At 70.7% G+C, this 53650-nt stretch carries 62 protein-coding genes and 2 tRNA genes (2 of these 64 running past the window's edge); 43 read left to right on the forward strand and 21 right to left on the reverse strand.

Annotated features, from left to right (window positions below):
- The 6 genes from RGE_RS20585 to RGE_RS20610 all read left to right on the forward strand — a co-directional run.
- Positions 1–20, forward strand: partial view of a TlpA family protein disulfide reductase gene (locus RGE_RS20585; RefSeq protein ID WP_014430409.1) — the 3' end only. The gene continues 475 nt to the left of window position 1, outside the view; 20 of the gene's 495 nt are visible here — the last part of the coding sequence; its start codon lies beyond the left edge, outside the window; it ends in the stop codon at positions 18–20.
- 277 nt (positions 21–297) lie between these two features.
- The gene (gene accB, locus RGE_RS20590) at positions 298–750 is read left to right on the forward strand and encodes an acetyl-CoA carboxylase biotin carboxyl carrier protein (RefSeq protein WP_014430410.1); all 453 of its coding nucleotides are present in this window, start codon (positions 298–300) and stop codon (positions 748–750) included.
- Positions 751–761: 11 nt separating this feature from the next.
- Positions 762–2111 (forward strand): acetyl-CoA carboxylase biotin carboxylase subunit, encoded by a 1350-nt coding sequence (accC, locus tag RGE_RS20595; protein WP_014430411.1) that lies wholly within the window; start codon positions 762–764, stop codon positions 2109–2111.
- Between the two features lie 109 nt (positions 2112–2220).
- Positions 2221–3111: a 50S ribosomal protein L11 methyltransferase gene (gene prmA / locus RGE_RS20600; RefSeq protein ID WP_043785888.1), complete on the forward strand. Its 891-nt coding sequence runs from the start codon at positions 2221–2223 to the stop codon at positions 3109–3111.
- A 7-nt stretch (positions 3112–3118) separates the two neighbouring features.
- The gene (locus RGE_RS24350) at positions 3119–4162 is read left to right on the forward strand and encodes a zinc-ribbon and DUF3426 domain-containing protein (RefSeq protein ID WP_014430413.1); all 1044 of its coding nucleotides are present in this window, start codon (positions 3119–3121) and stop codon (positions 4160–4162) included.
- A gap of 40 nt (positions 4163–4202) precedes the next feature.
- Positions 4203–5108 (forward strand): carbohydrate kinase family protein, encoded by a 906-nt coding sequence (locus RGE_RS20610; protein WP_014430414.1) that lies wholly within the window; start codon positions 4203–4205, stop codon positions 5106–5108.
- 85 nt (positions 5109–5193) lie between these two features.
- Here RGE_RS20610 and RGE_RS20615 read toward each other — a convergent pair whose 3' ends face one another.
- The 8 genes from RGE_RS20615 to RGE_RS20650 all read right to left on the reverse strand — a co-directional run bounded on the left by RGE_RS20615 (position 5194) and on the right by RGE_RS20650 (position 15410).
- Entirely contained in the window at positions 5194–5772 is a 579-nt protein-coding gene (locus RGE_RS20615) for a hypothetical protein (RefSeq protein ID WP_043785891.1), read from the reverse strand.
- 256 nt (positions 5773–6028) lie between these two features.
- Positions 6029–7186 (reverse strand): ribonucleotide-diphosphate reductase subunit beta, encoded by a 1158-nt coding sequence (locus tag RGE_RS20620; protein WP_014430416.1) that lies wholly within the window; start codon positions 7184–7186, stop codon positions 6029–6031.
- Between the two features lie 133 nt (positions 7187–7319).
- Positions 7320–10175, reverse strand: a complete 2856-nt coding sequence (locus RGE_RS20625) for a ribonucleoside-diphosphate reductase subunit alpha (protein ID WP_014430417.1) — start codon at positions 10173–10175, stop codon at positions 7320–7322.
- Positions 10176–10458: 283 nt separating this feature from the next.
- Positions 10459–11046, reverse strand: a complete 588-nt coding sequence (ampD, locus tag RGE_RS20630) for a 1,6-anhydro-N-acetylmuramyl-L-alanine amidase AmpD (protein ID WP_014430418.1) — start codon at positions 11044–11046, stop codon at positions 10459–10461.
- Positions 11047–12489 carry a sigma-54-dependent transcriptional regulator gene (locus RGE_RS20635; RefSeq protein ID WP_014430419.1) on the reverse strand — a complete coding sequence of 481 codons (1443 nt, stop codon included), beginning with the start codon at positions 12487–12489 and terminating at the stop codon, positions 11047–11049.
- The gene (locus RGE_RS20640) at positions 12486–14354 is read right to left on the reverse strand and encodes a sensor histidine kinase (RefSeq protein ID WP_014430420.1); all 1869 of its coding nucleotides are present in this window, start codon (positions 14352–14354) and stop codon (positions 12486–12488) included. Before RGE_RS20640 ends, RGE_RS20635 begins: the two co-directional genes overlap by 4 nt.
- 7 nt (positions 14355–14361) lie before the next feature.
- Complete coding sequence (locus tag RGE_RS20645; RefSeq protein ID WP_014430421.1) at positions 14362–14595, reverse strand: PP0621 family protein; 234 nt, start codon at positions 14593–14595, stop codon at positions 14362–14364.
- A complete protein-coding gene (locus RGE_RS20650; protein WP_014430422.1) occupies positions 14592–15410 on the reverse strand; it encodes a cytochrome C assembly family protein in 819 nt (272 codons plus the stop codon). Before RGE_RS20650 ends, RGE_RS20645 begins: the two co-directional genes overlap by 4 nt.
- A gap of 45 nt (positions 15411–15455) precedes the next feature.
- Here RGE_RS20650 and ffh point away from each other — a divergent pair, with 45 nt between their 5' ends.
- Complete coding sequence (gene ffh / locus RGE_RS20655; RefSeq protein WP_014430423.1) at positions 15456–16823, forward strand: signal recognition particle protein; 1368 nt, start codon at positions 15456–15458, stop codon at positions 16821–16823.
- 59 nt (positions 16824–16882) lie between these two features.
- Here the strand turns inward: ffh and ftsY are convergent, their stop codons facing one another.
- The gene (ftsY, locus tag RGE_RS20660; RefSeq protein ID WP_014430424.1) at positions 16883–18004 is read right to left on the reverse strand and encodes a signal recognition particle-docking protein FtsY; all 1122 of its coding nucleotides are present in this window, start codon (positions 18002–18004) and stop codon (positions 16883–16885) included.
- Positions 18005–18049: 45 nt separating this feature from the next.
- Between ftsY and RGE_RS20665 the strand changes: the two genes are divergently transcribed.
- The 3 genes from RGE_RS20665 (at position 18050) to miaB (ending at position 19906) form a co-directional block, all read left to right on the forward strand.
- Positions 18050–18126 (forward strand) — tRNA-Met (locus RGE_RS20665).
- Between the two features lie 63 nt (positions 18127–18189).
- Positions 18190–18570: a hypothetical protein gene (locus tag RGE_RS20670; protein WP_014430425.1), complete on the forward strand. Its 381-nt coding sequence runs from the start codon at positions 18190–18192 to the stop codon at positions 18568–18570.
- Position 18571: 1 nt separating this feature from the next.
- A complete protein-coding gene (gene miaB, locus RGE_RS20675) occupies positions 18572–19906 on the forward strand; it encodes a tRNA (N6-isopentenyl adenosine(37)-C2)-methylthiotransferase MiaB (protein ID WP_014430426.1) in 1335 nt (444 codons plus the stop codon).
- A 9-nt stretch (positions 19907–19915) separates the two neighbouring features.
- Here the strand turns inward: miaB and RGE_RS20680 are convergent, their stop codons facing one another.
- Complete coding sequence (locus RGE_RS20680; protein WP_014430427.1) at positions 19916–20197, reverse strand: hypothetical protein; 282 nt, start codon at positions 20195–20197, stop codon at positions 19916–19918.
- Between the two features lie 89 nt (positions 20198–20286).
- Here RGE_RS20680 and hemA point away from each other — a divergent pair, with 89 nt between their 5' ends.
- The 6 genes from hemA (at position 20287) to RGE_RS20710 (ending at position 25194) form a co-directional block, all read left to right on the forward strand.
- A complete protein-coding gene (gene hemA, locus RGE_RS20685; protein WP_014430428.1) occupies positions 20287–21582 on the forward strand; it encodes a glutamyl-tRNA reductase in 1296 nt (431 codons plus the stop codon).
- 64 nt (positions 21583–21646) lie between these two features.
- Positions 21647–22741 carry a peptide chain release factor 1 gene (gene prfA, locus RGE_RS20690; RefSeq protein WP_014430429.1) on the forward strand — a complete coding sequence of 365 codons (1095 nt, stop codon included), beginning with the start codon at positions 21647–21649 and terminating at the stop codon, positions 22739–22741.
- Positions 22741–23550: a peptide chain release factor N(5)-glutamine methyltransferase gene (gene prmC / locus RGE_RS20695; RefSeq protein WP_014430430.1), complete on the forward strand. Its 810-nt coding sequence runs from the start codon at positions 22741–22743 to the stop codon at positions 23548–23550. Before prfA ends, prmC begins: the two co-directional genes overlap by 1 nt.
- Before the next feature lie 113 nt (positions 23551–23663).
- Complete coding sequence (locus RGE_RS20700; RefSeq protein WP_014430431.1) at positions 23664–24224, forward strand: hypothetical protein; 561 nt, start codon at positions 23664–23666, stop codon at positions 24222–24224.
- 89 nt (positions 24225–24313) lie between these two features.
- Positions 24314–24628 carry a Grx4 family monothiol glutaredoxin gene (grxD, locus tag RGE_RS20705; RefSeq protein WP_014430432.1) on the forward strand — a complete coding sequence of 105 codons (315 nt, stop codon included), beginning with the start codon at positions 24314–24316 and terminating at the stop codon, positions 24626–24628.
- Positions 24628–25194, forward strand: a complete 567-nt coding sequence (locus RGE_RS20710; protein ID WP_014430433.1) for a UbiX family flavin prenyltransferase — start codon at positions 24628–24630, stop codon at positions 25192–25194. The genes grxD and RGE_RS20710 overlap by 1 nt, the downstream gene beginning before the upstream one ends.
- Before the next feature lie 10 nt (positions 25195–25204).
- Here the strand turns inward: RGE_RS20710 and RGE_RS20715 are convergent, their stop codons facing one another.
- Entirely contained in the window at positions 25205–25807 is a 603-nt protein-coding gene (locus RGE_RS20715; RefSeq protein WP_014430434.1) for a lytic transglycosylase domain-containing protein, read from the reverse strand.
- Complete coding sequence (locus tag RGE_RS20720; protein WP_014430435.1) at positions 25804–27552, reverse strand: proline--tRNA ligase; 1749 nt, start codon at positions 27550–27552, stop codon at positions 25804–25806. Before RGE_RS20720 ends, RGE_RS20715 begins: the two co-directional genes overlap by 4 nt.
- 115 nt (positions 27553–27667) lie before the next feature.
- Here RGE_RS20720 and RGE_RS20725 point away from each other — a divergent pair, with 115 nt between their 5' ends.
- Complete coding sequence (locus RGE_RS20725; RefSeq protein ID WP_014430436.1) at positions 27668–28243, forward strand: RNA pyrophosphohydrolase; 576 nt, start codon at positions 27668–27670, stop codon at positions 28241–28243.
- A gap of 7 nt (positions 28244–28250) precedes the next feature.
- Here RGE_RS20725 and proB read toward each other — a convergent pair whose 3' ends face one another.
- From proB to rplU, 4 genes are all read right to left on the reverse strand, one after another.
- Positions 28251–29369, reverse strand: a complete 1119-nt coding sequence (gene proB / locus RGE_RS20730) for a glutamate 5-kinase (RefSeq protein ID WP_014430437.1) — start codon at positions 29367–29369, stop codon at positions 28251–28253.
- Complete coding sequence (gene cgtA, locus RGE_RS20735; protein WP_014430438.1) at positions 29366–30427, reverse strand: Obg family GTPase CgtA; 1062 nt, start codon at positions 30425–30427, stop codon at positions 29366–29368. Before cgtA ends, proB begins: the two co-directional genes overlap by 4 nt.
- 66 nt (positions 30428–30493) lie before the next feature.
- Entirely contained in the window at positions 30494–30751 is a 258-nt protein-coding gene (gene rpmA / locus RGE_RS20740) for a 50S ribosomal protein L27 (RefSeq protein WP_014430439.1), read from the reverse strand.
- A gap of 14 nt (positions 30752–30765) precedes the next feature.
- Complete coding sequence (rplU, locus tag RGE_RS20745) at positions 30766–31077, reverse strand: 50S ribosomal protein L21 (protein WP_014430440.1); 312 nt, start codon at positions 31075–31077, stop codon at positions 30766–30768.
- Between the two features lie 256 nt (positions 31078–31333).
- Here rplU and RGE_RS20750 point away from each other — a divergent pair, with 256 nt between their 5' ends.
- The 25 genes from RGE_RS20750 to RGE_RS20870 all read left to right on the forward strand — a co-directional run bounded on the left by RGE_RS20750 (position 31334) and on the right by RGE_RS20870 (position 50821).
- Entirely contained in the window at positions 31334–32275 is a 942-nt protein-coding gene (locus RGE_RS20750) for a polyprenyl synthetase family protein (RefSeq protein ID WP_043784346.1), read from the forward strand.
- Positions 32276–32334: 59 nt separating this feature from the next.
- Positions 32335–32411, forward strand: a tRNA-Pro gene (locus RGE_RS20755).
- A 723-nt stretch (positions 32412–33134) separates the two neighbouring features.
- A complete protein-coding gene (locus RGE_RS20760) occupies positions 33135–33686 on the forward strand; it encodes a hypothetical protein (protein ID WP_014430442.1) in 552 nt (183 codons plus the stop codon).
- A gap of 64 nt (positions 33687–33750) precedes the next feature.
- Entirely contained in the window at positions 33751–35298 is a 1548-nt protein-coding gene (locus RGE_RS24960; RefSeq protein ID WP_014430443.1) for a methyl-accepting chemotaxis protein, read from the forward strand.
- An 85-nt stretch (positions 35299–35383) separates the two neighbouring features.
- Positions 35384–36394, forward strand: coding sequence for a sulfotransferase family protein (locus RGE_RS20770; RefSeq protein WP_014430444.1), 1011 nt, complete (start codon positions 35384–35386; stop codon positions 36392–36394).
- The gene (chrA, locus tag RGE_RS20775; protein WP_014430445.1) at positions 36394–37611 is read left to right on the forward strand and encodes a chromate efflux transporter; all 1218 of its coding nucleotides are present in this window, start codon (positions 36394–36396) and stop codon (positions 37609–37611) included. The genes RGE_RS20770 and chrA overlap by 1 nt, the downstream gene beginning before the upstream one ends.
- A 104-nt stretch (positions 37612–37715) precedes the next feature.
- Positions 37716–39440, forward strand: coding sequence for a type IV-A pilus assembly ATPase PilB (gene pilB / locus RGE_RS20780; protein ID WP_014430446.1), 1725 nt, complete (start codon positions 37716–37718; stop codon positions 39438–39440).
- A gap of 19 nt (positions 39441–39459) precedes the next feature.
- A complete protein-coding gene (locus RGE_RS20785) occupies positions 39460–40692 on the forward strand; it encodes a type II secretion system F family protein (protein ID WP_014430447.1) in 1233 nt (410 codons plus the stop codon).
- Positions 40689–41639: a prepilin peptidase gene (locus RGE_RS20790; RefSeq protein ID WP_014430448.1), complete on the forward strand. Its 951-nt coding sequence runs from the start codon at positions 40689–40691 to the stop codon at positions 41637–41639. Before RGE_RS20785 ends, RGE_RS20790 begins: the two co-directional genes overlap by 4 nt.
- Positions 41621–42247 carry a dephospho-CoA kinase gene (gene coaE / locus RGE_RS20795; RefSeq protein WP_014430449.1) on the forward strand — a complete coding sequence of 209 codons (627 nt, stop codon included), beginning with the start codon at positions 41621–41623 and terminating at the stop codon, positions 42245–42247. Before RGE_RS20790 ends, coaE begins: the two co-directional genes overlap by 19 nt.
- 27 nt (positions 42248–42274) lie before the next feature.
- Entirely contained in the window at positions 42275–43030 is a 756-nt protein-coding gene (gene zapD / locus RGE_RS20800; RefSeq protein ID WP_014430450.1) for a cell division protein ZapD, read from the forward strand.
- Between the two features lie 23 nt (positions 43031–43053).
- A complete protein-coding gene (locus tag RGE_RS20805; protein WP_014430451.1) occupies positions 43054–43254 on the forward strand; it encodes a DNA gyrase inhibitor YacG in 201 nt (66 codons plus the stop codon).
- Positions 43255–43445: 191 nt separating this feature from the next.
- On the forward strand, positions 43446–45020 hold the full coding sequence (gene nifB, locus RGE_RS20810; RefSeq protein ID WP_014430452.1) for a nitrogenase cofactor biosynthesis protein NifB: 1575 nt from the start codon (positions 43446–43448) through the stop codon (positions 45018–45020).
- 33 nt (positions 45021–45053) lie between these two features.
- Positions 45054–45248: a 4Fe-4S binding protein gene (locus RGE_RS20815; protein WP_014430453.1), complete on the forward strand. Its 195-nt coding sequence runs from the start codon at positions 45054–45056 to the stop codon at positions 45246–45248.
- A gap of 2 nt (positions 45249–45250) precedes the next feature.
- Positions 45251–45637 carry a HesB/IscA family protein gene (locus RGE_RS20820; protein ID WP_014430454.1) on the forward strand — a complete coding sequence of 129 codons (387 nt, stop codon included), beginning with the start codon at positions 45251–45253 and terminating at the stop codon, positions 45635–45637.
- 6 nt (positions 45638–45643) lie between these two features.
- On the forward strand, positions 45644–46228 hold the full coding sequence (locus tag RGE_RS20825) for a hypothetical protein (RefSeq protein WP_043784349.1): 585 nt from the start codon (positions 45644–45646) through the stop codon (positions 46226–46228).
- Positions 46225–47004: a 4Fe4S-binding leucine-rich repeat protein gene (locus RGE_RS20830; RefSeq protein WP_014430456.1), complete on the forward strand. Its 780-nt coding sequence runs from the start codon at positions 46225–46227 to the stop codon at positions 47002–47004. The genes RGE_RS20825 and RGE_RS20830 overlap by 4 nt, the downstream gene beginning before the upstream one ends.
- Positions 46997–47332 (forward strand): nitrogen fixation protein NifZ, encoded by a 336-nt coding sequence (locus tag RGE_RS20835; RefSeq protein WP_014430457.1) that lies wholly within the window; start codon positions 46997–46999, stop codon positions 47330–47332. The genes RGE_RS20830 and RGE_RS20835 overlap by 8 nt, the downstream gene beginning before the upstream one ends.
- 9 nt (positions 47333–47341) lie before the next feature.
- On the forward strand, positions 47342–47599 hold the full coding sequence (locus RGE_RS20840; protein ID WP_014430458.1) for a nitrogen fixation protein NifZ: 258 nt from the start codon (positions 47342–47344) through the stop codon (positions 47597–47599).
- Positions 47596–47955, forward strand: a complete 360-nt coding sequence (locus tag RGE_RS20845; RefSeq protein ID WP_014430459.1) for a DUF3024 domain-containing protein — start codon at positions 47596–47598, stop codon at positions 47953–47955. The genes RGE_RS20840 and RGE_RS20845 overlap by 4 nt, the downstream gene beginning before the upstream one ends.
- A complete protein-coding gene (locus RGE_RS20850; RefSeq protein WP_014430460.1) occupies positions 47952–49109 on the forward strand; it encodes a cysteine desulfurase family protein in 1158 nt (385 codons plus the stop codon). Before RGE_RS20845 ends, RGE_RS20850 begins: the two co-directional genes overlap by 4 nt.
- Positions 49110–49137: 28 nt before the next feature.
- The gene (nifT, locus tag RGE_RS20855) at positions 49138–49350 is read left to right on the forward strand and encodes a putative nitrogen fixation protein NifT (protein WP_014430461.1); all 213 of its coding nucleotides are present in this window, start codon (positions 49138–49140) and stop codon (positions 49348–49350) included.
- On the forward strand, positions 49350–49607 hold the full coding sequence (locus RGE_RS20860) for a hypothetical protein (protein ID WP_014430462.1): 258 nt from the start codon (positions 49350–49352) through the stop codon (positions 49605–49607). The genes nifT and RGE_RS20860 overlap by 1 nt, the downstream gene beginning before the upstream one ends.
- Positions 49608–49621: 14 nt before the next feature.
- Positions 49622–50461, forward strand: coding sequence for an SIR2 family NAD-dependent protein deacylase (locus tag RGE_RS20865; protein ID WP_014430463.1), 840 nt, complete (start codon positions 49622–49624; stop codon positions 50459–50461).
- A gap of 3 nt (positions 50462–50464) precedes the next feature.
- Positions 50465–50821: a hypothetical protein gene (locus RGE_RS20870; protein WP_014430464.1), complete on the forward strand. Its 357-nt coding sequence runs from the start codon at positions 50465–50467 to the stop codon at positions 50819–50821.
- Between the two features lie 262 nt (positions 50822–51083).
- Here RGE_RS20870 and RGE_RS24190 read toward each other — a convergent pair whose 3' ends face one another.
- Positions 51084–51428 carry a hypothetical protein gene (locus RGE_RS24190; protein WP_014430465.1) on the reverse strand — a complete coding sequence of 115 codons (345 nt, stop codon included), beginning with the start codon at positions 51426–51428 and terminating at the stop codon, positions 51084–51086.
- 248 nt (positions 51429–51676) lie between these two features.
- Here RGE_RS24190 and RGE_RS23850 point away from each other — a divergent pair, with 248 nt between their 5' ends.
- Positions 51677–51955, forward strand: a complete 279-nt coding sequence (locus tag RGE_RS23850; RefSeq protein ID WP_014430467.1) for a transposase — start codon at positions 51677–51679, stop codon at positions 51953–51955.
- On the opposite strand, the gene RGE_RS20875 is transcribed toward RGE_RS23850, so the two are convergent.
- The 4 genes in view from RGE_RS20875 to RGE_RS20890 are tightly spaced (at most 14 nt apart) and all read right to left on the reverse strand, a layout consistent with a single transcriptional unit that may run on beyond the window.
- Positions 51912–52148 (reverse strand): FmdB family zinc ribbon protein, encoded by a 237-nt coding sequence (locus RGE_RS20875; protein WP_014430468.1) that lies wholly within the window; start codon positions 52146–52148, stop codon positions 51912–51914. The genes RGE_RS23850 and RGE_RS20875 overlap by 44 nt on opposite strands.
- Before the next feature lie 14 nt (positions 52149–52162).
- A complete protein-coding gene (locus tag RGE_RS20880; RefSeq protein WP_014430469.1) occupies positions 52163–52585 on the reverse strand; it encodes an ArsC/Spx/MgsR family protein in 423 nt (140 codons plus the stop codon).
- Positions 52586–52599: 14 nt separating this feature from the next.
- Positions 52600–53538, reverse strand: coding sequence for an ADP-ribosyl-[dinitrogen reductase] hydrolase (gene draG / locus RGE_RS20885; RefSeq protein WP_014430470.1), 939 nt, complete (start codon positions 53536–53538; stop codon positions 52600–52602).
- On the reverse strand, positions 53531–53650 hold the final stretch of the coding sequence (locus tag RGE_RS20890) for an NAD(+)--dinitrogen-reductase ADP-D-ribosyltransferase (RefSeq protein WP_014430471.1). Its footprint extends 711 nt past the window's final position; 120 of the gene's 831 nt are visible here — the last part of the coding sequence; the start codon falls outside the window, past its right edge; it ends in the stop codon at positions 53531–53533. The genes draG and RGE_RS20890 overlap by 8 nt, the downstream gene beginning before the upstream one ends.

Genomic DNA, 53650 nt, shown 5'->3' on the forward strand with positions numbered 1-53650 from the left:
TCGAGTCCTGGCTCGCCTGATCGCCACCCCGCCCGCGCGGGCTGTTTTGAGCGATCTTCGATAATTTGCTGCCATCTGCAACCAAATTGGCGTAGAGTCCCGCCGTCTCCGCAAGGCCGCGGGCTCCGCCCCGACGCCCCAAGCGCCTTGCAGATCTGGAAAATAGGCATCAGAAGCGCGCCGATCGACCAGAGATATTGACCGGCCGCAGCCAGCCGGGCCCGACACGGGTTCAGGCTACGCCGCTCACCCAAGTTTCAGTGCGGGACACCCCCGCCCCGTCAGAAGAGGACCGACATGGACCTGAGAAAGCTCAAGACGCTCATCGACCTCGTTTCCGAGTCGAACATTTCCGAACTCGAGATCACCGAAGCCGAGGGCAAGGTCCGCATCGTCAAGGGTGGTGTCGCGACGGTCGCGATGGCGCCGATGGTCGCCGCCGCGCCGGTCGCCGCGCCGGCCCCGGCCGCCGCCGCGCCGGCCGCCGCCGAACCGGCAGCGCCGGCCGAGCCCGAAGGCAAGGTCATCAAGTCGCCGATGGTCGGCACCTTCTACCGTGCCTCCAGCCCGGGCGCCAAGCCCTTCGCCGACGTCGGCCAGCAGATCAAGGAAGGCGAGCCGGTCTGCATCATCGAGGCGATGAAGATCATGAACGAGATCGAAGCCGACTGCTCGGGCCGCATCCTGCGCATCCTGTGCGAGAACGGCCAGCCGGTCGAGTTCGGCCAGCCGCTGTTCATCGTCGAGTAAGCGCGACCGCCGTGTTCAAGAAGATCCTCATTGCGAACCGGGGCGAGATCGCCCTGCGCATCCAGCGGGCCTGTCGCGAGATGGGCATCAAGTCGGTCGTCGTCTATTCCGAAGCCGACCGCGAGGCCAAGTACGTCAAGCTCGCCGACGAGGCGGTCTGCATCGGCCCGGCGCCGTCGGCGCAGAGCTACCTCAACATGCCGGCGATCATCTCGACGGCCGAGGTCACCGACGCCGAGGCGATCCACCCCGGCTACGGCTTCCTGAGCGAGAACGCCGACTTCGCCGAACGTGTCGAGAAGAGCGGCTTCGTCTTCATCGGGCCGACGCCCGAGGCGATCCGCATGATGGGCGACAAGGTGTCGGCCAAGCAGGCGATGATCAGGAACGGCGTGCCCTGCGTGCCCGGCACCGAGGGCGCGCTGCCCGAGGACCCGAAGGAGATCATCCGCCAGGCGCGTGCCATCGGCTACCCGGTGATCATCAAGGCCGCCGGCGGCGGCGGCGGCCGCGGCATGCGTGTCGTGCACACCGAGGCGGCGCTGCTGAACGCCGTGCAGACGACGCGCACCGAAGCCGGTGCCGCCTTCGGCAACCCGGCCGTCTACATGGAGAAGTTCCTGGAGAACCCACGCCACGTGGAGATCCAGATCCTCGCCGACAACTACCGCAACGCGGTGTGGCTCGGCGAGCGCGACTGCTCGATGCAGCGCCGCCACCAGAAGGTCATCGAGGAAGCGCCGGCGCCGAACATCCCGCGGCGCATCGTCGAACGCGTCGGCGAACGCTGCGCGGCCGCCTGCAAGAAGATCGGCTACCGCGGCGCCGGCACCTTCGAGTTCCTCTACGAGAACGGCGAGTTCTATTTCATCGAGATGAACACGCGGGTGCAGGTCGAGCACCCGGTGACCGAACTCGTGACCGGCATCGACATCGTGCAGATGCAGATCCGCATCGCCGCCGGCGAGAAGCTGCCTTTCGCGCAGCGCAACATCCAGCTGCGCGGCCACGCGATCGAGTGCCGGATCAACGCCGAGGACGCCTACAAGTTCACGCCGTCGCCGGGCCGGATCACGACCTGGCACCCGCCGGGCGGCCCCGGCGTGCGCGTCGACTCGCATGCCTACGCCAACTACTACGTGCCGCCGAACTACGACTCGATGATCGGCAAGGTCATCGTGCACGGCGACACGCGCGAGCAGGCGCTGGCCCGCATGCGCAGCGCGCTCAGCGAGACGGTGATCGAAGGCATCCAGACCAACGTCCCGCTGCACCGCGAGCTGATGCTGGACGCCAAGTTCATCGAAGGCGGCACCAGCATCCATTACCTCGAGGGTTGGCTAGCCCAACATAAGAGATGACGGGTCCGACGCCGCCATCAAGCGGCCGCCGCGGAGCCGGCTCTGCCGGGCCGCTGGCGGCGCCCCCCTCGGGGGGGAGCGCCGAAGGCGCTACGGGGAGGGACTCATGATGTACGAGTTGGTCCTGCGCGCCCCCGAGGCGCTGGTGGAAGCCGTCTCCGACGCGCTGTCCGACGACCTGGACGCGCTGTCGGTCTCGGTCGAGGACGCCGACGCCGGCACCGAGGCCGAGCAGGCGCTGTTCGGCGAACCCGGCATGCCGGCGCCGCGGCCGGGCTGGGACCGCTCGACGCTGCGCGCGCTGTTCGAGGACGAAGCCGCGGCCGAACGTGCCGCGACGCTGCTGCTGGCCCAGGACTGGACCGAAGGCCTGTCGCTGCAGGCGCTGGAGCCGGTGGCCGAGCAGGACTGGGTGCGCATCACCCAGTCGCAGTTCGGCCCGGTCGAGATCACGCCCAGCTTCTGGATCGTGCCGAGCTGGCACGAACCGCCGGCGGCGGCCGAACGCGTGATCCGGCTCGACCCGGGGCTGGCCTTCGGCACCGGCACGCACCCGACGACGCGCATGTGCCTGCGCTGGATCGCCGCGCACGCCCGGTCCTGGAGCCGCGTGCTCGACTACGGCTGCGGCTCGGGCATCCTGGCGATCGCCGCGGCGCTGCACGGCGCGGCGGCGGTCGACGCGGTCGACATCGACCCGGCGGCCGTCGACTCGACGCGCGCCAACGCCACGGCCAACGGCGTGATGCTGAACGCCGGGCTGCCCGACGCTGCCGGCGGCGCCTACCCGCTGGTGCTGGCCAACATCCTGGCCACGCCGCTGAAGCTGCTGGCGCCGCTGCTGGCCGGCTTCGTCGCGCCGGGCGGCTCGCTGGTGCTGGCCGGCATCCTGGAGCGCCAGGCCGACGAGCTGAAGGCCGCGTACGCGCCGTTCCTGACCCTCGAAGTGAGCGACCGCGAGGACGGCTGGATCCTGATGACGGCATCGCGCATGGCATGATCGCCGCATGACGCTCGCCGCCCGGTGCCCGTCCTGCGGTACCGTCTTCCGTGTGGTGCAGGACCAGCTTCGGGTCTCCGACGGCTGGGTTCGCTGCGGCCGTTGCGGCGAGGTCTTCAACGCGATACAGAACCTGGTCGACCTCGACGTCGAGACGCCGGTCCCGCCGCCGCAGCGCGATCCGGAGCCGGCGGCGCCGAGCCTGGCGTCCGACCCTCGTGCGCCCTGGGACGTCGAGTTGGAGCTTCCTCCGCCGCCATCCCCGACGCCGGCGTCTGCGGCGCCTGCACCTCCGGCCACAGCGCCGCACGACGAGGCGGCCGACGAGACCCACGCCGAGACGGTGCTGCTGGAACGCACGCCGGAGGACACCGAGCCGGCCTGGGATCTGCCGCCCCCGTCGCCGGCCGGCGAGACCCTGACCGACGCGCCGGATTTCGACGAGCCGCCGGCGCGCAACGCCGAGCTGCCGTTCGACGAACCGGCGCCGCCGCTCGAGGCTCCGGCTCCGGCGCCGGCCGCCCCGGCACCCGAGCCCAAGCCGGCCTTCCTGCGTCACGCCGAGCGCCGCGAGCGCTGGCGCCGGCCGCAGGTGCGCGCCGCACTCGCCGCGGTCTGCGTGCTGGGCACCGTCGGCCTGGTCGCCCAGGCGGCCTACGAATACCGCGACTTCGTCGCCGCCCGCTGGCCGGCCGCCCGTCCCGCGCTCGAGGCGCTGTGCCGGGCGCCGGACTGCACGATCGGCGCCCCGCGTGCGATCGAGGGCCTGAGCGTCGAGAGCAGCGGCCTGGTGCGTGTCGAAGGCACGGCGATGTACCAGCTGCAACTGCTGCTGCGCAACCGCTCGGCGCTGCCGCTGGCGATGCCGTCGCTGGACCTGACGCTGTCCGACAGCCGCGGCGGCATCGTCGCGCGCCGCGTACTAACGCCCGAGCAGGCCGGACTTCGCGTGTCGGCCGTCGCACCGGCGGCCGAAATGCCGATCCAGGTCACGCTGACCACGGCCGGCAAGCCGGTGGCCGGCTATACGATCGAGATCTTCTACCCCTGACCCCGCGCGCCGGTCGCGCGCCATCCCCCCGGAGTTGCCCATGCCCGCGCTGATCTGCGGTTCGCTCGCATTCGACACCATCACGACCTACCCCGGCCGCTTCGCCGAGCAGATCCTGCCGGAGCAGATGCACATCCTGAACCTGTCGTTCCTGGTGCCGACGCTGCGGCGCGAGTTCGGCGGCTGCGCCGGCAACATCGCCTACACGCTGCAGGCACTCGGCGGCGAGTCCGTCGTGATGGCCGCGCTGGGCAGCGACGGCGGCGAGTACCTGACGCGCATGAAGGGCTGGGGCGCCGACACCTCGCTGGTGATGGTCGACGAGGCCTCGTACACGGCGCAGGCGATGATCATCACCGACGTCCAGAACAACCAGATCACCGCCTTCCACCCGGGCGCGATGCAGAACGCGCACCAGGCCAAGGTGCCGGCGCGCGCCGACCTGAAGATCGGCATCATCTCGCCCGACGGCCGCGAGGCGATGGGCGAACACGCCGAGCAGATGCACGCCGCCGGCATCCCGTTCATCTTCGATCCGGGCCAGCAGCTGCCGATGTTCGACGGCCCGGCGCTGCGCCGCATGGTCGAGATCGCGAGCTGGGTGGCGGTCAACGACTACGAAGGCCGCATCCTCTGCGAACGCATCGGCACCGACCTCGCCGGCCTGTCGCGCTCGAACCTCAAGGGCGTCGTCGTGACGCTGGGCGAGCGCGGCTGCGAGATCTGGACCGACGGCGAGCGCCGCGAGGTGCCGGGCGTGGCGGCCCGCGAGGTCGTCGACCCGACCGGCTGCGGCGACTCCTTCCGCGCCGCCCTGCTCTACGGCCTGGAGCGCGGCTGGGACCTGGAACGCTGCGCCGCGCTGGGCAACCGCATCGGCGCGCTGAAGATCGCCAGCAAGGGCGGCCAGAACCACGCCGTCGACCGCGCAGCGCTGGGCCTCTGAGGCCTGCCGCGCAGGCATGAAAAAGCCCGGCCGAGGCCGGGCTCGCGATAAACGCCGGCCGCCCAGAGCGGCCGGTTCGTTTTCGTCAGGGCTTGTTGCCGGTCGGGAACGGCCAGGCGGCCGCCGGGCTCAGCGTCGTCTTCGCGGCGGCCGCGGGAGCTGCGGCAGCAGGCGCAGGCTCGGCCTTCTTCGGCGCCGCCTTCTTCGCCGGCGCGGCCTTCTTGGCGGGCGCCGCGGCCTTCTTCGCCGGGGCAGCCGCCTTCTTGGCCGGCGCCGCGGCCTTCTTCGCCGGAGCGGCCGCCTTCTTGGCCGGCGCCGCGGCCTTCTTCGCCGGGGCAGCCGCCTTCTTGGCCGGCGCCGCAGCCTTCTTCGCCGGGGCCGCCTTCTTGGCCGGCGCCGCGGCCTTCTTCGCCGGAGCCGCCTTCTTGGCCGGAGCCGCAGCCTTCTTCGCCGGGGCCGCCTTCTTGGCCGGCGCCGCGGCCTTCTTCGCTGGGGCCGCCTTCTTGGCCGGCGCCGCAGCCTTCTTGACCGCGGCGGCCTTCTTCGCCGGAGCCGCCTTCTTGGCCGGCGCAGCGGCCTTCTTCTCAGCCACGACCTTCTTGGCCGGAGCCGCCTTCTTTGCCGGCGCAGCCTTCTTCGCCGGCGCCTTCTTCGCAGTTGCCATCACGATCTCCTTGATCAAGTTGCAAAGAGCACCGCGCCGTCATGAGCGGCACGGCAATCCGTCGTCCGGCGTTCTGACGCCCGGCAGGGGCCGGGCACTCGCCCCGGTACGACGAATGGGGCAGCGGCCACGGGGCGGCGCGTCTGGCGGCGCTGCTCCCGGACCGCGGATGTGAAACGTCGCACGGGCCCCGCGAAGGCACCGTGCGACGGCAGCGGGCCGTGGCCCGCCGGGTATCGGAAGCGGCGTTTTCCGCTCAATCCCATGACAGAGCGCCACCGCTCTGGTAGTCGATGACGCGGGTCTCGAAGAAGTTGCGCTCCTTCTTCAGGTCGATCATCTCGCTCATCCACGGGAACGGGTTCTCCTCGTTCGGGAAGAGCGGCTCCAGGCCGATCTGCGTCGCGCGCCGGTTGGCGATGTAGCGCAGGTAGCCCTTGAACATCGAGGCGTTCATGCCGAGCACGCCGCGCGGCATGGTGTCCTCGGCGTAGCGGTACTCGAGCTCGACGGCGCGCTCGAACAGCGCGCGGATCTCGGCCTTGAACGCCGGCGTCCACAGCTGCGGGTTCTCGAGCTTGATCTGGTTGATCAGGTCGATGCCGAAATTGCAGTGCATCGACTCGTCGCGCAGGATGTACTGGTACTGCTCGGCGGCACCGGTCATCTTGTTCTGCCGGCCCAGCGCCAGGATCTGCGTGAAGCCGACGTAGAAGAACAGGCCTTCCATCAGGCAGGCGAAGACGATCAGGCTCTTCAGCAGCGTCTGGTCGTTCTCGGGCGTGCCGGTGGCGAAGGCCGGGTCCATGATCGCGTCGATGAACGGGATCAGGAACTCGTCCTTGTCGCGGATCGCCGCGACCTCGTGATAGGCGTTGAAGATCTCGCCTTCGTCCAGGCCCAGCGACTCGACGATGTACTGGTAGGCGTGGGTGTGGATCGCTTCTTCGAAGGCCTGGCGCAGCAGGAACTGGCGGCACTCGGGCGCGGTGATGTGCCGGTAGGTGCCGAGCACGATGTTGTTGGCGGCCAGCGAGTCGGCGGTGACGAAGAAGCCGAGGTTGCGCTTGACGATGCGGCGCTCGTCTTCGGTCAGGCCGTTCGGGTCCTTCCAGAGCGCGATGTCGCGGCTCATGTTCACTTCCTGCGGCATCCAGTGGTTGGCGCAGGTGGCGAGGTACTTCTCCCAGGCCCACTTGTACTTGAACGGAACCAGCTGGTTCACGTCCGTCTGGCCGTTGATGATGCGCTTGTCGGCGACGTTGACGCGCCGCGTGTTGGCCGTCGTGGCCGGGCGCGAGACCGGCGTGGCATTCGTTGCCGCGACGCTTCGTGCGGCGGTGTCCGACTGGGGCGTCATCGCCACGGGGGCGATCGCCGGGGTGCTGCGAACTTCGTCTTCCCAGACCAGCATGTGTGGACGTCCTGTTCTTGAATTATCGAGGGCTTGCTCGGGATCACCAAGCACTAGTTGACATGGGTACGCATTCGGCGGCTGCATTAGGTGCCGACGAATGCGCACTCCGAGCGTTAGATGCTCCGAAGCCTTACTGGCAGGCTTCGCAATCGGGGTTGTCGATCGAGCAGAAGCGCACGTCGCTCGCCGGCTCGGCCGCCGCCGCCGAGGCGTCGAGACCGCCGTGCTGCGGCACGGCATTCATCGCGCCCGGTGCCACCGTGCTCTTCTCGGCGTGCGTGGCGCTCATCGTGCGCAGGTAGTAGGTGGTCTTCAGGCCGCGCGTCCAGGCGAGCTTGTAGATCTCGTCGAGCTTCTTGCCCGAGGCGCCGGCCATGTAGATGTTCAGCGACTGCGCCTGGTCGATCCACTTCTGGCGCCGCGCCGCGGCCTCGACCAGCCAGCGCGCATCGACCTCGAAGGCGGTGGCGTAGAGCTGCTTGAGCTCGTCGGGCACGCGGTCGATGGCGCGCAGCGAGCCGTCGAAGTGCTTCAGGTCCATCACCATCACGTCGTCCCACAGGCCCAGGCGCTTCAGGTCGCGCACCAGGTACTCGTTGACGACGGTGAACTCGCCCGACAGGTTGCTCTTCACCGAGAGGTTGCCGAAGCAGGGCTCGATCGAGGCGTCGACGCCGATGATGTTGGAGATCGTCGCCGTCGGCGCGATGGCCACGCAGTTGGAGTTGCGCATGCCGTGCGCGGCGATGCGCGCGCGCAGCGCCGCCCAGTCCAGCGTCTCGCTGCGGTCGACCTCGACGTGGCCGCCACGCGCCGCGGCCAGCAGGTCCAGCGTGTCCTGCGGCAGCACGCCGCGGTCCCAGAGCGAGCCGCGGTAGCTGGAGTAGCGGCCACGCTCCTCGGCCAGCTCGCTCGAGGCCCAGTAGGCGTGGTAGCAGAGCGCTTCCATCGAGCGGTCGGCGAACTCGACCGCGGCCTCGCTGGCGTAGGGCAGGCGCAGCTGGTACAGGCAGTCCTGGAAACCCATCAGCCCCAGGCCGACCGGGCGGTGGCGCAGGTTGGCGTCGCGCGCCTTCTTCACCGCGTAGTAGTTGATGTCGATGACGTTGTCGAGCATGCGCATCGCCGTCGACACCGTGCGCTTGAGCTTGGCCTGGTCGATGCCGCCGCCGGCGACGTGCTGGGCGAGGTTGATCGAGCCGAGGTTGCAGACCGCGATCTCGCTGGCGCTGGTGTTCAGCGTGATCTCGGTGCACAGGTTGCTGGAGTGCACGACGCCGACGTGCTGCTGCGGGCTGCGCAGGTTGCAGGCGTCCTTGAAGGTGATCCACGGATGCCCGGTCTCGAAGAGCATCGTCAGCATCTTGCGCCACAGGTCCTTGGCCGGCAGGCGCTTGAACGGGCGCATCTCGCCCTGGTCGGCCTTGCGTTCGTAGGCGACGTAGGCGTCCTCGAAGGCGGCACCGAACTTGTCGTGCAGGTCGGGGCAGCTCGACGGCGAGAACAGCGTCCAGTCGCCGCCTTCCATCACGCGCTTCATGAACAGGTCCGGGATCCAGTTCGCGGTGTTCATGTCGTGCGTGCGCCGGCGGTCGTCACCGGTGTTCTTGCGCAGCTCGAGGAACTCCTCGATGTCCAGGTGCCAGGTCTCCAGATACGCGCAGACCGCGCCCTTCCTCTTGCCGCCCTGGTTGACGGCCACCGCGGTGTCGTTGACGACCTTCAGGAAGGGCACGACGCCCTGGCTCTTGCCGTTGGTGCCCTTGATGTGGCTGCCCAGCGCACGCACCGGGGTCCAGTCGTTGCCCAGGCCGCCGGCGAACTTGGACAGCAGCGCGTTCTCCTTCAGCGCCTCGTAGATGCCTTCCAGGTCGTCGGCCACCGTCGTCAGGTAGCAAGACGACAGCTGCGAACGCCGCGTGCCGCTGTTGAACAGCGTCGGCGTCGAGGACATGAAGTCGAAGCTGGAGAGCACGTCGTAGAACTCGATCGCACGCGCCTCGCGGTCGATCTCATTGAGCGCCAGGCCCATCGCGACGCGCATGAAGAAGGCTTGCGGCAGCTCGATGCGCCGGCCGTCGACGTGCAGGAAGTAGCGGTCGTACAGCGTCTGCAGGCCGAGGTAGTCGAACTGCAGGTCGCGCTCGGGCTTGAGCGCCGCGCCCAGACGCACGAGGTCGAAGCGCTGCAGCTCTTCGTCGAGCAGCTCGGCCTGCACGCCCTGGCGCACGTACTCGGGGAAATACTCGGCGTAGCGTGCGGCCATCGCCTCGGGGCGCACGTCGGCGCCCAGGATCTCGCGGCGGATCGTGTGCAGCAGCAGCCGCGCGGTGGCGCGCGTGTAGGCCGGGTCCTTCTCGATCAGCGTGCGCGCGGCGAGGATCGACGCCTTGTAGACCTCGTCCAGCGGCACCCCGTCGTAGAGGTTGCGGCGGGTCTCGGCGAGGATGGGCTCGGCGCGCACGTCGTCGCCCAGCCCGGCGCAGGCCTGTTCGACCAGCGAACGCAGGCCCTCCAGGTCCAGCGGCACACGCTGGCCGCGATCGACGACGTGCAGCTCGGGCGCTGCCGGCTTGGGCGCGGCGGCCTGGCGCGAACGCTCCTGCGCACGGCGCTCGCGGTAGAGCACGTAGGCGCGTGCGACCTCGTGGTGGCCACCGCGCATCAGGCCGAGTTCGACCTGGTCCTGCACGTCCTCGATGTGGAAGGTGCCGCCGCCCGGGCGCGAACGCACCAGCGCGCGCACCACGCCTTCGGTCAGCTGGTCCACCGTCTCGCGCACGCTGGCCGAGGCCGCGCCCTGCGCGCCGTGCACGGCCAGGAAGGCCTTCATCAGCGCGACCGCGATCTTGTTGGGCTCGAAGGCGACGACCGAGCCGTTGCGGCGGATGATCTGGTAGCCGGTGACGGACGCGGCGGCCGGCGCGGCGGCCTGGCTGCGCACGGGCACGACGGCCTCGGTCGCGGACGACTGGACTGCTTGCATGGGGTTCCCCTGTCGGTGTGTTGGGCGGTGGGCGATGCGCGCCTTCTGCGGGTCGCGGCCGGTGGCGACCACGGCACGAGCCGCGCGTCGCAGCCACCGGGGAAGCGGCCACGACGCCGGAGCACGACGCGAGCAGACACTATATCTAGCGCCGACAAAGCCTGCAACGCACTAGGAATAGCGTTTCGATGCGTGAAATCCCGCACCGCGCGCAGGCCACGCGGCACCCGCCCGGTGCAGCCCGTGCGCCTTCGCGAGGCAGGGAAAGAGGATGCGGCGCGGCTCAGCCGGCGGCCGGCACGACCTGCAGCGCCGGCGCGCGCAGCGCGATCAGGCGCGCCAGCCGCGGCCAGTCGAAGCCGGCCCCGGGGTCGTGTTTGCGCCCCGGCGCGACGTGCTCGTGGCCGGTGACCTCGGCCAGCGGATAGGCCCGCGCCAAGGCCGGCAGCAGCCGCGCCAGGCGGGCGTATTGCGCGGTCTCGAAGACCTCGCCTTCCAGACCTTCGAGCTCGATGCCGATCGACCAGTCGTTGCAGTTCTCGCGACCGCGCCAGACCGAACGCCCGGCGTGCCAGGCGCGGGCGTCGCAGGACACGAACTGCAGCAGTTCACCGTCGCGACGGATGACGAAGTGCGCCGACACCTGCAGCCCGCGCAGGCGGGCGTAATAGGGATGGGCGTCGCAGTCCAGCGTGTTCGTGAACAGGCGTTCGATCGCGTCGCCGCCGTACTCGCCCGGCGGCAGGCTGATCGAATGCAACACGGCGAGCGTGAGCGCGGCGCCCGCCGGCCGCGGGCCGAAGTTGGGCGACGGGATGGCGCGCGCGCCGGCGTACCAGCCGTCGCGCCAGTGGCGCGGCGAGGCGGCCACTCAGTCGTCGCCGCTGCCGATGCCCAGCCGCGCCATGCGGTAGCGCATCTGGCGCAGCGACAGCCCGAGGCTGGCGCCGGCGGCGGTGCGGTTGTAGCGGTGGCGCTCGAGCGCACGCTCGAGGATCTCGCGCTCGACCTGGTCGAGGTAGGCCGCGAGGTCGCTGGGCAGCGGCACTTCGGTGGCGGCGGCGCGCCCCGGGTCGGGCACCGCCATCTCCAGGTCGAGGTGCGCGGAGTCGGCGAACGCGACCTCGGGCAGGCCCAGGTCGCGGCACTCGACGACGCTGCCGCCGGCCAGCGTGACGGCACGGTGCAGCAGGTTCTCCAGCTCGCGCACGTTGCCCGGGAAGGCGTAGCGCGACAGATGCGCCAGCGCCTCGGCCGACAGCACCGGCGGCGGCGACACGCCGGCGTCGCCGGCGATGCGTTCGAGCACCGCGGCGGCGATCGCGGGCAGGTCTCCCAGCCGCTCGCGCAGCGGCGGCACGACGATCTCGATGACGTTCAGGCGGTAGAACAGGTCCTGGCGGAAGCGCCCGGCGTGCACCTCGGCGGCCAGATCCTTGTGCGTGGCACTGACGATGCGCACGTTGACCGCCAGCTCGGCCGGCGCACCCAGCGGCCGCACCGCACGTTCCTGCACCGCGCGCAGCAGCTTGCTCTGCATCGCCAGCGGCAGGTCGCCGATCTCGTCGAGGAACAGCGTGCCGCCCTGGGCGGCCTGGAAGAAGCCTTCGCGGTCCTCGACGGCGCCGGTGAAGGCGCCGCGCCGGTAGCCGAAGAACTCGGCTTCGAGCAGCGTCTCGGGGATCGCGCCGCAGTTGACGGCGACGAAAGGCATCGCGTGGCGCGGCGAGAGCTCGTGGATCGCGCGCGCCACCAGCTCCTTGCCGGTGCCCGACTCGCCGTGCACCAGCACCGGCGCCATGCTGCGCGCGACCTTGCCGACCAGGCTGCGCACCTGCTGCAGCGCGACCGAATCGCCGACCATGCGGTCGAGCGCACGGCGCGGCGGCAGCGCGTGGCGCGCCTCGGCCGGCCGCGCCGCGCGGGCGCCGTCGGACGGCGTGCGCCCCAGCGCCGAGGCGACGACGGCGCGGAACTGGCGCAGGTCCACCGGCTTGGTCAGGTAGTCGTAGGCGCCGGCCTTCAGCGCCTCGACGGCGTTCTCGGCCGAGCCGTAGGCGGTGATGACGATGCCCTTCTCGCCGCGGCCGGCGTCCTCCAGCCGGCGCAGCAGGTCCAGCCCGGTGCCGTCGGGCAGGCGCATGTCGGTGATCAGCAGCTGGAAGCGGCGCGACTGCAGCGCCGCCCAGGCCTCCTCGACGGTCTCCGCGCTCTCGACGTCGTAGCCCTCGCGCAGCAGCGTCAGCTCGTAGAGCGTGCGCAGATCGGGCTCGTCGTCGACGACGAGCAATCGGGGCGGCGTGGGAGCGCTCACGGATTCAGTTGCAGCGAGGGATCGGCGGCCGGCAGCGCACAGCGCTTCATCGTGACGACGAACTCGTTGCGGGCGCCGACGTCGGCCTCGCGCCGACGGTAGCCGATGCTGGCGCCGTAGCGCACGCAGAGTTCGCGGCAAATATACAGGCCGAGTCCGGCGCCGCGGCTGCGGGTCGAGAAGAACGGCTCGAAGATGTAAGGCTCGACCTCGGGCGCGATCGCCGGGCCGTCGCTGGCGACGACGAGCTGGGCCTCGGCCTCCGACAAGGCGAAGAGCTGCAGCCGGATCGCCGCCGGCGCCTGGCTGGCGTAGCGGCCGGCGTTGTCCAGCAGGTTGACCAGCACGCGGCGCAGGTGCTCGGGGTCGAAGACCACGCCCAGCGGCGCGTCCGGCAACTCGACGCGCAGCCGGCTGCTCGGCCCCAGCGGCAGCGCCACCGTCGCGGCCCAGTCGGCGACCGCCTGGCCGACCTCGGCGTTGGCGTCCAGCGGCACCGGCGCGCCGGCCTGGCCTCCGGGCGCCAGTTCCATCACGTCGTCGACGATGCGCTTCAGGCGGTCGACGTTGTCGGCGACGATGCGCGCCAGCCGGCGCTGCGCCGGGGGCAGCTCGTCCTCCAGCAGCAGCGCGTTGGCCTGCAAGATCGCCGCCAGCGGATTGCGGATCTCGTGCGCGATGCCGGCCGACACGCGGCCCATCGCCGCCAGCTTCTCCTGCTGCAGCCGGGCCTGGGCGATGCGCACGTCCTCCAGCAGCAGCACGCACAGCGGCTCGCCGTTGCGCTCGTCGCCGGAGACGAGGCCGCGCACGAAGCGCACACGCAGGCGCAGCGTGCGTGGCGCACTGCCTTCGAAGGCCAGCGTCAGCTCGCGGCCGGCCTCGGGCCAGTCGCGCTCGGCCAGCGCCCGCGTCACGGCGCGCGCCAGCGGCACCCAGGCGGCCCGCGACTCCAGGCCGAACGGCGCCGGCGGGCTGAGGCCGGCGTCGACCAGCAGCGCCCGCGCCGCCGGATTGGCGGCACGCACGCGCAGCCGGCCGTCGACGACGAGCACGCCGTCGACCATCTCCTCGATGACAAGGCGGTTGAGCTGCGCCTGCTGGCGCGCGAGCTCCAGGCTGCCGCGCGCGGCCATCTCCTCGCGCGACAGCCGCGCCGAGAGCTCGCCCGACAGCAGCGCGATGACGAACAGCCCCAGGCCGGCCAGGCCGGACTGCAGCAGCGAGCCAGCGAGTTCGGCTTCCAGCCAGGCGCCGTGCGAGGCCGCCGCCAGCAGCAACAGCGCGACGCCGGCGGCGGTGGCCAGCGCCACCAGACGCGGCCCCATCACGCCGGCCATCAGCACCGGCAGCACGAGCAGCGCCGAGTAGTTGATCGGCCCGCCGCTGCCCACGAGGTGCAGGGCGCCGAAGGCCACGAGGTCGACGCCGACGGTCGCCAGCCACTGCCGGCGGCGCAGCATCGGCGTGGCCACCGGCGTCGTCAGCGGCTGGAAACGCGGCAGCAGCCACAGCGCGATCGCCTGCACCGCGTAGGCGATGCAGATCAGCGCCAGCGGCAGCGAGGCGCGCGCGCCGAGCAGGCTGCCGGCGCCCTGCGCCGCCACCAGCGCCAGCCCGAAGGCCGCACGCACCGCGGCGTAGGTGCGGTGGATGCGCGCCAGCGCGCTGTCGTCGCCGCCGACGACACGCTGAGACCACAGCGCCCGCAGGCGCTGGTCAAGTTCGATGTTGCCGCTGACGCCCCAGCTCGGGTCGAAGGTCGACTCGTGGCCGAACCACGAGGACTCGGCATGCGGCGGCGTCGCGCGCCGGTCGCTGCGCCGCCGCTCGCCCGACCGACGGTCCTGCGGCGCAGCCTCCATCGCCGGCCTAGCGCGGCCCGGCGAGGCGGTGCGCCTCGCCGCAGTAGCGACGGCCGGCGGCGTCGGCCACGGCCTCGTCGGCCGGCAGGTGCACGCCGCAATGGGCGCAGGCCACCATCTCGACCGGCGCCGCGGGCGCGGCCGGACGGCGGCGTTTCGGCGGCGGCGCGGCACGGCGCTCGCGGCCGAACATCAGCCAGAGCACGATGCCGACGACGGCAAAGACGAGCAGGTATTTCACGCCGGCGGCCGCCCCAGCAGCACCTCGAAGACGAAGCGCGAGCCGGCGTAGGCCAGCAGCAGCAGCACCGCGCCGACGTAGACCCAGCGCGTGGCCTGGCGGCCGCGCCAGCCCTGGCGGTGGCGGCCCACGAGCAGCGCGGCGAACACTGCCCAGCCCATCAGCGAGAACACGACCTTGTGGTCCCAGCGCCAGCCGACCGAGGTCAGCGCGCCCAGCGCGATCGTCGCCGTCAGCACCGAGAAACCGGCTTCGACGAAGCGGAAGGTGAGGCGTTCGAGCAGCAGCAGCGGCATGCCGGCGCGCGCCTGGTGCATGCCGGCGCGCTCGCGCAGACGGCGCTCGCTGGCGTCGAGCATCATCGCGTGCACCACCGCGGCGCCGAACAGGCTGTACGAGCCGACGCCGAGCGCGAAGTGCAGCGGCGCCAGCGGCGAGTGGTACTGGTGCGGCTCGCCCGGGAACAGCGCCGCCATCACGACGACGACCGCACCGCAGACGGCCAGCCAGCGCCGCACCGCCGGCAGGGGCATGAAGCGGTTTTCGACGGTGTGCACCGCCATCACCAGCCAGACCGTCAGCGACAGCACCGGACCGAAACCGACACGCGCGCCGGGCACTTCCTGGCCGATGCCGCCGATGTCGAGCACCAGCGCCGCGAGGTGGGCGAGCCAGCCGACGTGCAGCGCAGCGATCCAGATGCGGCCCGACTTGGCCAGCGGCAGCGCCGCGACGACATAGCCGGCAATCGCCAGCAGCGCGACGAACAGCGGCAGGCCGCCGCTCACCACGGGAGAGGCACTCGATAGAATCATGCTGACAGTGTACTTTTTGCAGGCCCTTCCCGGCCTGGAGCGGCGATGGCCTCGACCCTATCCGACCGGCTTTCGAGGCTGGTCAAGACGATGCGCGGCCAGGCCCGCATCACCGAAGGCAACGTGCAGGACATGTTGCGCGAAGTGCGCATGGCCCTGCTCGAGGCCGACGTCGCGCTGCCGGTGGTGCGCGACTTCATCGCCCGCGTCAAGGACAAGGCGCTCGGCCAGGAGGTCGTCGGCTCGCTGAACCCGGGCCAGGCCCTGGTCGGCATCGTCCACAGGGAACTCGCCGCGACGATGGGCGACGGCGTCGCCGACCTGAACCTCGCGGTGCAGCCGCCGGCGATCATCCTGATGGCCGGCCTGCAGGGCGCAGGCAAGACGACGACCACCGCCAAGCTGGCCAAGCACCTGATCGAGCGGCGCAAGAAGAAGGTGCTGACGGTCTCGGCCGACGTCTACCGCCCGGCGGCCATCGAGCAGCTGAAGACGGTGACCAAGCAGGCCGGCGCCGAGTGGTTCCCGAGCACGCCGAGCGACAAGCCGCGCGACATCGCGCTGGCCGCGCTGGACCACGCCCGGCGCCACTACTTCGACGTGCTGCTCGTCGACACCGCCGGCCGCCTGGCGATCGACGAAGCGCTGATGGCCGAGATCCGCGAGCTGCACGCCACGCTCAAGCCGGTCGAGACGCTGTTCGTCGTCGACGCGATGCAGGGCCAGGACGCGATCAACACCGCCAAGGCCTTCAAGGACGCGCTGCCGCTCACCGGCATCGTGCTGACCAAGCTCGACGGCGATTCGCGCGGCGGCGCGGCGCTGTCGGTGCGCCAGGTCGCCGGCGCGCCGATCAAGTTCGCGGGCGTCTCCGAGAAGATCGACGGCCTGGAGGTCTTCGACGCCGAGCGCCACGCCGGCCGCGTGCTCGGCATGGGCGACATCGTCGCCCTGGTCGAGGAGGTGCAGAAGGGCGTCGACCTGAAGGAGGCGCAGAAGCTCGCCGAGAAGGTCAAGTCCGGCGGCTTCGACCTGAACGACTTCCTCTCGCAGATCAGCCAGATGAAGAAGATGGGCGGCCTGGCCGGGCTGATGGACAAGCTGCCCAGCCAGATCACCGCCAAGACCAAGGGCGCCGACATGGACAAGGCGGAGCGCGACGTCCGCCGCATGGAAGGCATCATCAACTCGATGACGGCGCTGGAACGGCGCAAGCCCGAGCTCATCAAGGCCAGCCGCAAGCGCCGCATCGCCGCCGGCGCCGGCGTTCAGGTCCAGGAAGTCAACCGCCTGCTCAACCAGTTCGAGCAGATGCAGGGCGTGATGAAGAAGATGAAGGGCGGCGGCCTGATGAAGATGATGAAGCGCATGGGCGGCATGAAGGGCATGCTGCCGCCGGGGATGGGCGGCTGACAGGCCTGCCATAGCGCGCCCGCCGGCCGGCGGGCGGCCGTAGCGTCACCTCGAAAGCGTCACTCCAGCAGCGCGTTCGCGAACTCCCGCGCGTCGAAGGTCTGCAGGTCTTCCAGCCGCTCGCCGACGCCGATGAAGTAGACCGGCACGACGCGGCCCTGTTCGGCGCACCAGCGCGCGATCGCGGCCAGCACGCCGCCCTTGGCGGTGCCGTCGAGCTTGGTGACGATGAGGCCGGTGAGGCCCAGCGCGGCGTCGAAGGCCTTCACCTGGGCCAGCGCGTTCTGCCCGGTGTTGCCGTCGATGACCAGCAGCACCTCGTGCGGCGCGCCGTCCTGCGCCTTGGCGATCGTGCGCTTGATCTTCTTGAGCTCGTCCATCAGGTGCAGCTGCGTCGGCAGGCGCCCGGCGGTGTCGGCGATGACGACGTCGCAGCCGCGTGCGCGGCCGGCGGTGACGGCGTCGTAGCTCACCGCGGCGGGGTCGCCGCCTTGCTGGCTGACGATCTCCACGCGGTTGCGGTCGGCCCAGACGGCGAGCTGCTCGCGCGCCGCGGCGCGGAAGGTGTCGGCCGCGGCCAGCAGCACGCGCCGGTCGGACTCGGCGAGATGGCGCGTCAGCTTGCCGATCGTCGTCGTCTTGCCGGCGCCGTTGACGCCGGCGACCATCACGACGGTCGGCGTCGCCTGGCCGATGGCGAGCGGCTTCTGCAGCGGCGCCAGCAGCTCGGCCACGGCGTCGGCGAGCAGCGCCTTGACGACCGCCGGCTCCGTGGCCTTGGCCTCCTTCACGCGGCGCTTCAGGTCCTGCAGCAGGAACTGCGTCGCGCCGACACCGGTGTCGGCCACCAGCAGCGCCGACTCCAGGTCTTCGTACAGCGCGTCGTCGATCTTCGTGCCGGTGAAGACCTGCGTCAGGCTGCTGCCGGTCTTGCGCAAGCCGAGCTTGAGCCGATCGAGCCAGCGCGAGCGCGGCTCGGCGGCGACGGCGGGGGCTTCGGCCAGCGCCACAGGCTCGGGCGCCGGTTCGGGCTCGAGCTCGGGCTCCGGCGCAGCGGCGAGCGCGGCACGCTCCAGCTCGTCGTCCGACAGTGCCGGGGCCTGGTCAGAGGCCTCGGTCGGCGTCGGCTCCACGGGGGCGGCCAGGGCCGGTGTGACCTTCTTCTTGAAAAAGCTGAACATCGGAGGTGACGAGCTGGCGAGAGCCTTGTTATACTGTGCGGCTCAGGCGCTTTAGCTCAGTTGGTTAGAGCGACGGAATCATAATCCGCAGGTCCGGGGTTCAAGTCCCTGAAGCGCCACCAGATACCGGCCCGAGGTTCACCGCCTCGGGCCGTTTTACGTTTCACGGCCACTGGATCCACACCATGCTCCGCTGTGTCACGCTGGCGGCCCTTGCCGCCGTCCTCGCGCTGCCGGCCGCGGCGCAGATCGTCGTGCAGCGCAAGCTGGCACCGAACTCGCTGCGCGGGGAACTGGTGGTCACGCAACCGCCCGAGGTGCAGCTCAACGGCAAGCCGGCACGTCTCGCTCCCGGTGCCCGCATCCACGGCGAGAACAACCTGCTCGTGCTGTCGGGCACGATCGTCGGCCAGAAGCTCGCCGTCAACTACACGCGGGAACTGCACGGCGAACTGCTCGAAGTCTGGATCCTCAACGCCAGTGAACGCGCCCGGCTGTGGCCCAAGACCGCCGAGGAAGCCGCCAGCTGGCGCTTCGAACCCCTGTCCCAGACCTGGACCAAGTGACATGAAAAAGGTCTACATCCGCACCTTCGGCTGCCAGATGAACGAGTACGACTCGGCCAAGATGGCCGACGTGCTCAACGCCGCCGGCGGCTACGAGCCCACCGACGACCCCGAGCAGGCCGACCTCGTGCTGTTCAACACCTGCTCGGTGCGCGAGAAGGCGCAGGAGAAGGTCTTCAGCGACCTCGGCCGCGTCAAGCACCTGAAGAAGAAGGGCGTGCTGATCGGCGTCGGCGGCTGCGTCGCCAGCCAGGAAGGCGCGGCGATCATCGAACGCGCGCCCTACGTCGACATGGTCTTCGGCCCGCAGACGCTGCACCGCCTGCCGCAGATGATCGCCGCGCGCAGCGCCGAACGCCGGCCGCAGGTCGACATCAGCTTCCCCGAGATCGAGAAGTTCGACCACCTGCCGCCGCCGCGCGTCGAGGGCGCCAGCGCCTTCGTCTCGATCATGGAAGGCTGCTCCAAGTACTGCACCTACTGCGTCGTGCCCTACACGCGTGGCGAGGAAGTGAGCCGGCCGTTCGAGGACGTGCTGACCGAAGTCGCCGACCTCGCCGACCGCGGTGTCAAGGAAGTGACGCTGCTGGGCCAGAACGTCAACGCCTACCGCGGCGCGATGGGCGAGTCCGGCGAGATCGCCGACCTGGCGCTGCTGCTGGAGTACGTGGCCGAGGTGCCGGGCATCGAGCGCATCCGCTTCACGACCAGCCACCCGAACGAGTTCACGCAGCGCCTGATCGAGGCCTACGGCCGCATCCCGAAGCTCGTCTCGCACCTGCACCTGCCGGTGCAGCACGGCAGCGACCGCATCCTCTCGGCGATGAAGCGCGGCTACACCGCGCTCGAATACAAGAGCACGATCCGCAAGCTTCGCGAGCAGCGCCCCGGCATCAGCCTGTCCTCGGACTTCATCGTCGGCTTCCCCGGCGAGACCGAAGACGACTTCTCGAAGACGATGAAGCTGATCGAGGACGTCGGCTACGACGCCAGCTTCAGCTTCGTCTACAGCCAGCGCCCGGGCACGCCGGCCGCGGCGCTGGACGACGACACGCCGCAGGAACTCAAGCTCGTGCGGCTGCAGACGCTGCAGGCGGCGATCGAGGCCAACGTGCGCCGCATCAGCGCCTCGCGCGTCGGCACGCGCCAGACCATCCTCGTCGAAGGCCCGTCGAAGAAGAATCCGCAGGAGCTGATGGGCCGCACCGAGTGCAACCGCATCGTCAACTTCGACGGCGGCCCGAACCCCTCACGTCTGATCGGCCAGATGCTCGACGTGACGATCACCGAAGCGCTGCCGCACTCGCTGCGCGGCACGCCGGTGCTGGCGGGCTGAAGACATGGATCAGCGGCGGCCGGGCCCGAACCCGCGCCACCACAGCGCGATGGCGCAGGCCAGCACCATCGCGGCATACGTCAGGATTCGGCCGTCGTGGCGCGTGAGCATCAGGCCGGCGACGAGTACCAGAAGGTTGGCGATCGCGGCGTCGCGCGCCAGCCGGGTCCACGGGACGGGTTTGAGTTCGCGACGCCAGAGCAGTTTCGCAGCGCCGGCCGCCAATGAGGCGACGGCCAGCGCCGGGAGCACGAAATTGAGCAAATGCCAGAAAGCGTCCAGAGGTCCCATCGGCCTCGATTCTGCCTCGGACGCTCGCTTTGACCCTGCTCAAGCCTGACCCCTCGCTTCCTGTCGGCCGCCTCCTACAATCCTCCCCCGTGAGCGTCTTCACCCTCGGCCTCAATCACAACACCGCCCCGCTCGATCTACGGGGGCGGCTCGCATTCGCGCCGGAACAAATGCCGTCGGCGTTGCGTGCACTGCGTGAGCGCCTTCACCTGGCGACGCCCGAAGCGGCGCTGGTGTCGACGTGCAACCGCACCGAGCTCTACGTCGCGGCCGATCCGAAGACCGTACACGAGCTCGTGGTCCCGACGATGGACTGGCTGGCCGAACAAGGCGGCGTCAGCGGCGGACACCTCCAGTCGCACACCTACGTGCGCGAGGACCGCGACGCGGCGCGCCACGCCTTCCGCGTCGCCTCCGGCCTGGATTCGATGGTGCTCGGCGAGCCCCAGATCCTCGGCCAGATGAAGCAGGCCGTGCGTCAGGCCGACGAAGCCGGCACGCTGGGCACGACGCTGCACCAGCTGTTCCAGCGTTCGTTCTCGGTCGCCAAGGAAGTGCGCACCGCCACCGAGATCGGCTCGCACTCGATCAGCATGGCCGCGGCCGCCGTGCGCCTGGCCTCGCAGATCTTCGAAGACCTGGCCGACATCCACGTGCTGTTCGTCGGCGCCGGCGAGATGATCGAGCTGGTCGCGACGCACTTCTCGGCGCGCACGCCCCGCAGCATGGCGATCGCCAACCGCACGCTGGAACGCGGCGAGCACCTCGCCAGCCGCTTCGGCGCCCAGGCGCTGCGCCTGGCCGACCTGCCGCAGCGCCTGCACGAGTTCGACGCCGTCATCTCCTGCACCGCCAGCTCGCTGCCGATCATCGGCCTGGGCGCGGTCGAGAGCGCGCTGAAGCTGCGCCGCCATCGCCCGATGTTCATGGTCGACCTGGCCGTGCCGCGCGACATCGAGCCCGAAGTCGCCAAGCTGCGCGACGTCTACATGTACACGGTCGACGACCTGTCGGCCGTCGTCCAGTCGGCCGGCGAGAAGCGCCAGGCCGCCGTGCAGCAGGCCGAAGCCATCATCGACGCTGGCGTGCAGAGCTTCGCGCACTGGCTGGACCAGCGCGCCGCGGTGCCGCTGATCCAGGCGCTGAACCGCCAGGCCGAGGACTGGACTGCGATCGAGATGCAGCGTGCGCGCCGCCTGCTGGCGCGCGGCGAGCCGATCGACAGCGTGCTCGAAGCGCTGTCGCGCGGGCTGACGCACAAGATGCTGCACGGCACGCTGGCCGAGTTGCACGCCGCCGACGGCAGCGAGCGCGAACAGCTCGCCGAGACCGTCTCGCGCCTGTTCCTGCGCCAGAGCTCGCGCGCCACCAGCGCCGAGCGCTAGATCCCCTTCCCCCTCGCCCGGGCCCGCTGTCGGCGGGCCCGGGCGTTTTCACGTTGGAACGACGATGAACGATTCGCTTCGGCAACGGTTCGAGCGCCTGGGGATGCGGCTCGCCGAACTCGACGCCCTGCTGGCCGATCCGCAGGTCGCCGCCGACGTGAAGCGGCTGCGCACGCTGTCGCGCGAGCAGTCCGAGGTGGCCGACGTCGTCGGCCGCTGGCGGCGCTACCTGCAGCGCGAGCAGGACCTGGCCGCGGCGCGCGAGATGCTCGTCGCCGAGAGCGACGCCGAGATGGCGGCGATGGCCCAGCAGGAGGTCGTCGACGCCGAGGCCGACCTGGCGCGGCTGGAGCACGAGCTGCAGCTGGCGCTGATCCCGCGCGACCCCGAGGACGCGCGCAATGCCTTCGTCGAGATCCGCGCCGGCACCGGCGGCGACGAGTCGGCGCTGTTCGCCGGCGACCTGGCTCGCATGTACCTGCGCTACTTCGAGCGCCAGGGCTGGCGCGTCGAGGTGATGAGCGCCAGCGAGTCCGAACTCGGCGGCTACAAGGAGCTGGTGCTGAAGGTCGACGGCAGCGACGTCTTCGGCACGCTGCGTTTCGAGTCCGGCGGCCACCGCGTGCAGCGTGTGCCGGCCACCGAGGCCCAGGGCCGCATCCACACCAGCGCCTGCACGGTGGCCGTGATGCCCGAGCCCGACGAGGCCGAGGAAGTCCAGCTCAACCCGGCCGAGCTGCGCATCGACACCTTCCGCGCCAGCGGCGCCGGCGGCCAGCACGTCAACAAGACCGACAGCGCGATCCGCATCACCCATCTGCCCACCGGCATCGTCGCCGAGTGCCAGGACGACCGCTCGCAGCACCGCAACAAGGCCAAGGCGATGGCAGTGCTGGCCGCGCGCCTGCGCGAGAAGGACCGCGCCGAACGCGCCGCCAAGGAAGCCGCGACGCGCAAGAGCCTGGTCGGCAGCGGCGACCGCAGCGACCGCATCCGCACCTACAACTTCCCGCAAGGCCGGCTGACCGACCACCGCATCAACCTGACGCTGTACAAGCTCGGCCAGATCATGGACGGCGAGCTCGACGACGTCGTCGCGGCGCTGAAGGCCGCGCGCGCGGCCGAGCAGCTCGCGCAGCTCGAGACCGGAGAACGCTGATGCGCATCGCCGACGCACTGGCCGCCGGTCGCGAACTCGGCGTCGACCGACTCGACACGCAGCTGCTGCTGGCGCACCGCCTCGGGCGCTCGCGCGCCTGGCTGCTGGCGCACGACGAAGACCTGCTGAGCAGGGCCACCGCCACCGCTTTCAGCGCCGACCTCGCGCGCCGCGCCGCCGGCGTGCCCTTCGCCTACCTCGTCGGCGAACGCGAGTTCCACGGACTGACGCTGCGCGTCACGCCCGATGTGCTGGTGCCGCGGCCCGACACCGAGGTGCTGGTCGACTGGGCGCTGGAGCTGCTGCCGCCCGGCGCGCCGGCGCGGGTCGCCGATCTGGGCACCGGCAGCGGCGCGATCGCGCTGGCCGTGAAGAACGCGCGGCCGCAGGCCAGCCTGACGGCCAGCGACCGCAGCGCCGAGGCGCTGGCCGTCGCCGCCGACAACGCCGCCCGCCTCGGACTGGACATCGAGTTCGTGCACGGCGAATGGTGGTCGCCGCTGGCCGGCCGGCGCTTCGACCTCGTGCTGTCGAACCCGCCCTACATCGCCGGCGCCGACCCGCACCTGGCGGCGCTGCAGCACGAGCCGCGTGGCGCGCTGACCCCCGAAGGCGACGGCCTGGACGCGCTGCGCAGGATCGTCGCCGGCGCGGCGCCCCATCTGGAGGCCGGCGCCTGGCTGCTGCTGGAACACGGCTACGACCAGGCCGAGGCGGTGCAGGCGCTGCTCGTCGGCGCGGGTTTCTCCCAGGTGAGCACACGCCGTGACCTCGGCGGCCAGCCCCGCTGCACCGGCGGCCGGCGCTGATACGGCACGGCATGCCCGCGCGCGCAGCGCGGATGTCACGATTCGTCGCGTGGATTCCTGCAACGACGGCCTCATCGGAGCATGATGAAGTCTTCTGCACGAGGAGTCCTGCCATGCGCACGCGTTCCGCTCCCGTGACCTTCGCGGGCTTCGCCCTGGCCGGCGCGGCGGCAGCCGCCGACGGCCTGCTCCCCCCCGACACCGACCAGGTGTGGCCGCGCTGGCAGGCCCGGGCCCAGCTCGGCGCGACGACGCTGGCACCGGTGACGCTGGCCGGCGGCAGCCGCGAGGCGGGCTCGCTGCTCGGCGACTACTACTTCGACGCCCCCGGGCTGCGCATCCGCTCCTGGACCGGCGGCCTGCGTGCCACCGGCGGCGTCGCCTTCAGCGGCCGCGGCCTGCCGCTCGGGCCGCAGACGACGCTGCGCATGGGCGCCACGGCACTGCCGGCCGGGATGGCCGACGACACCGAAACCGTGCCGTACGTCGGCCTCGGCTACAGCGGCAGCACGCACGACGGCTGGACCTTCAGCGCCGACATCGGCCTCGTCGCCGACCGCCCCGGCAGCCTGCGCGCCGGGCGCGTGCTCTTCGGCGACCAGCCGCTGGACAACGCGCTGCGCGAGATGCAGTTCGCGCCGGTGCTGCAGCTCGGCGTGCGCTACTCGTTCTGACGCGTGCGGGCTTCCGGCGAGGCGCCCGGGCACTCCGGGACTATGGCTTATCCTTGCCGCCTTACCAAGGAAACGGCGGCAGGACAGCCATGAGCGACGTTCAACAACGCATCGACGAGTTGGTCAAGGGCCACCGGGTGATGCTCTTCATGAAGGGCACGGCCCAGTTCCCGATGTGCGGCTTCTCGGGCCGCGCGGTGCAGGTGCTCAAGGCCTGCGGCGTGGACGACTTCAAGACCTTCAACGTCCTCGAGGACGAGGAAGTGCGCCAGGGGATCAAGGACTACGCGCAGTGGCCGACGATCCCGCAGCTCTACGTCGACGGCGAGTTCGTCGGCGGCTCGGACATCATGATGGAGATGTACCAGTCGGGCGAGCTGCAGCAGCTGCTGGCCAAGGTCTGATGCCGCGCCAGCGGCTCGTCGTCGGCATCACCGGCGCCAGCGGCGCCGTGTACGGCGTGCGCCTGCTGGAGCGCGCGCGTGCGCTCGGCGTCGAGACGCACCTGGTCGCGACGCCGGCCGGCGTGCTGAACGCCCATCACGAGCTGGGCTTGTCGCGTGCAGATCTGGAGGCGCTGGCAGACCACTCCTACGCCCCGGGCGACGTCGGCGCCTGCGTCGCCAGCGGCAGCTTCGGCACCGCGGCGATGGTCGTCGCGCCGTGTTCGATGAAGACGCTGGCCGCGGTCGCGCACGGCCTGGCCGACAACCTGCTGACGCGCGCCGCCGACGTCGCGCTGAAAGAGCGCCGGCGCCTGGTGCTGATGGTGCGCGAGACGCCGCTGAACCTGGCCCATCTGCGCAACATGACGGCCGCCACCGAGATGGGCGCGATCGTCTTCCCGCCCCTGCCGGCCTTCTACCACCGGCCGCAGACCGTGGCCGAGATCGTCGACGACGGCGTCGAGCGCGTGCTCGCGCTGCTGCAGCTCGAAGGCGCCGCGCCGCGCGAATGGCGCGGCCTCTAGCCGCTGCGCCTCAGGCCTTCAGGTCCCAGCTTCGGCGCGCGCCGAACACCATGCCCGGGTACTCCGGCCGCCCGCGGCTGCCGTTGTAGCGGCCCAGCGCCATGAACAGGTCGCCGCGCTCGGCATCGAGGTAGTGGCGCAGGATCACGCAACCGAAGCGCAGGTTGGTCTGCATGTGGAACAGCCGGCTGGCGTCGCCGTCGCCGATCAGGCGCGCCCAGAACGGCATCACCTGCATGTAGCCGCGCGCGCCGGCGCGGCTGATCGCGTACTTGCGAAAACCGCTCTCGACCTGGATCAGGCCGAGCACCAGCGAGGTTTCGAGCCCGGCGCGCCGACTCTCGTACCAGACGGTCTCGAGGAACTCCAGGCGCGTGCGGTTCTCGCTCTTGCGGCGCTTGAGCTTCTCGCTGGCCGCACCCAGCCAGCGCAGATAGGCCAGACGGTCCTCGATGCGCGCGAAGCTGGGCTTGGGCGGCGCACCGTCGGCCACGGCCGCGGCCAGCGCGGTGCGTACCGCGTCGGCCAGCGGCTCCTCGACCTGGGCACCGGCTCGTGCCGCGCCGCAGGCCGCCGCCAGCGGCAGCGCCAGCAGCGCGCGGCGGCCGATCATGCCTTCAGGCGGCCCTTCACGAAGGCGACGGCCTCGGCCAGCGGCACGGTGTTCGCCGCTGTCTCGCGCCGGCCCTGCACCTCGACCGTGCCGGTCTTCAGGCCGCGGTCGGAGACGACGATGCGGTGCGGCACGCCGATCAGCTCCCAGTCGGCGAACATCGCGCCCGGGCGCTCGCCGCGGTCGTCGAGCACGACGTCGACGCCCAGCGCGGCCAGTTCGTCGTGCAGCTGATCGGCAGCGGCCTTCACGTCGGCGTTGCGGTCGTAGCCGATCGGGCAAACGGCGACGGTGAACGGCGCGATCGCGTCCGGCCAGATGATCCCGCGCTCGTCGTGGTTCTGCTCGATCGCCGCGCCCAGGATGCGCGTCACGCCGATGCCGTAGCAGCCCATCTCGAAGGGCTGCGGCTTGCCGTTCTCGTCGAGATAGGTCGCGCCCATCGGCTCGCTGTACTTCTTCGTGCCGAGGTAGAAGACGTGGCCGACCTCGATGCCGCGCTGGATCGCCAGCACGCCCTGGCCGTCGGGCGAGGGATCGCCGACGACGACGTTGCGGATGTCGGCGACGAGATCCGGCTCGGGCAGGTCGCGGCCCCAGTTGACGCCGGCGATGTGGAAGTCGGGCTCGTTGGCGCCGCAGACGAAGTCGCTCATGTTGGCGACGGTGCGGTCGGCGACCACCTTGACCGGCTTCTTCAAGCCGATCGGGCCCAGGTAGCCCGGCTTGCAGCCGAAGTGGTCTTCGATCTCGGCGACGGTGGCGAAGCGGAAGCCGCCCTTCAGGCCCGGCAGCTTGCCCGCCTTGACCTCGTTGAGCGCGTGGTCGCCGCGCACCAGCAGCAGCCAGACGGTCGTCTTGACGATGTCGCCGGCTTCGTTCTTCTCGTCGGTGGCCAGCACCAGCGACTTGACGGTGCTCGCCAGCGGAATGCCCAGCAGCGCCGCGACGTCCTCGCAGGTGCTCTTGCCCGGCGTCGGCGTCTTGGCCATCGCCTGCGCCGGCGCCGCGCGCTCGGCGATCAGCGACAGCGCTTCGGCGAGTTCGATGTTGGCGGCGTAGTCGCTGGTCGGGCAGTAGACGATCGCGTCCTCGCCGGTGTCGGCGATGACCTGGAACTCGTGCGAGGCGTCGCCGCCGATCGCGCCGGTGTCGGCCGCCACCGCGCGGTAGGTCAGGCCGAAGCGGTCGAAGATCGCGCAGTAGGCGCGGTACATCGTGTCGTAGCTCTTCAGCGCCGAGGCCTTGTCGCGGTCGAAGGAGTAGGCGTCCTTCATCGTGAACTCGCGGCCGCGCATGACGCCGAAGCGCGGGCGGCGCTCGTCGCGGAACTTGGTCTGCACGTGATAGAAGGTGCGCGGCAGCTGCTTGTAGCTGCGCAGCTCCTGGCGCGCGATGTCGGTGATGACCTCTTCGCTCGTCGGCTGGATGACGAAGTCGCGGTCGTGGCGGTCCTTCACGCGCAGCAGTTCGGGGCCGTAGGCCTGGAAGCGGCCGGTCTCCATCCAGAGCTCGGCCGGCTGCACCACCGGCATCAGCAACTCGACGGCGCCGGCGCGGTTCATCTCCTCGCGGATGATGGCCTCGACCTTGCGGATGACCCGCAAGCCCATCGGCATGTAGTTGTAGATGCCGGCGCCGAGGCGCTTGATCATCCCGGCACGCATCATCAGCTTGTGGCTGACGATTTCCGCGTCGGCGGGAGCTTCCTTGAGGGTGGAGATGAAGGTCTGGGAGGCTTTCATGGGCGCGGTGCGGGCCGTGCGGGACGGCTGCAGCCCGCGTGCGGGAAACCGAGAGCCTTTGTGCCGCACCTGCCCGGTGCAATAATGATCTGAGTCACAGATTCGGGGTCCGATTATGCTCGACCGGGAGGGCTTCCGGCCCAACGTCGGCATCGTGCTGCTGAATGCGAAGAACCAGGTGTTCTGGGGCAAGCGGCTTCGCACCCATTCCTGGCAGTTTCCGCAGGGCGGCATCAAGCACGGGGAGTCGCCCGAGCAGGCGATGTTCCGTGAGTTGCACGAAGAGGTGGGCCTCAGGCCGGAGCATGTGCAGATCATGGGCCGCACGCGCGACTGGCTGCGCTACGAGGTGCCCGAGCACTACATCCGCCGCGACGCGCGCGGCCACTACCGCGGCCAGAAGCAGATCTGGTTCCTGCTGCGTCTGGTCGGGCGCGACTGCGACATGAACCTGCGCGCCACCGACCACCCGGAGTTCGACGCCTGGCGCTGGAACGACTACTGGGTGCCGCTGGACGTCGTCATCGAGTTCAAGCGCGGCGTCTACGAACTGGCGCTGACCGAGCTCGCGCGCTACCTGCCGCGCCAGAACACGCACAACCGCTATCTGCGTGCCGGCCTGCGCACGCACCGCCAGGACGACGACGGCGCGCTCGCGCCGGTCGTGCCCGCACCCGCGCCGTCGCGCTGAAAGCGCCTCAGACCAGGACCAGGTTGGTCCGGTGGATCATCTCGGGCTCGTGGGCGTAGCCCAGCAGCGATTCGATCTGCGAGGACGCATGGCGCGAGATCAGCCGCGCCTCGGCCGACGAGTAGTTGGCCAGGCCGCGCGCGATCACCTCGCCGCCAGGCGCCAGCACCGCGATGACGTCGCCACGCGCGAACTCGCCCTGCACCTCGACGACGCCGATCGGCAGCAGGCTCTTGCCGTCCTCGCGCAGCTTGAGCGCCGCGCCGGCGTCGACGACGACCGCGCCGCGCAGCTGCAGGTGGTCGATCATCCACTGCTTGCGTGCCGCGAACTTGGGCGTGCCGGCGACCAGCGCGCTGCCGATCGCCTCGCCGCGCGCCAGGCGCAGCAGCACATCGGGCTCGCGGCCCCAGGCGATGACGGTGGAGGCACCGCTGCCGGCCGCCCGTTTGGCGGCCAGCACCTTGGTGATCATGCCGCCGCGGCCGATGCTCGAACCGGCGCCGCCGGCCATCTGCTCCAGCGCCGGATCGCCGGCGGTGGCGACGTCGATGAAGCGCGCCTCGGGATCCTTGCGCGGGTCGGCCGAGTACAGCCCGCGCTGGTCGGTCAGGATGACCAGCGCATCGGCTTCGATCAGGTTGGCGACCAGCGCGCCCAGCGTGTCGTTGTCGCCGAACTTGATTTCGTCGGTGACGACGGTGTCGTTCTCGTTGATCACCGGCACGACGCCCAGCGCGAGCAGCGTCAGCAGCGTCGAGCGCGCGTTGAGGTAGCGCTCGCGGTCGGCCAGGTCGGCGTGCGTCAGCAGCACCTGGGCGCTGCGCAGGCCCTGCTCCGACAGCCGCGTCTCGTACATCTGGGCCAGGCCCATCTGGCCGACGGCGGCCGCGGCCTGCAGTTCGTTGAGCTCCTTGGGACGCGTCGTCCAGCCCAGGCGCTTCATGCCCTCGGCGATCGCGCCGCTGGAGACCATCACGACCTCGCGGCCGTCGCGCGCCAGTGCCGCGAGCTGCCGCGACCAGTTGCCGATCGCCTCGGCGTCGACGCCTCGGCCTTCGTTGGTGACGAGGCTGGAGCCGACCTTGACGACGATGCGGCGGGCGGACGCGAGGACGGTGCTCATTCGGCTGGCGGGTTGTCGAAGCGCGGGTCGGGCAGCGGGGCTTCCTGCTGGTAGCTGGCGACGTGTTTCCAGATGCCCTCGACCAGCGGCTCCAGACCCTCGCGCGCCAGCGCCGAGATCACGTAGACCGGGCCCTTGTAGCGCAGCCGCTTGACGAAGTCCTTGACGCGCGCCTCGCGCTCCTCGGCCGGCAGCATGTCGACCTTGTTGAGCACCAGCCAGCGCGGCTTGGCGTGCAGCTCGGGGTCGTACTTCTTCAGCTCGGCGACGATGGCCTTGGCCTGCTGCACCGGGTCGACACCTTCGTCGAAAGGCGCGATGTCGACGATGTGCAGCAAGAGCCGCGTGCGCTGCAGGTGGCGCAGGAAGCGGTGGCCGAGGCCGGCGCCTTCGCTGGCGCCTTCGATCAGCCCCGGGATGTCGGCGACGACGAAGCTGCGCTCCGGGCCGACGCGCACGACGCCCAGATTCGGGTGCAGCGTCGTGAACGGGTAGTCGGCGATCTTCGGCCGGGCGTTGGAGATCGCCGAGATCAGCGTGCTCTTGCCGGCGTTGGGCATGCCCAGCAGGCCGACGTCGGCCAGCACACGCAGCTCGAGCTTGACCTTGCGCGCCTCGCCGGGCCAGCCGGGCGTCTTCTGCCGCGGCGCGCGGTTGGTGCTGGTCTTGAAGTGCAGGTTGCCGAAGCCGCCGTCGCCGCCCTTGGCGATCAGCACGCGCTGGTCGTGCTCGAGCAGCTCGCACAGCACTTCGCCGCTGTCGAGGTCGGTGATGATGGTGCCGACCGGCATGCGCAGCACGATGTCGTCGCCGGCGGCGCCGAACTGGTCCGCGCCGCGGCCGGATTCGCCGTTGCGCGCCTCGTGACGTCGCGCGTAGCGGTAGTCGATCAGCGTGTTGATGTTGCGGTCGGCCAGCGCCCAGACGCTGCCGCCGCGCCCGCCGTCGCCGCCGTTGGGGCCGCCGAACGGGATGAACTTCTCGCGCCGGAAGCTGACGCAGCCGGCGCCGCCGTTGCCCGCAGCAATGTCGATCGTGGCTTCGTCTACGAACTTCATGGTGCGCGATGATAAAAAGACAAAGCCCCGGCAGGCCGGGGCTTCGGTATCAAGGAAACGTCGGCCTCAGACCGGCGTGACGTTGACCGTGTGACGGTTCTTCTCGCCCTTGATGGCAAACGAGACGTTGCCATCGACGAGCGCGAACAGCGTGTGGTCACGGCCGATGCCGACGTTGTCGCCGGCGTGGAAACGCGTGCCGCGCTGACGGACGATGATCGAGCCGGCCGAAACGACCTGGCCGCCGAACACCTTCACGCCGAGCATCTTCGGCTTGGAGTCGCGACCGTTGCGGGTTGAGCCGCCGCCCTTTTTCTGTGCCATGGTTCAGTGCTCCTTCAGACGTTCACCGAGGCGATCTGCAGCTCGGTGTAGTTCTGGCGGTGGCCGCCGTGCTTCTGGTAGTGCTTGCGGCGACGCATCTTGAAGATGCGCACCTTGTCGTGCCGGCCGTGCGCCACGACGGTGGCCTTCACGCTTGCACCCGCGACCCAGGGAGCCCCGATCTGCAGATCCGCGCCGTTGCCGACGGCCAGAACCTGCTCGATCACGATTTCCTGGCCCACGTCCGCAGCAATCTGTTCTACCTTGATCTTTTCGCCAGCAGCAACCTTGTATTGCTTGCCACCGGTTTTTATGACCGCGTACATGTGTGCCTTCCTTGCTTTGAGATCCCTGCGTGCATGACGCCCTGTGACGGACCACAAACCACGCAGAGCCTTTCAGTATAGCATGTCTGACCGCCGTGAGCCGATCCCGCGCGTGCAAGGCTGCACGCAGCCGGCCGCGACGGCAGAGCGAGCCCCGCCGGACGACGACAAGGGGCGCCTTCCTATAATCCGACCGAATCAACCGGCGCGTCCCGTGCTTCAGACCACCGCTTCCCCTCCCAACGTCGACGACCCGATGGACGCCGCGATGCGTCAGGTCGACGCCGTCATCCGCGCCCGGCTGTCGTCGAAGGTGGCGCTGATCGACCAGATCGCCAGCTACATCATCAGCGCCGGCGGCAAACGCATGCGTCCCCGCCTGCTGCTGCTGTTCTCCGAGGCGCTGGGCTTCCGCGGCCCCGAGCGCTACGAGCTCGCGGCCGTGGTCGAGCTGATCCACACCTCGACGCTGCTGCACGACGACGTCGTCGACGAGTCCTCGCTGCGGCGCGGCCGCGCGACGGCCAACTCGATGTTCGGCAACGCCGCGGCGGTGCTGGTGGGCGACTTCCTGTACTCGCGCTCGTTCCAGATGATGGTCTCGGTCAAGAGCATGCGCGTGCTCGAGGTGCTGGCCGAGGCGACCAACGTCATCGCCGAGGGCGAGGTGCTGCAGCTGATGAACATGCACGACGCCGACCTCGCGGTCGACGAGTACCTGCGTGTCATCCGCTTCAAGACCGCCAAGCTGTTCGAGGCCAGCGCGCGCCTGGGCGCGGTACTGGCCGGCGCGTCGCCGGAGGTCGAGGAGGCCTGCGCCGACTACGGCCGCTCGCTGGGCACCGCCTTCCAGCTCGTCGACGATCTGCTCGACTACGAAGGCAACAGCGACGAACTCGGCAAGAACGTCGGCGACGACCTTCGCGAAGGCAAGCCGACGCTGCCGCTGCTGATCGCGATGGAGCGCGGCACGGCCGAGGAGCGCGAGCTGATCCGCCACGCGATCGAAAACGGCGAGCTGGAGCGCCTGGCGCAGATCATCGAGATCGTGCGCCGCACCGGGGCTCTGGAGGCCACGCGCGAGGCCGCGCAGACCCAGGCCGACATGGCCCGCGCAACGCTCGAGCTGCTGCCTGTTTCCAAAGCCCGCGAAGCTCTGCTAGAATTTTGTTTTCGCGCTGTTCACCGGTCTTCATGACCTGAGCAGCAGCGACGAAAGGCTCGACGCAAGACACGCTCTTGTGGCCGATGCCGAATCGGGGTGTAGCTTAGCCTGGTAGAGCGCTACGTTCGGGACGTAGAGGCCGGAGGTTCGAATCCTCTCACCCCGACCAGACTTCCTTCTTCACCGCAGCCCGCCGTCCTTGGACGGACACGATCGACTCGTGTCGCGGTGAGATCCCCATCGATGCCCCAGCGCCTCACGGCGGCTGGGGCATCGTGCTTTTGGGCTCGCCTCGGCTTCGCTCCGAATGCGCGGCGCAACGCCCGCCCCTGCCACCCGACCACATAACGCAAACCCGTGTGAGCGCCAATGCGCTCAGAACGCTTCGCGGCACGCCATTCGTCAGTCATTGGCCCCAGCGTCATTTCGACGCGGTCATTTAATTCCGGGCTCGGCGTCATCAATCGAGATGAAGCGAGTCTTCGTTTCGTGAAGCGATCCACTCGACGAATGAGGCGCCGAACGCGGGCGACTCAAGTTCAGCCCCGTTCGACCGAAAGCGACGCGCCCAAGCCGCACTCCCGTCACGGCCCGCGGCGCCTTGTCCAGGATCAGAGCCCACCCCGCTCGCAGCGGCCGAGCGTGACCTCTTGCGCACGGCGCGCCGAATGAACGAGAAACAAGCCGTGACAGCCAACACAATTGAGTGTCTCGCGGCTAATGCCCGCCCAATGGCGATTTCCCGCCCGGCCGGCAGATGCCACGCAAGACATCGGTCAGCGTGAAATCGTCACACCCGGAATTCGCTCAATCGAACGGCGGTTCCTGCCGATGAATGAGCATTCATTCCGGCCCGCATCGGGCCCTCACCGAAACCAATAGGAGCCCCGCCATGCACAGCTTCCGTCCCCAACGCCGCCTCGTCATCGTCGCCGCCCTGCTCGCTCTGGGTTCCGGCCTGACCGCCGCCGCGGACCTGCCGGCCGACGTCCAGGCCAAGGTCGAGCGCGCGAAGAAGCGGCTGGTCGAGATGGCGGCCGACCCGCTGCTCGTGGCCGCGGTGCGCGAGGCCAACGGCCACGACAACGGCGGCATGAACAACGGCAAGTGGGTCGACCTGAGCGACGCCGATCCGGTGGTCAAGGCCATGCTCTCCAGCAAGGCCAGCCAGCAGATCGCGAAGTGGGAGAAGTCGGAGACGACGATCAACAAGATCCTGCTGCGCGACCAGAAGGGCAACATCGTCGCCGGCAGCACCAAGCCGCTGATCTACAACAACGCCTCGCGCCCGGTGTTCGCCAACCCGATCAAGGGTCAGCCCTGGGCGGCCAACGAGATCAAGCCCGACACGACGACGCAGATCCCCAGCGTGCACGTCGCGGCCCCGGTGCTCGACGGCGGCAAGCCGATCGGCGTGATCCACGCCGGCGTCACCGCGAACTGATCGGCAGCTTCTCGCAGCTCACGGCCGAGCGCCGAGGCAACACGCCCTCTCCGAAGGAGTTCCGATGTTCAAGAACATGAAGGTTGGCGTCCGCCTGGCCCTCGGTTTCGCGACCGTGCTGGGCCTGATGGTCGTCATCAGCACGATCTCGCTGACGCGGCTGTCGGCCATCAAGGCCGATCTGGCGGCCGTCACCGGCGAGGCGCCCGAGCGCCTGGCCGGCAACCTGCGCGACCTGGCGCGCTTCCAGGGCATGGCGATCCGCGACGTCGTGCTCCAGGACGACCCGGCCTTCAAGAAGAAGGAAATCGACCAGATGCGCAAGGCGCGCGAGGACTACGACCGCACCGCCAAGGCGCTGATCGAACTGCTCGCCAGCGAACCGCAGATCAAGGCGGCCTTCGACAAGGCGCAGGTGGCGATGGCTGCCACGCGCGCCCCGGCCGAGAAGGCGGTCGAGCGCTCGATGTCCGACGATCTCGCCGGCGCCGCCGAAGTGGTGCGTTCCGAGCTGCGCCCGGCGCAGCTGGCGCACATCGCGGCGCTGGGCGAAGTGGTCGAGGCGATCAAGGAGTCGTCGCGCCAGCGCAATCTGGCCGCCGACGAGGCCTACAAGCGCGCGGTCGCGCTGATCATCGGCCTGGCGACCACGGCTCTCGTGCTGGGCAGCGTCGTCGCCTGGCGCATCCAGCGCAGCATCACGCGGCCGCTGGAGCAGGCCGTCGAGGTGGCGCAGGCCGTCGCCGAGGGCGACCTGACGCGGCGCATCGAGGTCGACGCGCAGGACGAAGTCGGCCGCGTGCTGAACGCGCTGGAGACGGTCAACGCCAACCTGAGCCGCACGATGAACCAGGTGCGCCAGGCGGCCGAAACGCTGCAGACGGCGTCCGAGGAGATCGCCACCGGCACCGCCGACCTGAGCCAGCGCACCGAGCAGCAGGCCTCGAACCTGCAGCAGACCGCGGCGTCGATGGACCAGCTGAACTCCACGGTGCGCAACAACACCGACACCGCGCGCGCGGCGGCGCAGATGGCCGGCTCGGCCAGCGCCGCGGCCACGCGCGGCGGCGAGGTCGTCACCGAGGTCGTCAGCACCATGCACGAGATCACCGAGAGCTCGCGCAAGATCGCCGACATCATCGGCGTCATCGACGGCATCGCCTTCCAGACCAACATTCTGGCGCTCAACGCCGCCGTCGAAGCGGCACGTGCCGGCGAGCAGGGCCGCGGCTTCGCGGTCGTCGCCGGCGAGGTGCGCAGCCTGGCCCAGCGCAGCGCCGGCGCGGCGCGCGAGATCAAGGCCCTGATCGGCAACTCGGTCGAGAAGGTCGAGGCCGGCTCGCGCCTCGTCGCCGACGCCGGCAGCACGATGACCGAGATCGTCACCCAGGTGCAGCGCGTCTCGCAGCTGATCCAGGAGATCAGCCAGGCCACCGTCGAGCAGACCAGCGGCATCGGCCAGGTCAACGACGCCGTGACCCAGCTCGATCAGGTGACCCAGCAGAACGCCGCACTGGTCGAGCAGACGACCGCGGCCACCGAGAGCCTGAAGCAACAGGCCCAGACGCTGGTCGACGCGGTGCGCGTCTTCCGCGTCACGACGACTGCCTGACACCAGGGGGCGGTCTTTCCATCGGGCGCGGCCACGGCGCGGGCTGCGCCCGTACGACATTGCGCCGTCATCGGAGAGCCCCCTCGTGAAGATCTTCATGGTCGGAACCCAGCGTTCCGGATCCAACCTGCTGCGCCTGATGCTCAACCAGGCGCCCAGCCTCGCGGCGCCGCATCCGCCGCACGTCCTCGAACGTTTCGCGCCGCTGATGTCGCTGTACGGCGACCTCCAGGACGACAGCGCCTTCGAGGCCCTGGTCGACGACGTCGCCCGCCTCGTCGAGGCCAACCCGGTGCCCTGGCCGGTGACGCTGGAGCGTGCCGACCTGCGCCGCCGCTGCCGCGAGCGCAGCCTGGTCGCCGTCTTCGGCGCCGTGATGGACCGCATGGCCGAGGCCGCCGGCAAGCCCGACTGGGTGTGCAAGTCGCTGGCCAACGTGCACTTCCTGCCCGAGATCGAACGCTATTTCGGCGACGACGCGCGTTACCTCTACCTGTACCGCGACGGGCGCGACGTCTGCCTGTCGTTCATGAAGGCCGTGGTCGGCGAGAAGACCGCCTACCACGTCGCCCGCCAGTGGCACGCCGAGCAGCAGCTGGCGCTGGCCTGCGGCCGGCGCGTGCCGTACGACCGCTTCCTGGCCCTGTCCTACGAGTCGCTGACCTCCGCCCCCGAGCCGGCGCTGCGCCGCCTGTGCGCCTGGCTGGGCATCGAGTTCCACTCCTCGATGCTGGACTACCACGGCTCCGAGGAAGCCGACCGCACGGCCTCGTCGGGCCGCATGTGGGAGAACGTGCGCAAGCCGGTGATCGCCGGCAACAGCCGCAAGTGGCGCACGCAGATGGGCGAGGACGAGATCATCGACTTCGAGTCGGTGGCCGGCGGCTCGCTGGCCGAACTCGGCTACGAGCTGGAGTTCGTCGGCCGCAGCCGCGAGGCGCGGCGCTACGATGAGGCGGCGCTGGCCACGCTGGACGCCGAGAACCGCCGGCGCAAGGCCCAGGCCCGCGAGACGCTGCCGCCGGCCGACGCCGCGGCCCGCAAACCGCAGGAGGACCTGCTGGCCGAGATCCGCCGCCGCGCCGTCACCGCCTGATGCCCGACACCCGCCAAGCCTCCGTCCCGGCCGCGCCGCCGGGCTACAGCGCGCCGCGCCTGTTCGCCGACTGCGCCGTGCTCGGCCTCACCGCCTGGGGCGGCTTCATGGCGCTGCTGGCCCAGGCACAGCAGCGTTTCGTGAACCGCCGCGGCTGGATCGCCGAGAAGGACTTCCTCGATCTGATCGCGCTGGTGGCGATGCTGCCCGGGCCGCAGGCGGTCAACGCGCTGGCGGTGATGGGCCACCGCCTCGGCGGCTGGCTGGGCTTCGCGGCGGCACTCGCCGGCATCGTGCTGCCGAGCTTCGTGATCCTGGTCGCGCTGTGGGCCGGTTACGCGGCGCTGGCCGGACATCCGGCACTGCTGCGGGCGGTCATCGTCGGCGTGCTGCCGCCGCTGGCGATGATCCTCGCCCAGACGGCCTGGAACCAGGCCAAGAAGGCGACGCCAGCGCCGCGCGACAAGGCGCTGGCGGTGGCCGCGGCGGTGGCGCTGCTGGCGTTGCCGTTCTGGTCGGCGTCGATCCTGGTGCTGGCCGCAGGCGGCCTGGTGAGCCGGCTCTTCTGGCCGGCGCCGCCGGCCGCGCCGGCGCCCACCAGCCCGGCAATGGCGCCGTCGCGCATCCTGCTGTGCCTGGCGCCGGCGGCGCTGGCGCTGTTCCAGCTGGTGCCGGCGCTGCTGCCGCAGGACACGGTGGCGCGCCTGGCGCTGGCCTTCGGCGGCATCGCGACGACGCTGTTCGGCGGCGCGCTGGTGATGGTGCCGCTGCTCGAAGGCCTGATCGTCGACCGCCTGGGCTGGCTGGACCACGCCGGCTTCACCGCCGGGCTGGCCGCCAGCCAGCTGACGCCGGGGCCCATCGTCGGCATCGCGACCTTCACCGGCATGGAGATCGCCGGCCTCGCCGGCGCGCTGGCGGCGACGATCGGCGTCTACACGCCGACGGCCGTCATCGCCGTCGGCGTCGACGGTGCGGCCGACCGGCTGCGCGGCCAGCGCGGCTTCCAGCACGCGATGATCGGCGTGCGCTGCGCCGTCGTCGGCCTGATCGCCGGCGCGGCGGCAACGCTGTGGTGGAAGCTGCCGCTGGCCGCCCAGCCGCTGGCCTGCGCGCTGATGACGCTGGCCGCGGCGCTGCTGGTGCTGCGCTGGCGCCAGCCGCCCTATGTGACGATCCCGGCCGGCGTGGCGCTGGCGGCCCTGCTGCTGGGCTGATCAAAGACGGTCACAAACGCCGGCGCAGCGGCCGTTGTTCGGCGTTTACAGGGGGGGGCGTATCGGCGATGATCGTCCGGTTATGCCCTGCCCGGACTGAACGCATGCCCGCCGACACCACCGTCGAGACACAGCAGACCGCGCTGTCCGGCGTCGCCCGGGTCCTGGTGCACGCCGGCAAGCTCAACGCGCGCACCGCCGAGGACCTGGCGCGCAGCGCGCGCGAGCGCAAGACCAGCTTCGTCTCGGCCGTCGTCGCCGCCGGGGCGCTCAAGCCCGACGAGCTGGCGCACGCGCTGTCGGGCGCGCTGGCCCTGCCGCTGCTGGACCTCAACGCGGTCGACCTGCAGAAGCTGCCGCGCAACCTGCTCGACGCCAAGACGGCGACGCAGTACCAGGTCATCGTGCTCGGCCGGCGCGGCAACCGGCTGTTCATCGGCGCGGCCGACCCCACCGACCAGGAAGCCGTCGAGCGCATCAAGTTCGCCACCCAGCTGACCCCGGAGTGGGTCATCGTCGAGTACGACAAGCTGATGCGCCAGCTCGACGTCCAGGGCCAGAGCGCCAACGACGTGCTCGAGTCCCTGGCCGGCGAGGACTTCGACTTCGACGTCAGCGACGACACGACGACGACCGCCGCCGAGGCCGAGGTCTCGACCGAAGTCGAGGACGCGCCGGTCGTGCGCTTCCTGCAGAAGATGCTGATCGACGCGATCAACGCCCGCGCCTCCGACCTGCACTTCGAGCCCTACGAATACAACTACCGGGTGCGCTTCCGCATCGACGGCGAGCTGCGCGAGATCACCCAGCCGCCGATCGCCATCAAGGACAAGCTCGCCTCGCGCATCAAGGTCATCTCGCGCATGGACATCGCCGAGAAGCGGGTCCCGCAGGACGGCCGGATGAAGCTGAAGTTCGGCAGCAAGGCGATCGACTTCCGCGTCAGCACGCTGCCCACGCTGTTCGGCGAGAAGGTCGTGATCCGGATCCTGGACCCTTCGTCGGCGCGCCTGGGCATCGAGGCCCTGGGCTACGAGAAGATCGAGAAGGACCGCCTGATGGCCGCGATCCAGCGGCCCTACGGCATGATCCTCGTCACCGGCCCGACCGGCAGCGGCAAGACGGTGTCGCTCTACACCTGCCTGAACATCCTCAACCAGCCGGGCGTGAACATCGCCACCGTCGAGGATCCGGCCGAAATCAACCTGCCGGGCATCAACCAGGTCAACGTCAACGACAAGGCGGGGCTGACCTTCGCCGCGGCGCTGAAGGCCTTCCTGCGCCAGGACCCGGACATCATCATGGTCGGCGAAATCCGCGACCTGGAGACCGCCGACATCGCGATCAAGGCGGCGCAGACCGGCCACCTGGTGATGAGCACGCTGCACACCAACGACGCGCCGACGACGCTGACGCGGCTGCTGAACATGGGCGTGGCGCCGTTCAACATCGCCGCCAGCGTGCTGTTGATCACCGCGCAACGCCTGGCGCGCCGTTTGTGTGAAGTCTGCAAGAAACCGGCGGACTATCCGCGCGAGGCGCTGCTCAAGGCGGGGTATACCGACGCCGATCTGGACGGAAGCTGGAAGCCGTATCGTGCGGTCGGCTGCTCCGCCTGCAACAACGGCTACAAGGGCCGCGTCGGCATCTACCAGGTGATGCCGATCACCGAGGCCATCCAGCGCGTCATCCTCTCCGAGGGCACCGCGCTGGACATCGCCGAGCAGGCGCAGCGCGAGGGCGTGCGCGACCTGCGCCAGTCCGGTCTGGTGAAGGTGCGCCTGGGCGTCACCTCGCTGGAAGAAGTCATCACCGTCACCAACGAATAACCGCCTCCCGACACGATCCATGGCCACAGCAGCATCCGCCGCGCGCGCCAAGAGCGCCGCCAAGGAACAGATCTTCGAGTGGGAGGGCAAGGACAAGAACGGCAAGCTCGTGCGCGGCGAGATCCGCGCCGGGGGCGAGGCCGTCGTCAACGCCAGCCTGCGCCGCCAGGGCATCCTGGTCACCAAGGTCAAGAAGCGCCGCACCAGCGGCGGCCGCTCGATCAAGCAGAAGGACATCGCGATCTTCACGCGCCAGCTGGCGACGATGATGAAGGCCGGCGTGCCGCTGCTGCAGGCCTTCGACATCGTCGCGCGCGGGGCGTCCAACCCGCGCATGACCAAGCTGCTGACGGACATCCGCTCGGACGTCGAGACCGGCACCAGCCTGTCGGCCGCGTTCCGCAAGCACCCGATGTACTTCGACGCGCTGTACTGCAACCTGATCGAAGCCGGCGAGGCCGGCGGCATCCTGGAAGCGCTGCTCGAGCGCCTGGCGATCTACCAGGAGAAGACGATGGCGCTGAAGCAGAAGATCAAGTCGGCGCTGATGTACCCGGTGGCGGTCATCGTCGTCGCCTTCATCGTGCTGACGGTCATCATGATCTTCGTGATTCCGGCGTTCAAGGAGGTCTTCCGCTCCTTCGGCGCCGACCTGCCGGCGCCGACGCTGTTCGTGATCGCGCTGTCCGAGTTCTTCGTCAGCTGGTGGTGGGTGATCTTCGGCCTGATCTTCGGCGGCACCTACTTCTTCCTGCAGTCCTGGAAGCGCTCGGAGAAGATGCAGATGGTCATGGACCGGCTGCTGCTGCGCCTGCCGATCTTCGGCACGCTGATCGAGAAGTCGGTGATCGCGCGCTGGACGCGCACGCTGGCGACGATGTTCGCCGCCGGCGTGCCGCTGGTCGAGGCGCTCGACTCGGTCGGCGGCGCCTCGGGCAACGCCGTCTACGCCCGGGCCACCGAGCAGATCCAGAAGGACGTCTCCACCGGCTCGGCGCTGACCACCTCGATGACCGCGACCTCGGTCTTCCCGACGATGGTGCTGCAGATGTCGGCCATCGGCGAGGAATCCGGCTCTCTGGACCACATGCTGGGCAAGGCCGCCGAGTTCTACGAGGAAGAGGTCGACGACATGGTCAAGGGCCTGTCGAGCCTGATGGAGCCCTTCATCATCGTCATCCTGGGCGTGCTGATCGGCGGCATCGTGGTCTCGATGTACCTGCCGATCTTCAAGCTGGGCGCCGTCGTTTGATCCCCGCCGACTGGAGCGCGGCGCTGCCGCTGGACCTGCTGCTGAGCCCCTGGCTGCTGGCCCTGTTCGGGCTGGCGGTGGGCAGCTTCCTCAACGTCGTCATCCACCGCGTGCCGCTGATGCTGGAACGCCAGTGGTGGGCCGACGTCGCCGGCCAGCTGACCGACCGCGACTCGTTCCGCCGCGTCTTCGGCGGCGACGCGCCGGCCGGGCTGGCCCAGGCCGGGCTCGGCCTGGAGAAGAAGCTCGACGGCCTGGCGCCGCTGACGATCGCGCGCCCGCGCTCGCGCTGCCCGTCCTGCGGCCACGCCATCCGCTGGTACGAGAACGTTCCGCTGGTGAGCTGGCTGGCGCTGCGCGGCCGCTGCTCGGCCTGCCAGGCGCGCATCTCGGCCCGTTACCCGCTGGTCGAGCTGGCGACCGCGGCGCTGTTCGGCATCGTCGCCTGGCGCCTGGGCGCGCAGCCGGCGGTGCTGCTGTGGTGCGGCGCCGTCGCCGTGCTGCTGGCGCTGGCGCTGATCGACTGGGACACGACGGTGCTGCCCGACGGCCTGACGCTGCCGCTGCTGTGGGCCGGGCTGGCCGCCACCGCGCTCGGCTGGCTGCCGGGGCAGACGCTGGGCGAGGCGATCGCCGGCGCCGCCGTCGGCTACCTCTCGCTGTGGTCGGTCTATTGGCTGTTCAAGCTCGCCACCGGCAAGGAAGGCATGGGCTACGGCGACTTCAAGCTGCTGGCCGCGCTCGGCGCCTGGCTGGGCTGGCAGGCCATCGTGCCGATCGTGCTGATGGCCTCGGTCATCGGCGCCGTCGTCGGCCTGGGCATGAAGGCCACCGGCTCGCTGCGCGAAGGCCGCTTCGTGCCTTTCGGGCCCTTCCTGGCCGGCGGCGGCCTCGTCGTGCTGCTGGCCGGCCGCGAGACCGTGCTCTCGTGGATCGGCTGGGCCTGACGCCCCGGCCGCGCCGCTTCGGCCTGACCGGCGGCATCGGCAGCGGCAAGAGCACCGTCGCGACGCTGCTGGCCGGGCTCGGCGCCGTCATCGTCGACACCGACGCCATCGCGCGCGAACTCACCGCCCCTGGCGGCGCCGCGCTGCCGGCGCTGGCCGCGGCTTTCGGGCCGGAGATCGTCGGCAGCGACGGCGCGATGGACCGCGAACGCATGCGCGCCATCGCCTTCGCCGACCCCGGCGCAAAACGCCGGCTCGAGGCCGTGCTGCACCCGATGATCGGCGCCGAGGCGCTGGCGCGCGCCGCGGCCGCCGGCGAGGCGCCGGTCGTCTTCGACGTGCCGCTGCTCGCCGAATCGGCGCACTGGCGCGCGCGCTGCGACCGCATCCTCGTCGTCGACTGTCGCGAGGAGACCCAGGTCGAGCGCGTGAAACGCCGCTCGGGCTGGAGCGAAGAGGCCGTTCGCCGCGTCATCGCCCAGCAAGCGGCACGCGCCGCGCGCCGGCGCATCGCCGACGCGGTGATCTTCAATGACGGGATGGCGCTCGGGGAACTGGCCGCCGAAGTCCGGGCGCTGTGGGCGCTGTGGAACAATGGGCCGCACTGAGCATTCCCTCCACGAAGAGCGCCCCCTTTGGTCCTGTACGAGTACCCGTTCAACGAGGGCATCCGCACGATGCTGCGGCTCGAGCACCTGTTCGACCGGCTCGGGCAGCTCGTCGCGCGCGACGCGCCGGTGGACCACCACTTCGCGCTGGCGACGATCTTCGAGATCATGGACGTCGCCTCGCGCGCCGACCTCAAGAGCGACCTGCTCAAGGAGCTGGAGCGCCACCGCGCCCAGCTGCAGTCCTACCGCGGCAACCCGCACATCTCCGAAGCCGCGCTCGACCAGATCGTCGGCCGCATCGACCACGCTTTCGACGGCCTGAACCAGCTGCAGGGCAAGGCCGGCCAGGCGCTGCAGAGCAACGACTGGCTGATGGGCATCCGCAGCCGCATCGGCATCCCGGGCGGCACCTGCGAGTTCGACCTGCCCTCGTACTACGCCTGGCAGCAGCTCGACCCGGCCAAGCGCCGCGCCGACCTGATGGGCTGGATCGCGACGCTGTCGCCGCTGGCCGAGGCGCTGCAGGTGCTGCTGGGCCTGCTGCGCGACAGCGGCGCGCCGCAGCGTGTCGTCGCCGCCGGCGGCCAGTACCAGCAGAGCCTGCCGGCCGGCCGCACCTACCAGCTGATGCGCGTGCGCCTGGACGGCGCCGACGGCCTGGTGCCCGAGATGACCGGCCACCGGCTGATGGTCGGCGTGCGCCTGATGCGCCCCGACGCCGACGGCCGGCTGCGCCTGGCCGCCGAGGACCGCGACTTCGAGCTCACGCTCTGCGCCTGACCCGTTTCCCGTTCGTTTTCGCCGTGACCGCTCCCCGCCTCGTCCCCTGCCCCGCCTGCAAGAAGCCGACGCCGTACGCGCCGGAGAACCGCTGGCGCCCGTTCTGCAGCGAACGCTGCCGCAGCATCGACCTGGGCGCCTGGGCCAGCGAGAGCTACCGCGTCGCCGCCGAGGCGCCGCCCGACGCCGGCGAAGACACGCCGGCCACGCCGCCGGCCCACTGAGGCGGGACGGGCGAGGCCGGAAGGCCTCGCTCGCCAGACACAGGCCCGAGCTGAGGCCCGCGCTGTCGGTTTTGTCGCGAAGAGCACAGCCGACCGACGCCCGACACCCTCCGCAAGTCCTTGATCCGTAAGGGATCGGGGCATGGCACGGCTCTCGCAGTGCGCGCTCGTCCTCAACCGACGGGCCCGCCATGAGCCACACAGCCTTCATCTCGATCGGTGACCTGCGCCGCGGTCGGCCCGCCCTCGGCGACGCCGCGCCCGCCGGCGCTGGCGGCTGCAGCAGCAGCGGCGGCGCCGGCAAGTCCAGCTGCGGCTCCTCGGCCGGCCCCGAGGACATGCCGGCCGAGATCTGGGACAAGGTCAAGAACCATCCCTGCTACTCCGAGGAAGCGCACCACCACTTCGCGCGCATGCACGTCGCGGTCGCCCCGGCCTGCAACATCCAGTGCCACTACTGCAACCGCAAGTACGACTGCAGCAACGAGAGCCGCCCGGGCGTCGTCAGCCAGAAGCTGACGCCCGAGCAGGCGGTGAAGAAGGTGCTGGCGGTGGCCAGCGCGATCCCGCAGATGACGGTGCTGGGCATCGCCGGCCCCGGCGACTCGCTGGCCAACCCGAAGAAGACCTTCGAGACCATGCGCCTGCTGCAGCAGCACGCGCCGGACATCAAGCTCTGCCTGTCGACCAACGGCCTGGCGCTGCCCGACTGGGTCGACGAGATCGTCAAGTACAACGTCGACCACGTCACGATCACGATCAACATGGTCGACCCGGCCGTGGGCGAGAAGATCTACCCCTGGATCTTCCACGACCACCGCCGCATCACCGGCCTGGAAGCGGCGCGCATCCTGCACGAGCGCCAGATGCTCGGCCTGGAGATGCTCACCGCGCGCGGCGTGCTCACCAAGATCAACTCGGTGCTGATCCCGGGCGTCAACGACGAGCACCTGATCGAGGTGAACCGGGCGGTCAAGGCGCGTGGCGCCTTCCTGCACAACATCATGCCGCTGATCTCGGAGCCCGAGCACGGCACCTTCTACGGCCTCACCGGCCAGCGCGGCCCGACGGCGCAGGAGCTGAAGGCGGTGCAGGACGCCTGCGCCGGCGGCGCCAACCTGATGCGCCACTGCCGCCAGTGCCGCGCCGACGCCGTCGGCATGCTCGGCGAGGACCGCAGCGACGAGTTCACGCTGGAGAAGATCGAGGACCTGGCCGTCGTCTACGACCTGGACAAGCGCCGCGCCTACCAGCAGCAGGTCGAGCTGCAGCGCCAGGCCCAGCACCAGGCCAAGGTCGACGCGCTGGCCGAGGCCTTCGACGCCGGGCTGGCCGACGACGGGCTGAAGGTGCTGGTCGCCGTCGCCAGCGAGAGCCAGGGCCTGGTCAACCAGCACTTCGGCCACGCCACCGAGTTCCAGATTTACGAGGTCGGCGCCGGTGCCGCGACTTTCGTCGGCCACCGCCGCGTCGACCTGTACTGCCAGGGCGGCTACGGCGAGGACGAGCAGCTGCCGTCCATCGTCCAGGCGCTGGCCGACTGCCACGCGGTGCTGGTCGCCAAGATCGGCGCCTGCCCGCGTGACGAGCTGAAAGCCGCCGGCATCGAGCCGGTGGACCGCTACGCCCACGAGTTCATCGAGAAGGCCGCGCTGGCCTGGTTCGCCGACTACCGCGAACGCATCGCCAGCGGCGCCGTCGTCCACCAGCCGCGCGGCGACGCGCGCATCCGCCAGGGCGCCTTCACCGGCACCGCGGCGGCCTGACCCCCGCTAGTCCCGCCCCACGAGGAGAACCCCATGGCCCTGAAGATCATCGCCTCCATGTGCTCCGGCTGCTCGGCCTGCGAAGCCGAATGCCCGAACAACGCCATCCGCGAAAAGGGCGGCACCTTCATCATCGACCCGGCCAAGTGCACCGAGTGCGAAGGCCACTTCGACGCCCCGCAGTGCATCGCCGTCTGCCCCGTCGACAACTGCATCAAGAAGGTCTGACGATGGGCGCGGCGAACGTCGTCGTCACCCCGGCCGCCGAGAAGTTCATGCGGCGCCTGCTGCGCTTCTCGGAGCACCCGGCCGGCGGCTTCCGGCTGACGGTGACGCCGGGCGGCTGCTCGGGGCTGTCGAGCAGCTTCAGCCTCGACGCCGCGCCGCAGGACGGCGACGCGGTGCTCGACGTCAACGGCCTGCGCGTCTTCCTGCCGGCGGCCAGCGCCGCGCTGCTGGACGGCGTGACGGTGGACTTCGCCGACACGCCGACCTCCAGCGGCCTGCGTTTCCACGACCCGAAGCAGGCCGCCTGCGGCTGCTCCAGCGCCGGCGCGGCGCCGCCGGCGCAGGCCAGCGTGTCGCTGGACTCGCTGCGCCGCATCAGCCGCGCCTAGGTGGGCATGGAAATGACGGCCGACGGCTTCGACGACGCGGTGCTCGGCCGCGGCCTCGACGCCGCCGCCGAGACCGCGCTGGCCGAGGCCGGCCGGCTGCGCAGCCTGGACCCGCCCGGCGCGATGGCCGCGCTGATGCGCGCCCAGGCGCTGGCGCCGGGGCATCCGGCGGTGCTGATCGCCTTCTACCGCCACCACTTCTTCGGCCACCGCCCGGCCGCGGCGCGCGACGTCGCACGCCGCGCGCTGGTCGTCGCGGCGCGTGCGCTGGGCCTGCCGACGGTCTGGCGCGAACTGCCGCGCCAGCCGCTGCCCGGCGCCCGCGGCGACGCCGGCACACGCTTCCTGCTCTTCCTGCTGAAGGGCTACGCCTACCTCAGCCTGCGCCTGGACGACCCGCTGGAGGCGCGCGACGCACTCGCCGTGCTGCGCGCGCTGGACCCGGAGGACTGCGTCGGCGGCGCCTTGCTGGAGGCCGTGCGCGTGCGTGCGCTGGTCGGCGAGGACCCCGACGCCGACGGCCTGCCGCCGGTCACGGGCGCTGCCGCCTGGGCGCGTGCCACGGGCGAGAGCGCGGGAACGCCACGATGAACGCCCCCGAGCGCGCCTGGAGCGACATCCCCGCCCGCCGCTGGGATGGCCAGGCCATCGACTGCGCCGCCTGCCCGCACAGCACGCTGCACGCCGCCGGCGGCTGCGAGCCCGGCCACGCCTGCCTGCAGGACGCCTACGCGCGCCGCATCGACCGCTTCCTGCGCCGCCACCCCGGCTTGGCCAACGGCTCGCTGGGCCATCCGTACTTCGAGGTGCGTGCGATCGCCGCGCGCCATGCCGACGTCTTCCACCTGCCGGCGCTGATGGCCGACCCCGACGAGACGGTGCGCCTGCAGGCCGCGTCTCGCCTGCCGCAGCGCCTGCTGGGCCGGCTGCGCGACGACCCGCAGCGCGAGGTGCGCATCCGCGTCGCCCAGCGCCTGGCCGAAGCCGAGCTGCCGACGCTGATGCACGACCCCGATTACGAGGTGCGCGCCACCGTCGCGCGCCGCCTGCCCGGGGCCCTGCTGCCGCTGATGATGGGCGACGCCGACCTGCAGGTGCGGCGCATCGTCGCCGAACGCGTGACGATGCCGGCGCTGTGGCGCCTGGCCGAGGACCCGGCGCCCGAGGTGCGCCGCATCGCCGCCGAGCGCCTGCCGGCCGCGCTGCTGGAGCCGCTGGCACGCGACGAGGACTGGCTGGTGCGCCATACCGCCGCCGGCCGCGCCGTCGGCGAGCTGCTGCAGCGCCTGCTGCTCGACGCCGAGCCGCTGGTGCGCGAACGCGCCGCCGAACGCCTGCAGGAACTGGAGGACCGCCGCCATGGCTGACATCGTGCGCGACGACGACGAGGTCGAACTCGCGGGGCCGCCGCGCTTCGAGATCGGCGAACGTGTCGCCGCCCGCGTCAAGGTGCGCAACGACGGCACTTACGGCGGCCGCGACATCGGCGAGGTGCTCGTCGAGCGTGGCGACGTCGGCTACGTGCGCTCGGTCGGCAGCTTTCTGCAGCAGTACTACATCTACGCCGTCGAGTTCGTCGCCAGCGGCCAGCAGGTCGGCATGCGCGCGAAGGAGCTGTGCACGCTCGACCGGCTACCGCCCGAGGTGCTGGCCCGGCTGGGCGAGCGCGCCGGGCAACTCGACGACCTGCGCTGAGGACCCACGATGCTCGATCCCCGCCTGCCGCGCTACCAATGGGGCCAGGAAGTCCTGGCCGCCGTCGACCTCTACAACGACGGCTCGGTGCCCGAAGCCGAAGAGGACCAGTTGCTGATCGTGCAAGGCGGCCCGGGCGAGATCGTCCAGGTCGGCCACCACGCCGAGGCCAACGTGCCGCTGTACATGGTCGACTTCGGCCTGTGCGTGCTCGGCTGCCTCGAGGAGGAGATCGTGCCGGTCACCGGGGCCGAGGCCGGCGGATGAACGCCGCCGTGCGCCGCCCGCCCGTCGAGCGCGGCCCGCGTGCCGCCGTCGTCGCGCTGGACGCGGCGCGCATCGAGCGTGCGCTGGCCGTGCGCAGCCGCTACCGCTACGTGCGCCCGCGCCTGGTGGCCGAAGGCGCCGGCTGGAAGATCCTCAGCGCCAACTGCTCGCGCAAGGTCGACCCCGAGGGCGGCGAGATCGCCATCGCCTGGTTCGAGCCCGACGCCGGCGGCCGCTGGCGGCTGCACGCGCGCGACCACGTCGAGGGCCGCTGGACGCTGGTCGGCGAAGGCCTGACGCTGGACGCCGCGCTGGCCCAGGTCTGCCACGACGAGACGCGGGTCTTCTGGCCGTGAGCGTCTACCTGGACCACAACGCGACCACCGCGCCGGCGCCCGAAGCCGTCGCGGCGATGCTGCACGCGCTCGAAGTCGCCTGGGCCAACCCCTCGTCGACGCACGAGCCCGGCCAGCAGGCGCGCCGGCTGCTGGCCGAGGCCCGTAGCCGGGTCGCCACCTTCCTCGGCTGCCAGCCCTCGGAGCTGGTCTTCACCAGCGGCGCGACCGAAGCCAACCACACGGCCGTGCACGCCGCGCTGGCGGCGACACGCGGCATCGGGCGCCAGCGGCTCGTGCTCAGCAGCGTCGAACACCCGGGCCTGATGGCGCTGGCCGCACGGCTGGAGGCCGAGGGCGTGCCGGTGACACGCCTGCCGGTCGACGCCGACGGCCGCGTCGACCTGGCCGCGGCGCGCGAGGCGATCGGCGCCGACGTCGCGCTGGTCAGCGTGATGGGCGCCAACAACGAGACCGGCGTGCTGATGCCGGTGGCCGAGCTGGCCGAGCTGGCGCACGCCGCCGGCGCCCGGATGCACGTCGACGCGACGCAGCTCGCCGGCAAGGCGGCGCTGGACTTCGCCGCGCTGGGCGCCGATCTGATGAGCGTCTCGGCGCACAAGCTGCACGGGCCCAAGGGCGTCGGCGCGCTCGTCGTGCGCAAGGGCTTCGCGCTGGCGCCGCTGCTGGCCGGGCGCCAGGAGCGCCACCGCCGCGGCGGCACCGAGAACCTGCCCGGCATCGCCGGCTTCGCCGCCGCCTGCGACCGCGCCGCGGCGACGCCGGCCGCCGACATCGAACGCATCGCCGCGCTGCGCGACCGGCTGGAAGCCAGCTGCGCCACCCTGCCCGGCGTGCAGGTCTACGGCCGGCGCGTCGCGCGTGTGGCCAACACCTGCTGCCTGCGTTTCGGCACGCTGGACGCCGAACTCGTGCTCGGCCGGCTGGAGCGCGCCGACGTCGTCGCCTCGTCGGGCGCGGCCTGCGCCGCCGGCGGCACGCAGCCTTCGCACGTGCTGCTGGCGATGGGCGAACCGTCGGCGCATGCGCGCGCCGCGCTGCGTTTCTCGCTCGGCCGCGACAGCACCGACGCCCACGTGCAGCAGGCGCTGGCCGCCGTGCACGCCGCCGTCGCCCCCTTGCTGCAGGACGCCGTGGCGGCGGCCTGCCCCTGAATCCACGATTCCACGACTGGAGCCGACGATGAAAGTGATGATGCGCCGCAATTCCGCCGGGGTCCTCTCGGCCTACGTGCCCAAGAAGGACCTGGAGGAGCCCGTGGTCGCGCAGGAGAAGCCGGGCCTGTGGGGCGGCACCGTGACGCTGGGCAACGGCTGGGTGCTGTCTCTGCCCGAGATGGCCGAGACGACGACGCTGCCGATCACCGTCGAAGCCAAGAAGCTGGTGGAGGACTGATGGACGCCGCCACGCTCGCCGACGCGCTGGCGCTGGCCGAGGCGGCGCCCGACCTGCGTGCCGCCGCCACGCGGCTGCGCGAGCGCCTGGCGCCGCTGCGGGTCAGCGTCGTCGACGCCGTCGACCTGCGCGACGAGACGCCGGCCGCCGCCGGCGAACGCTGCGCGCTGTTTCTCGGCGCTTCCGACGGCCACTGCTGGCAGGTCACCGCCGACCCGGCGCAGGCCGCCGCCGTCTTCGTCGCCGCACGGCGCTGAACCGGAGAACCGCGATGAGTCACACGACGATCGACACGCTGCCCGAGGCCGTCGCCACCGGCCTGGTCGCCGGCACGCTGTGCCCCTACCTCGGCCCCGGGCTGCTGGCGCTGTGCGACGGCGCGCGGCCGCCGGCCGACACGCTGGCACTGGCGGCGGTGCTGACGGCGCGCGTCTCGGTGCCGGCCAAGATCCGCAACCGGCTCACCGCCGCGGCGCAGTTCATCGAGAACTTCAAGCACCGCAAGACGCTGGTCAACGCGATGGACCAGGCCTTCGCCGCGCCGGCCGCGCCGTCGGCGCTGCACCGCTGGCTGGCGGCGCTGCCGGCGCCGCTGATCGTCGACTGCTGGTACGACGACACGCTGCGCCGCGCGCTCGCCGCTCGCGAGGACTGGGCCGAGGTGCAGGGCCTGTCGCAGAGCGAACACTTCGGCACCTGGACCGGCTGGTACGGCGCCGACGGCAGCGCCGCCGACGCGCCGCTGGAGCCGCGCACCGTGTTCTACAAACCCTGGGGCGCTCGCTCGCCGGCGTCGAACTACCTGATCTCGGACTCCGACTTCGTCGAGGTGCTGACCGAGATCGACATCCAGACGCCGATCCCGGCCGTCGTGCAGCAGCGCCGCGCGGCGCTGGGTTTCGTCTTCCTCGGCTGCCGCTTCGACGACCAGCTGCCGCGTGCCTTCGCGCGCCAGGTGATGAAACGCAGCGCCGGGCCGCACTACGCCGTGCTGCCCGAGCCGCCGACCCGCATGGAGCAGCGTTTCCTGGACGAGCAGGGCATCGTGCGCATCGCGCTGCCGCTGGCCGAGGTGGCCGAGGCGCTGACCGGCGTGCCGCAGCCGGCCTGAGCCGTGTACCACCAGGCGCTGTACGCCATCGTGATGGACGCCGGCGCCGCCGTCGGCGAGCTGACGCGGGCGATGCAGGGCGAAGACGAACTCTTCGCCAGCCCACGCACGCTGGCCGCCGTCGAGGCCCGGCTGCTGACGATGGCGCACACGCTGGGCAACCTGACGCCGGTGCTGCGCGACAAGCTGGCGCTGGCCGACTGGGCCGGCTGGCAGGCGCTGCACGCGGCCCTGCGCGACGGCCACGAGCCGCGGCGCGAGGCCGTCTGGTATGCCGTCAGCGCGCTGGTGCCGCAGACGATGGGGCTGCTGGCGGAGCTGCGGCGGCGGGAGCCGGTCTGGTTCGAGAACGGGTATTGACGGCGGGCCGGAGCGAGGCGCGCGGGCAGCGAATGGCGCAGCGACAGGCTTCGGAGTCGATTTCGGCGGACTGATCTGCGGGAGCGGCTTCGCCAACAGAAACGGCGCCTGAAGAGGCGCCGTTTCGTGTTCGGGGCTGAAAGACGGGGTGTTGCTACAGCCTCAACGTGGAGATGAGGGGCGGCCGGAGCCGAAGGCGAAGGGAACCGCAAGCGCCAGCTTGCGGACGTCACTCCCAATGGCAGGGTTAGAAGTCTGGTTGCTACTCGGCTGTTTCGCCATGGCTGTTCATGCGATTTTGAAGGTTCAGTCTTTCGTCGTGGCTCAGGAGCAATTGTATTGATGCCTCCAAGCGCTTACGAATACTCCATTGCTCCACCAAAACACCAAGCAAACCTACTGAAGTGCCGGAAAAAATTACCTTGAACAACAAGGAAGCCTGCACGCTGTCCATTGCATATATAACAAGCCCACATCCCAAGCCTGTTGCCAGCCCATTTATCAGTCTCGGGTACTTTGGTTCGAGCAGGGCATCTCTTGCCTTACCGATTTCCTGGGCTTTCCGAAAAACCAAAGCCGCTTCCATTTCGCCAATTTTATTCGTCATAAGTTCCCTGCTAAGCGATCAACGAGGAAAGACTGCTAACGAAGCTGCAGAAAGACCCCGGTGCGGCCGCCCACCGGCCTGGTTGACGCAGCAAGCGGCATCAGCGCATTTGATCTGTTCTTTCATGCACCGCCGTCGGCGTCCTGGGTTCGCCGCAGCCTATTGGCGCGGCACAGCGTTTGCAAGCTCTGACGTCATCTTCTCGACCGTCCCCGCGGTGGCCCGTTACCGCCCGTCGACAACCAGCCGTGTTTCCTGCCGGTGGTGCTGGCCGAGCAGTTGCTGCCGGCTCCTTCGAGGTCGCGCTCAACCACCTGGTCGACTCCGGCGCGGTGCCGCTGGACGCGTTCGACGCCTTCTATCGCAACGACGAGACCGGAGCGCCTGCGGTCTCGCCGGCCGTGCTGCTCAAGGCCGTGTTGCTGGGCTATTCCCGCGGCCTGGTCTCCAGCCGCGCCATCGCCTCGGCCTGCCAGCGCCTCGTCACTTCAACGCCTTCGCCCTCTCCCCCGCGCTGTAATGGCTGAAGTGCCCCTCCTTCGCCGCCGCCCGGCGCGCCAGCGCCAGCTTGCCGGCGGTCTGGCCGTGCGGCGCGATGCGCGACACCAGGCGTTCGGGTTCGCCGGCGCCGCATTGCGGGCACAACGGCACGGTGCTGCTGCGCACCAGCAGTTCGAACTCGTGGCTGCAGGCGGGGCAGCGGTATTCGTAGATCGGCATAGCGGTCTCCAGGATCAGGATTCGGGGCTGGCGCAGTGGCCGCTGGGCGAGACGCAGACGTCCAGCCGGCCGGGCGGCGCGTCGGGCAGGCCGACGAAGGCGTGGACCTCGGCGGTGTCGAAGCCGACCAGCGTCACGCCGTCTTCGCGGCGCAGCAGCGGGCGGCGGATCAGCAGCGGCTCGGCCAGCAGCAGCGCCAGCGCGGCGTCGGCGTCCAGCGCGTCGGGGTCGAGCTCGCCGCTCTTGATGCGCGGCGCCGAGCGGTTGAACCACGCCGCCGGCGGCAGCGGCGCCAGGAAGGCGAGCAGCGTCTCGCGCGTCCAGGGCTCGGCCAGCAGGTTGCGGCGCTCCAGCGTGTGGCCGGCGGCCTCCAGCGCGGCGCGCTGGCGCGCGTTGCCGCCGCAGCCGGGTTTCTCGAAGAAGGTGATGCGGGCCATGGTCGGTCCTCGGTTCAGCGCGGCGCGTCCAGCGCCAGCGCCGTGAGCGCGCTGGCCTGTTCGACGACCGCGTGGCGGATGTCGGGTTTCAGACGTGTCAGCCACTCGCGCGGCAGGCGGCTGGCGCCGCAGCGTGCGCCGGCCAGCATGCCGACCAGCGCGCCGTTGGTGTCGGCGTCCTCGCCCTGGTTGACGCAGTCGACGAGCGCGTCCTCGAAGCCTTCACGCGTGCTGAAGAAGTGCAGCACGGTCTGCATCGTGTCGACGATGTAGGCGCTGGCACGGCCGCGGTAGGGCGTGAAGCGGAACTTGGGGTGCGCGTCGACGATCGCGGCGATGCGCTCGGCACTCTGCGCCGGGCGGTCGCCCAGCAGCAGGCCCTGAAGCAACCGGCCCAGCGCCAGCGTCGCGGCATCGGACAGCGCGTGGTGGTGGGTGACTCGCGCCTGGGCCAGCGAGACACGCTCGAACAAGGCGTCGTCGCCCAGCGTCGCCAGCGCCACCGGCAGGTTGCGCATCGCCGCGCCGTTGCCGCCGTCGCCTTCGTTGTACGGGCCTTCGAGCGAACCGTCGGCGAGATAACGCTGGATGCCGCGGCGGCAGGTGTTGCCGCAGTCCACCGGCCTGGAGCGCAGCCAGCCGACGAAGGCCTCGGCGACCAGCCGCGTGTCCCAGGGCCGGCCTTCGGCGGCGCCGCGCAGCAGCGCCGCGCCCAGCGCCAGGCTCATCGTCGTGTCGTCGGTGACTTCGCCGGGTTTCAGCTTGAGCCAGCCGCCGCCGACGATGCGCCGGTGCACGCCCCAGCGGTGCACGATCTCGCGCGGCGTCATGAACTCGACCGTCGCCCCCAGCGCGTCGCCCAATGCCAGCCCGAGATAGGCGCCGAGCGCACGGTCGGCCACCGCGGCGAGGCCGCCGGCCGCGGCGATGCGCCCGGCCAGGTCCTCACTCATAGCTCACCTTCAGTTCGTAGAGCCCGCCGATGGCCAGCACCTCGCCTTCGGCCTGCAGCGAACGCGTGCTCAGCACGCCGGGCGCCAGCAGCAGCTTGCACAAGGGCACCCG

The sequence above is a fragment of the Rubrivivax gelatinosus IL144 genome (assembly GCF_000284255.1).
GTDB classification, from domain to species: domain Bacteria; phylum Pseudomonadota; class Gammaproteobacteria; order Burkholderiales; family Burkholderiaceae_C; genus Rubrivivax; species Rubrivivax gelatinosus_A.

Excerpts from the sequence above, each read along its gene's own strand:
- accB (WP_014430410.1), top strand. The coding sequence starts at position 298 with ATGGACCTGAGAAAGCTCAAGACGCTCATCGACCTCGTTTCCGAGTCG.
- prmA (WP_043785888.1), top strand. The coding sequence starts at position 2,221 with ATGTACGAGTTGGTCCTGCGCGCCCCCGAGGCGCTGGTGGAAGCCGTC.
- RGE_RS24350 (WP_014430413.1), top strand. The coding sequence starts at position 3,119 with ATGACGCTCGCCGCCCGGTGCCCGTCCTGCGGTACCGTCTTCCGTGTG.
- RGE_RS20610 (WP_014430414.1), top strand. The coding sequence starts at position 4,203 with ATGCCCGCGCTGATCTGCGGTTCGCTCGCATTCGACACCATCACGACC.
- RGE_RS20615 (WP_043785891.1), bottom strand. The coding sequence starts at position 5,772 with ATGGCAACTGCGAAGAAGGCGCCGGCGAAGAAGGCTGCGCCGGCAAAG.
- RGE_RS20620 (WP_014430416.1), bottom strand. The coding sequence starts at position 7,186 with ATGCTGGTCTGGGAAGACGAAGTTCGCAGCACCCCGGCGATCGCCCCC.
- RGE_RS20625 (WP_014430417.1), bottom strand. The coding sequence starts at position 10,175 with ATGCAAGCAGTCCAGTCGTCCGCGACCGAGGCCGTCGTGCCCGTGCGC.
- RGE_RS20640 (WP_014430420.1), bottom strand. The coding sequence starts at position 14,354 with ATGGAGGCTGCGCCGCAGGACCGTCGGTCGGGCGAGCGGCGGCGCAGC.
- RGE_RS20650 (WP_014430422.1), bottom strand. The coding sequence starts at position 15,410 with ATGATTCTATCGAGTGCCTCTCCCGTGGTGAGCGGCGGCCTGCCGCTG.
- ffh (WP_014430423.1), top strand. The coding sequence starts at position 15,456 with ATGGCCTCGACCCTATCCGACCGGCTTTCGAGGCTGGTCAAGACGATG.
- ftsY (WP_014430424.1), bottom strand. The coding sequence starts at position 18,004 with ATGTTCAGCTTTTTCAAGAAGAAGGTCACACCGGCCCTGGCCGCCCCC.
- RGE_RS20670 (WP_014430425.1), top strand. The coding sequence starts at position 18,190 with ATGCTCCGCTGTGTCACGCTGGCGGCCCTTGCCGCCGTCCTCGCGCTG.
- miaB (WP_014430426.1), top strand. The coding sequence starts at position 18,572 with ATGAAAAAGGTCTACATCCGCACCTTCGGCTGCCAGATGAACGAGTAC.
- RGE_RS20680 (WP_014430427.1), bottom strand. The coding sequence starts at position 20,197 with ATGGGACCTCTGGACGCTTTCTGGCATTTGCTCAATTTCGTGCTCCCG.
- prfA (WP_014430429.1), top strand. The coding sequence starts at position 21,647 with ATGAACGATTCGCTTCGGCAACGGTTCGAGCGCCTGGGGATGCGGCTC.
- prmC (WP_014430430.1), top strand. The coding sequence starts at position 22,741 with ATGCGCATCGCCGACGCACTGGCCGCCGGTCGCGAACTCGGCGTCGAC.
- RGE_RS20700 (WP_014430431.1), top strand. The coding sequence starts at position 23,664 with ATGCGCACGCGTTCCGCTCCCGTGACCTTCGCGGGCTTCGCCCTGGCC.
- grxD (WP_014430432.1), top strand. The coding sequence starts at position 24,314 with ATGAGCGACGTTCAACAACGCATCGACGAGTTGGTCAAGGGCCACCGG.
- RGE_RS20710 (WP_014430433.1), top strand. The coding sequence starts at position 24,628 with ATGCCGCGCCAGCGGCTCGTCGTCGGCATCACCGGCGCCAGCGGCGCC.
- RGE_RS20715 (WP_014430434.1), bottom strand. The coding sequence starts at position 25,807 with ATGATCGGCCGCCGCGCGCTGCTGGCGCTGCCGCTGGCGGCGGCCTGC.
- RGE_RS20720 (WP_014430435.1), bottom strand. The coding sequence starts at position 27,552 with ATGAAAGCCTCCCAGACCTTCATCTCCACCCTCAAGGAAGCTCCCGCC.
- RGE_RS20725 (WP_014430436.1), top strand. The coding sequence starts at position 27,668 with ATGCTCGACCGGGAGGGCTTCCGGCCCAACGTCGGCATCGTGCTGCTG.
- proB (WP_014430437.1), bottom strand. The coding sequence starts at position 29,369 with ATGAGCACCGTCCTCGCGTCCGCCCGCCGCATCGTCGTCAAGGTCGGC.
- cgtA (WP_014430438.1), bottom strand. The coding sequence starts at position 30,427 with ATGAAGTTCGTAGACGAAGCCACGATCGACATTGCTGCGGGCAACGGC.
- rpmA (WP_014430439.1), bottom strand. The coding sequence starts at position 30,751 with ATGGCACAGAAAAAGGGCGGCGGCTCAACCCGCAACGGTCGCGACTCC.
- rplU (WP_014430440.1), bottom strand. The coding sequence starts at position 31,077 with ATGTACGCGGTCATAAAAACCGGTGGCAAGCAATACAAGGTTGCTGCT.
- RGE_RS20750 (WP_043784346.1), top strand. The coding sequence starts at position 31,334 with ATGGACGCCGCGATGCGTCAGGTCGACGCCGTCATCCGCGCCCGGCTG.
- RGE_RS20760 (WP_014430442.1), top strand. The coding sequence starts at position 33,135 with ATGCACAGCTTCCGTCCCCAACGCCGCCTCGTCATCGTCGCCGCCCTG.
- RGE_RS24960 (WP_014430443.1), top strand. The coding sequence starts at position 33,751 with ATGTTCAAGAACATGAAGGTTGGCGTCCGCCTGGCCCTCGGTTTCGCG.
- chrA (WP_014430445.1), top strand. The coding sequence starts at position 36,394 with ATGCCCGACACCCGCCAAGCCTCCGTCCCGGCCGCGCCGCCGGGCTAC.
- pilB (WP_014430446.1), top strand. The coding sequence starts at position 37,716 with ATGCCCGCCGACACCACCGTCGAGACACAGCAGACCGCGCTGTCCGGC.
- RGE_RS20785 (WP_014430447.1), top strand. The coding sequence starts at position 39,460 with ATGGCCACAGCAGCATCCGCCGCGCGCGCCAAGAGCGCCGCCAAGGAA.
- nifB (WP_014430452.1), top strand. The coding sequence starts at position 43,446 with ATGAGCCACACAGCCTTCATCTCGATCGGTGACCTGCGCCGCGGTCGG.
- RGE_RS20815 (WP_014430453.1), top strand. The coding sequence starts at position 45,054 with ATGGCCCTGAAGATCATCGCCTCCATGTGCTCCGGCTGCTCGGCCTGC.
- RGE_RS20820 (WP_014430454.1), top strand. The coding sequence starts at position 45,251 with ATGGGCGCGGCGAACGTCGTCGTCACCCCGGCCGCCGAGAAGTTCATG.
- RGE_RS20825 (WP_043784349.1), top strand. The coding sequence starts at position 45,644 with ATGGAAATGACGGCCGACGGCTTCGACGACGCGGTGCTCGGCCGCGGC.
- RGE_RS20830 (WP_014430456.1), top strand. The coding sequence starts at position 46,225 with ATGAACGCCCCCGAGCGCGCCTGGAGCGACATCCCCGCCCGCCGCTGG.
- RGE_RS20835 (WP_014430457.1), top strand. The coding sequence starts at position 46,997 with ATGGCTGACATCGTGCGCGACGACGACGAGGTCGAACTCGCGGGGCCG.
- RGE_RS20840 (WP_014430458.1), top strand. The coding sequence starts at position 47,342 with ATGCTCGATCCCCGCCTGCCGCGCTACCAATGGGGCCAGGAAGTCCTG.
- RGE_RS20845 (WP_014430459.1), top strand. The coding sequence starts at position 47,596 with ATGAACGCCGCCGTGCGCCGCCCGCCCGTCGAGCGCGGCCCGCGTGCC.
- nifT (WP_014430461.1), top strand. The coding sequence starts at position 49,138 with ATGAAAGTGATGATGCGCCGCAATTCCGCCGGGGTCCTCTCGGCCTAC.
- RGE_RS20860 (WP_014430462.1), top strand. The coding sequence starts at position 49,350 with ATGGACGCCGCCACGCTCGCCGACGCGCTGGCGCTGGCCGAGGCGGCG.
- RGE_RS20865 (WP_014430463.1), top strand. The coding sequence starts at position 49,622 with ATGAGTCACACGACGATCGACACGCTGCCCGAGGCCGTCGCCACCGGC.
- RGE_RS24190 (WP_014430465.1), bottom strand. The coding sequence starts at position 51,428 with ATGACGAATAAAATTGGCGAAATGGAAGCGGCTTTGGTTTTTCGGAAA.
- RGE_RS20875 (WP_014430468.1), bottom strand. The coding sequence starts at position 52,148 with ATGCCGATCTACGAATACCGCTGCCCCGCCTGCAGCCACGAGTTCGAA.
- RGE_RS20880 (WP_014430469.1), bottom strand. The coding sequence starts at position 52,585 with ATGGCCCGCATCACCTTCTTCGAGAAACCCGGCTGCGGCGGCAACGCG.
- draG (WP_014430470.1), bottom strand. The coding sequence starts at position 53,538 with ATGAGTGAGGACCTGGCCGGGCGCATCGCCGCGGCCGGCGGCCTCGCC.